Genomic DNA, 57,671 nt, shown 5'->3' with positions numbered 1-57,671 from the left:
AACAATTCGCTTTTTAGGTGCAAAGGCACCATAGGTTGCCAAATCTCTCGCCCAGCTGTCTTGGTACAAAATACCTAAATCTTTATACGGAATTCCTGGACGTCCTATTGTGATATCGATACGTGGATCTACGTTGTCACTGGATACAACGTTGATGTTGTTTTCCAATGGTAAACCGTTAGCATCCGTTTTAAAGGCATTTACAAGATTCTGCGTAGGACGGTGAAAACCATATTGAGAATAAAATGGCCCTCCGGGTGCTGATAAACGATCCCCGATACTTCCGTTATAGGAGCTAGGTTGTCCATCTTTTACAGAATGCTGTATTGCAAAAATAACTTCCTTGTTATTGTCATTTTCTGGTAAAAATATTTGCTGAAAATCAGCCAATAATCCATAATTACTATTCGTTATTTCAGTCGTAGCATCATAAGCCAGTTGCCATTTTTTTTGAAAAACATAACATTTAGCCAGATACGATTTAGCTGCGATCTTGGTTGGCCGTCCTAACTCTGTTTGTGTAACGGGTAGATCAGCATAGGCCATTTGAAAATCGGTTTCTATTTTAGTCCATAATTCATCTGAGCTAAAAGTTGTATTGGATTTGGCGTAATCAGCCACAGTAGCTGCCGTTTCATCAATATACGGGATACGATTGTATATTTTTTTTAACTCAAAATAAAAATGACCTCTCAAGAATCGCAATTCTGCCATACGTTTTACTTTCAAACTTACGTCAAAATCAGACGATGCATTTAATAAACGCATGGCTTCATTAGCCCGTTTCACCCCTTCGTAAAGTGCTACCCATTTGCGTTCTATATCCAGCGTGGTAGAGTTTTCGTTGTAAATCTCCATTTGGTGAATATTGTTCTGATCTCCAGTTCCTCCCCCACCTTTATAACTGTCATCCGAAGTGACATCGCCAAAACTCCAATTGGAACTTGGAGAATTAAGCGCATTCGTGGCTCCGTCAATTTGTCCGTTTAAAACGCTGTACGCAGATATAATGGCGCGTTCTACATTAGCTGGCTTCGTCATTTCGGAAGGGTCGACTTCGCCATAAGTAACTTCTTCTAGAAATGTATCAGAACAAGAACTCATTTGAAATCCTAAAGCCAGAATAACTACTATTTTTATTGTGTTTTTTATTCGCATCATTTTTAAATTTAAAAGTTTAAATTACAACCAAAAGTAAATGTTCTTGAAGTGGGATAAATTCCTCTATCGATACCGATATCTAGATTTCGGTTGCTGGAAGAATAACTTTGCAACCCAATTTGTGGTGTCAAACCACTATATTTAGTAATAGTAAATACATTACTCGCTTGTCCATACAAACGCAATTTCATTCCAGCGAGAACTTCCGGAGCAAAAGTATAGCCCAATTGTAAATTGTTTAATTTAAAATACGAACCATCTTCAATATAATAGGATGAAGGTCGAATATTATTATTTCTATCATCTAGTGACAATCTCGGAATAGAAGAATTCGGATTATCAACTGTCCAAGCTCCTAATAATGCACTGTCTTTATTGTAAGCAGCCTGATTAAAAAAATTGGTTTTGTATTTTGTTAGATTATAAATATCATTCCCAAAACTTCCGTTAAAAAACATTCCTAAATCAAACTGTTTGTATTTAAGATTAATATTAAAACCTAGCATGATATCCGGATGTGGAGAACCGATGAAAGCTCTGTCGTTACTGTTAATTACTCCATCACCATTAACATCTTTAAACTTGATATCTCCTGCTTGTGCATTAGGTTGCATACCATAATCCGAAACCTCTTGTTGACTACGAAACAAGCCTTCGGCAACAAATCCATAAAAAGATCCAATAGGTTGTCCAACGGCACTTCTAGATATTTCCTGACCAAAATTTACTGTATGTAAAGAAGAACTAGGAATTCCCAAATAAGCAACACTATTTAAAGTGGTCAACTCATTTTTGTATCCCGTCAAATTCAAAGCAAGATCATAGGAGAAATCATTAATTTTATCGGCATAGCTTAAATCCAATTCAAAACCGCGGTTTTTCATTTGCCCGTCATTTATCCATTGCCCGTCATTTGTACCTCCGTAAGTTAAAGGAATTACATTATAGACCAGAATATCATTGGTCTCTTTGTTGTAATATTCTGCAGTAACATTTAATTTATTATTAAAAAAACCAAGATCCAATCCAATTGTTTTTTGAGTCGTAGTTTCCCAAGATAAATTCGCATTCGAAACTCGCGTTTGTGTTAATCCCGTTGAAATTACATTTTGACCTCCAATGGCATAATCAGAATAATTATTGTTATTGGAATAACTATCAACCGTAGAATAAGAAGGTAATTGTTGATTCCCGGTTTGTCCCCAACTGGCACGAAGTAAAAACGAAGTAAACGTATTTCCAAAATCAAAAAATTCTTCCTTGTCCAATCTCCAACCACCAGAAACCGCCGGAAAAGTCCCCCAGTTATTATTGGCTAATCTTGAAGTTCCATCCCTTCTAACGGTAGCACTTAAAATATATTTTTGATTAAAATTGTAATTTATTCTACCAAAATAGGAGTTCAAAGCCCATTCATTAGCAGTTCCCGTGTTCAATTGATTTTCTGTGCCATAACTTAAATATCTGAAATTTGGATCTTCATAAAGAAAATTTTGACGGGAAGCACCAAAACCTTCATAATAATATTTTATCGCTTCTTGTCCCAGAAGAACATCCAGATTGTGTTGACCAAACTGTTTTTGGTAATTTAATGTATTGGAAATTGTAAGTTGATAATTAAAATTGTTGCTAGTCGTTAACGCATTTTTTACATTTTGCGAAAGAATCTCATTAAAAACAGGTGAAAAATCTCTAGAATTAAAACTTTGAAAGTCCAATCCTAGAGAAGTTTTAAAAGTAAAATCACTGATTTTTACACTGGCAAATACATTTCCTAAAGCCTGAATTCTCTTTTGTATATTGTCTTTGGCCCTTGTTAAACTACCTAATGGATTCGAAATATCATTGATTGGGTTTCCGGCAAAATTTCCGTTTATATCATATACCGGAACAATTGAAGGAAATTGTAAGGCATTGTAAACAATACTTCCCAAAGAGCTATTAGTCCCTGTTGCAACTTGCTCTGAATACGAAGCCGTAAAGTTTTCGCCAATAGTCAGAAAATCTTTTACTTTGTAACTAGAATTAAATCGTGCAGAAAATCGCTCAAATCCCGTGTGCTTTATAATTCCTTCCTGATTAAAATAACCAAGTGTAAAAGCGTGTTGACTTTTTTCATCTCCTTTTGACAGAGATAAATTATAGGAATGAACTGCAGCAGGCCTCATGATTTCATTAATCCATTTTACATCACCACTCGGAATTGTATTGGCTGCATTCAGAAACGCTGGAATAGTTGGGGAGTTAGGATTATTGCCATAAATGCCGCTTGCAGGTACTTTTCCATCATTTTTAGTCGCTTGCCATAGTAAGTCTCCATACTGTTGTGCATTTAACATAGTAGGCAGATTAAAGGCAGATTGAACACCTGAATACCCATCAAATTGCATTTCAGTTTTACCACTTTTCCCTCCTTTTTTTGTGGTTATAACAACAACTCCATTAGCCGCACGAGAACCATAGATAGAAGACGAGGCAGCATCTTTTAATACTTGAAGCGTTTCTATGTCGGATGGATTGATCCCATTTAAACCATTGGAAGCTGGAACACCATCTATAATTACTAAAGGATCATTATTGTTAATAGTACTAAATCCGCGTACCCGAATAGAAGAGCCTCCGCCTGGGCTGTTATCACTCATAATTTGAACACCAGGCAAACGGCCTTCTAGCATTTCAGTTACATTCGCTTTAGGTTGTGATACGATTTCTTTCATTTTTACAGACGATACGGAACCAGTAACATTTCGTCTTTGTTCTGTACCATACCCCATAACTACAACTTCATTTAGTTCAGAAGCTGATTCCGAAAGCATTACTTTAATTTCGGTCTGGTTTTCTATGTTAATTAGTTTAGTCACAAATCCAATATAACTAATAGACAAAATCGTTGTATTTCCAGGGACATTAATCGTGAATTTTCCTTCAAAGTCTGTCGTCGTACCGATAGTAGTGCCTGCTATAAAAACAGAAGCTCCAGGAATAGGCAAAGTAGCTTCATCCAAAACCACTCCTGTAATTTTTCGATTTTCCTGATTCTTTTTTAGAATGTTTTTTGGAGCCATTTCGATTATTTCTTTTACTAAAACACCATTTTTAGTAATCTTAAAATCAATACTCACTTTTGTTTTCAAAACCGCTAATACTTGATTTAATTCCTGGTTATTTATGGTAATAGAAATTTTCTTTTGAAGAAATTTTTGGTCTGACATATAAATAAACTTATTGTTTATTTGCTGTTCAATAAGAGTAAAAATTTGTTTTATAGAGGCGTCTTTTAGGTTTAAATTGATTTTGTCTTTTATAGTTATATTCTCTTTGATAATACTTGTTTTTAAAGTATTCGAATACATGACCCCAATACCCAACAGTAGCGATAAGGATAAGGTTAGTATAATTTTTTGTTTCATTTTTGTGTGATTATTTATTGTTTTAATAATTAACGGCTTTAAAAAAGGCTGATTTTTTATAATGATTTAGAGAGATGTAAAGCCCCTCTTTTTTTATAGGATTCTAAGGTTTTGCTTATGTACTTAAGTGCAATAGCGATGTGATTTTCAACTGTTTTTGGAGTAATGTTCAAAATTTCAGCAATTTCTTTGTATTTAAGACCATCAATTCTACTGAGTTCAAAGGCCTGACGCGATTTTTTAGGAATAACATCTAATATTTCACATATTAAGTTGGTATTTATTTCTTTTTGTTCATTTTCAATAATCTCTTGTTCCCTACTTGGCGAAAACATAAAATTTATAGTTTTTTCTTCATCGATTTGTTGGTGAAACGGTTCTGATTTTCGTACCGTTTTTAAACTGTTTTTTACTATTACATAGATATAGGATTTAGGATTTTTAATGGTATCAAGAATATTTCTATTGGTCCACAACTGAATAAAAATATCAGCCACTTTTTCTTCAACAAGACAAGAGTTCGATTCATAACTCATTCCAAAACGACACAGCGGGGTATAATACCGATTAAAAAAAAGGTTCATCGCTTCGTATTGACCATTACGAATTTGTTGAAATAAATAATTGTCTGAAAAACAATCACTGCTACCCATTTTTGTTTGATTAATTTTCATTGTACTTGGTTATTTCAATGTTGTTTTGAATGGTTTTTTTTATATTCACATCTGAAATAAATTCTAAAGAAGTTATAAATTCATCAATTGTCTGGTTTTTAAAAGCTCCTTTTATATGTTGATTTGCAATAGCCGAATCCTTAATAATAAAATTTACTCCATAGAATTGATTGATTTTTGGAAGTGCGGCTTTGAATTTCTCATCATTTAAAAGGAGTATATTATCTTTCCATGCACAAACTTTATTAAAATCAAAATTTCTTTTGATCATTAATTTGGTTTTAGAATTCCATACTAACTCTTCATTTGGGATTAAATTAATTTCATCATTATTTTCTTTAAGCCATACATTTACCTTTCCTTTTGCTAACGAAACAGTTTGATTAACGACATTGCTGTTAATATTAAACTCCGTTCCTAAAACTTTCACATTAAAATCATTGGTATGGACGATAAAAGGAAAATTAATATTCTTTGTGACTTTAAAGAAAGCTTCTCCGTGTAACCAAATATCTCTTCGCTTTCCAAAATCGCTGGAATATTTTACTTCACTGCCCGAATTCAAAATGACAGTACTGCTATCCGGTAAAATGAAAGTAAGCCGTTGACCTTTAGGTGCAATTTTATGATTGGTATATTCGGATTCTGTCATTCCTGTAAAATAAAAACTCAGACAAATAACTAAGAGGAAAGCCATAGAAAAAATCGCCTTCTTTTTTATGGAAACTTTTACAGATTTTACCTTTGCTGGTTTGTTATGTGTAGTAAGGATTTCGTCAAAAGAAATAGTTTGTTTTGGTAATGCACTATTGGGATAACTAATCCAAATACTTTTAAAATTTTCAAAAATAGCAAGGAGATCATCATCCAGAGATAATTCAATTTCAAATACGGATCGCTCTGCTTTTGACATTTCATAGGCAAGATACCGCACACATTTTTTTTCCTTCTGACTAACATTCAACATAAATAGTTCGCTTTGCTTATAGGAGTCAAAATAAGAGAAATACCCCTAGTTTTCAATACCATCAAATCGACACGATATTGTTAATGAATTGTTAGTAGCGCGGTACTAGTGGGAGATAAGTACTAGTTATAAAAATTATCTTTTATAATGTTAGTAAATATATAAAGTGAATTAGAGCATAAACCCAACCTGACCCCGAGGCAAATAAAACCTTTAAGTGATAAGAATTGATGGGTGTAAATCCATTAGGCTAGAATGCAACAATCCCGAGAATGGGCTTGTAAGCATATAAGGTGTTCTGCCAATATACCTGTTTGAAAATGAAACAGATCAGATTACAGAATCACACTAAATAAAGAACGAAAACAGGTTAATTTATAAAAAAACAGTAGTAAACGGTTGCTTACTACTGTCCAAAATTATAGTCTTTTTTATTAAATCTATATTTTTTCAGAATTATAAATATAAAAAGAGGTATTACAATATTATTTATTCCCTTTCTCGAAATCAGCAACAAACTGTGCCAATCCACTATCAGTCAATGGGTGTTTCAACAAACCATAAATAGCAGAAAGTGGTCCAGTCATGACATCAGCACCAATTTTTGCACAGTTTACAATATGCATTGTATGTCGCACTGAAGCAGCAAGGATTTGAGTCTCATACCCATAGTTATCATAAATCAATCTGATTTCTTCAATCAAAGCCAAACCGTCTGTAGAGATATCATCTAAACGACCAATGAACGGTGAAACATAAGTAGCACCTGCTTTAGCAGCCAATAAAGCCTGTCCCGCAGAGAATACTAGAGTTACATTGGTTTTAATTCCTTTATCCGAAAAGTATTTAGCTGCCATAACACCTTCTTTAGTCATAGGCAATTTTACTACTATTTGCTCATGCAAGTCCGCTAATTCTTCCCCTTCCTTGATCATTCCGTCATAATCCAAAGCATTTACTTCGGCACTTACATCACCATCTACAAGATTACAAATATCAACATAATGCTTCAGAATGCTGTTTTTACCCGTAATACCCTCTTTAGCCATCAATGATGGATTCGTTGTAACCCCATCCAAAACGCCTAATGCTTGGGCTTCCTTAATCTGAGCTAAATTAGCCGTGTCAATAAAAAATTTCATATTATATAATTTAATTGTGTGTTTCTAATTCTTTGGGCGCGACCTAAGGGTTGGGCTTTGTGTTACAATATTTTATTTTAAAAAAAATAAAAGGATTTTCTCTACAGATGAAATTCAGTGAACTCCAATAAAAATAACAGTTAAGTGAAGTAATCTCTCACGCAACCTAAAATACCTTACAACTGCTGGCTGATCGCTCCTAAATCTAAAATCTTACGCAAGCATAAAACCAAAAATTTGGTGCAAAATTACAATTTATAATGCTTCATAAGCATTTTTTCATACACTTTATCAGGAAGTATTCTTTTCAAAACAATTGAGAACTTTTGCATAAAAACACCCACCTTATAATGAATTTTTGGCTCCGGAGTTTGGATAATCCGGTACACCGCTTCTGCCATTTCATTTGGATTACTGCCGCTTTCCACATGATTATCCATAGTTTTCAAGGTATTCCCATACGGGATTTCATACGCAGAGTCTTTAATAACCGGAGCATGAAAACGTCCTGAAGCAATATTTGTGGCAAAATCGCCCGGGGCTACATTCGTAATATGAATACCAAAAGACTTTACTTCCATGCGTAAGCCTTCCGTGATGAGTTCTAAAGCTCCTTTAGAAGCCGAATAAACACTGCGATAAGGTAAACCCATATATCCAGCAATTGAAGTAATATTAATGATTAAACCCGATTGTTGGGAACGCATTTGTGGCAACACCGCTTTCATCACTTCAATTGGTCCAAAGAAATTAGTTTCAAAATTATTCTTAATCTCAAGCATTGGAATTTCTTCCAGAGGCCCTGTAATTCCGACACCGGCATTGTTAATTACAACATCTAATCTTCCAGATACAGCAATTACTTTGGCTACAGCCGCATGAATCGAATTAGTATCTCGAACATCTAAAGGAACTAAAGGAAAAACCGAATTTAAAACCCGTTCCGGATTTCTACTGGTACCATAAACAACGAAACCTTTATGATGCAAAAACTCTCCGATAGATTTGCCTATTCCTGAGGATCCACCTGTGATTAAGACTACTTTATTCATGGTTATTAATATTAGGATACGAAATGTCCAAAAATAAAAAAATCCTCCCGAAGGAAGACTACTTATTTGCGTAAATTTTAAAAAGAAGCTGAAATAATTGAGAATTAAAAAATGGCAAGCGACCTACATCGCACCGCTCAACCACGTACCCTTGCTATGTTCCCATCCTGGGGGAGTCTGCAGGAGCTGGTCGTGTAGGACTTGCCGGTGCAAATATACAAACTTTTTATATTTTTGCAAGTCCTTTGCACCTATAAAATAACGTTGTATATTGGGGCATTCAAAATTCATACTATGAAAAATTATAACATACTATCTATCATTTTATTAGCAGCCCTATTTATTAATTGTGGTGATACAAAAAAAGGTAAAAATTCTTTATTTACCTTTGATAATTCTAAATTTAAAGAACAATATCAACCACAAGAAGCCCTTTCTTTGGGAATTTTGAACTCCAATTCAAAAACTATTGACAGCATTATTTACTATGTAAATGATATAAAAATTGGTTCAAAAAAAGGAGCTGAGAAATTAACCTTTGAATTAAAAGATCAAAAATTGGGCTATCAAAACCTGAAAGCCTTAGTGTATTATGAAGGCCAAAACTCAGAAGCTACTACTAGAATAGAACTAGTTTCAAATATTAAACCTAAATTATTGAATTACACTATTATTAATACTTTTCCACACGACACACTATCTTTCACTGAAGGATTAGAATTTTATAATGATACTTTATACGAAAGTACAGGACAAAAAGGAGCTTCTTATTTTAGAAAATACGATTATAAAACAGGAAAAATATTCCAGCAAGTTAATCTTGATTCGAAATATTTTGGAGAAGGGATCACATTTGTGAATAATAAAATGTACCAATTGACTTGGCAAGAAAAAACAGGTTTTATCTACAATGCCACCACTTTGAAATTAGAAAAAACTTTTACTTATGATAAAGACATTGAGGGTTGGGGAATGACAAATGATGGGAAATATATTTATCAAACAGATAAAACAGAAAAAATTTGGAAAATGGATCCCGAAACCCAAAAAATGATTGATTACATCAATGTGTACTCAGGGAGTTCAAAAATACCTAGCATAAATGAATTAGAATGGATTAATGGTAAGATTTATACTAACGTTTGGCAAAAAGACGCTATTGCTGTTGTAAACCCATTAACTGGTGCAGTCGAAGGTATTCTAGACTTATCCGGTTTACGAAAATTTGTAACAAACAGTACTGCTGAGGTCTTAAACGGAATTGCCTACAACCCAAAAACTAAAACCATTTTTGTAACCGGTAAAAACTGGAACAAAATGTTTGAAATTAAAGTTTCAGAGTAATTATCGTATAAAATGACAACGCTACTTATTAATATAAAGGAATTACTCCAGGTTCGGGAAACAGCTGTTGCTAAAGTTTCCGGTGCTGAAATGGCGATTCTTCCAACCATCAAAAATGCCTATTTAGTAATTAAAGACAACTTAATTGCTGCTTTCGGTACTATGAACAATCTGCCCGAAACAAATGCTGATTTAACCATTGATGTCACTGGAAAAATAATTTTACCCTCTTGGTGTGACAGTCATACACATATAGTATATGCAGGAAATCGAGAACAAGAATTTGTAGATCGTATTAACGGTTTGACCTACGAAGAAATTGCCAATCGTGGAGGCGGAATTTTAAATTCGGCTAAAAAACTCAACGAATCAACTGAAGACGAAATCTTCAATCAATCAAAAGTTAGATTGGAAGAAGTCATGCGTTTAGGAACTGGTGCCATTGAAATCAAATCAGGATACGGATTGACTTTAGAGGGCGAATTAAAAATGCTGCGCGTGATCCAGCGATTGGCTCAAAATTATCCAATCACCATAAAAGCTACTTTTCTGGGCGCACATGCATTTCCATTAGATCATACAAACAACCACAAAGGCTATATTGATTTAATAATCAATAAAATGCTTCCTGAAATTGCTAAAAATAAACTAGCAGACTTCATTGATGTATTTTGTGAAACCGGTTATTTTACTGTCGAAGAAACAAAAGTAATTATAGAAGCTGGAATCCGTTTTGGCTTAAAGCCAAAAATTCATGTCAATCAATTTAATTCTATTGGAGGAGTTCAAATAGGAGTAAAATGCAATGCACTATCTGTAGACCATTTAGAAATCATGAAACCAGAAGATATTGAAGCTTTAAAAAATACTGAAACAATGCCGGTTGCTTTACCTTCGTGTTCTTATTTCTTGAGTATTCCTTACACACCTGCTCGAGAAATGATCGCTGCAGGGCTCCCTCTGGCTCTCGCAACTGATTACAATCCTGGCTCTACTCCATCTGGAAATATGAACTTTGTAGTGGCTACGGCATGTATCAAAATGAAAATGACTCCCGAAGAAGCCATAAATGCGGCCACCATAAACGGAGCCTATGCAATGGGAATCTCTAATACCCACGGAAGTATCACTGTGGGTAAAAAAGCAAATCTTATCATTACAAAACCAATACCTTCCTTCTATCAATTACCGTATGCTTTTGGTAGTAACTTAATTGACACAGTAATTATAGAAGGTAGAATTTTTGCATAAAAAAAGAGGAACAAAATGTTCCTCTTTTTTTATGCAAATTATTTTAATAGACTATTTCAAAACAAAACTTGTTTTAGAAACTAAAATATCTCTATCAAAAATATTGATAAAATACGTTCCCTTAGCAAAATCTTTTCCTCTTAAATCTTCTGAAATTTGAATGGTTTTATTTTCATATTTAACATTCGTTAAAAAACTATAAGTCAACGTATTTTCTCCAAAATTTTCTGTTTTCTTATCGCCCAGAACATTGTTTTTACTATCAATTACTTGTACATAGTACGTTTTATCACCTGATTTAGCAATAGCATTTTCAGCAATTGTAAAGTTAACCCTTAGAACATCAGCTTTACTTGCTTTATCGGTTTCAATTTGCTTTCCTGAACTTCTTAATTTAAAAGCCGATCCTCTTGTGTTTAAAACTGTTAATTTAGAACCTATTTCAACCGCTTTCGATAATTCTTCATTCTGACCCACTAAAACTTCATTGTATTTCTTCGATTCTCCCAAAACAACCACTGTACTGTCACGTTGTGTTGTTAAAGTCGTATTTTGTTTTTTCAAGCCTTCATTTTCTGCCATTAAAACTTTCATGTTTCCCTGTAAAGATATAAATTGAGTTCTATATTTCGACATAGAAGCAACATCCCCTTTAGACTTACTTAGATCAGACATTAAGTTTACTACTTTATCTCTTTCTTGAATTAACTCATCAGACATAGACGTATTTTCACCAATGGCAGCATCATAAGTCGATTTTAATTCCTGTAGATCTTTCATTACCAATTCTTTTTCGGTCAATGTAGTTTTCAATTCTGTTTTAACGGTATCTGCGTCAGAAGTCATTTTAAAAATGTATATCAAACTACCTACTAATAAAATAGCTAATACTGCTATTACCGCCTTAAGACTTGAACTGCTTTTTTGATTTTCCATCTCGATTTAATTTTTTTATTTATTTACAAATTTAACAATATATAACCACCTATTAACGTAAGTTAACACAATTATATTATTTTTGAATAAAAATATTTTTTTAATGGAAAAAATTATCCCGTTCACAATCAACGATCTTGCGAAAATAACGAACCACAGAAGTGGAGAAATAAAGTTTGGAGAAAAAATGATAACTATTCCCAAAGACACTGATCCTATTGAATTTATAAAAATTTGTGACGCTAAATACGTCCTATTTGGAATTCCTGAAGATATCGGTGTTAGAGCAAACTATGGTAGACCAGGTGCTGCATCTGCATGGGAAAGTGCAATAAAAAGTATAGCAAATATCCAACACAATCGTTTTTGCAAAGGCAGTCAATTAATAGTTTTAGGACAACTAGATGTGAGTGAGCTCATGAAAAACGTAGAACTTTTAGATTTTCATGATATTGATGACCGTTCAAAATTAAGCCAGCTAGTCAATAAAATAGATAAAGATGTTTCACACATTATTTTTAACATCATAAAATTAGGTAAAATTCCAATAATTATTGGAGGTGGACATAATAATTCCTATGGTAACATAAAAGGAACCGCTCTAGCTAAAGGCAAACCTATAAATGCAATAAATTTTGATGCCCATTCTGATTTTAGAATTCTGGAAGGACGCCACAGTGGCAATGGCTTTTCGTATGCTTTTGAAGAAGGTTTTTTGAAAAAATATTTCATCTTTGGTCTGCATGAAAATTATACCTCAAAAAGTGTTTTAGACATCATCAAAAAAATTGAAGATCGAGTACGATATACCACTTATGACAGCATTAGTATAAGGAAAGAAAAAGCATTTGAGTCAGAAATGGCGCTGGCTTTAGAATTTATAAATGATGACTTTTTTGGAATTGAAATTGATTTAGATGCCATTCCTAATATTGCCTGTAGCGCAATGACAATGAGTGGCTTTTCAGTAGAACAACTTCGTCAATTTATTTCGTTTTTTGGGAAATATAGAAATGCCTCCTATTTACATATTTGTGAGGGTGCTCCCGATTTAGGAGAAGAAAAAAACAATCATCTAATAGGTAAACTGATCGGTTATCTAATAACTGATTTTATTAAGTCTAATACTATTCAACCCGTTGAAGCAGTGAATTTCTTAAGTAAAAATACCCTAATTTAGAATCCTGTAATCGCATATAATTAATCATCAAAAATATTAATACTATCTTTGCGACACTATCTATGTACCTAATACAAGATATTTAATATCCAATATATGTTATTCGAAGATTTATCGCTTTCAAAAAGTATACAAAAAGCCGTATTTGAACAAGGCTATACCAACCCTACCCCCATACAAGAACAATCCATTCCTCTGGTATTAGCTGGACGTGATTTAATCGGTTGTGCTCAGACTGGAACTGGAAAAACAGCAGCATTTGCAATACCAATTATACATCAATTACACCGAATTGTAGGTTCTTCCAAAAAAGCCAAAGTCATTCGGTCTTTAATTGTAACACCCACTCGAGAATTAGCGGTACAAATAGGCCAAAGTTTTGATACTTATGCTAAATACACTAATTTGACTCAACTGACACTTTTCGGTGGAGTATCTCAAAATCCTCAAGTTGATGCCTTAAAAAACGGTGTAGACATTCTGATTGCAACACCAGGAAGGCTTCTTGATTTACACAAACAAGGTTTTATAGATCTTGATCATTTACACTCATTGGTTCTGGATGAAGCAGATCAAATGCTGGACATGGGATTTGTAAACGATGTGAAAAAAATTGTAAAGCTTACACCAAAGAACAGACAAACATTGTTTTTCTCTGCTACAATGCCAATGGCCATTAGAGAATTAGCAGAAATGTTTCTGACAGATCCTGCAACAGTAACCGTATCGCCTGTTTCTTCTACTGCTGAAAATGTAGAACAACGCGTTTATTTTGTTGAAAAAACTGAGAAAAGGAATTTATTGTATCATTTGATAAAGAATGAAAATTTATCCGATGTTTTGGTTTTTTCGAGAACGAAACACGGTGCTGACAATGTTGTCAAAGCATTACGAAAAAATAATATCGCCGCAGAAGCCATCCACGGTGATAAATCACAAAATGCGAGACAACGCGTTTTAGATGCATTCAAAAATAAAGAAGTTGGTGTTCTCGTAGCGACTGATATCGCAGCAAGAGGTATTGATATTGACCAATTACCATTTGTAATTAATTTTGATTTACCAAATATCCCAGAAACTTATGTCCACAGAATAGGTAGAACCGGTCGTGCAGGAAATGGAGGAATTGCTATTTCTTTTTGTAGTAAAGACGAACATACCTACTGGAAAGAAATTCAAAAATTGATCAAAGTAGAGGTTAAGATCGTGAATGATCACCCTTATCCATGGCATTCAGGCAGCCCTGAAACAGCTCCTGCATCCGCTGCACAAAAAAATTCTAATAGAAGTGGTGGTGCTCATAAATCAAGAAAATCAGATGCTTCTAAACAAAATAAAAAACGCTGGTACTAATGCTGATTTAACTATCTCTTTAAGCTGTAAGAAATATCTTTTTAGACTAATAAAAAAATAACTTTTTACCGTTAATATATTGTTTTTCAACGTTTTAAAAGTTAAATATTGTTTGTACAATAAATTATAATATTAAATTTGATTTAAGATATTATAAACAACTTTAAATACACAATTATGGAAACCTTAGTTAAAAGAAACGGCTTATTTCCCACAGTAAATACATTTTTTGATGATTTTATTTCAAGAGATCTTTTCGATTGGAATGACAAAAATTTTACTGCTATTGGTAGTAATTTACCCTCAGTAAACTTAAAAGAAACAGACGATAAATTACAGGTTGAATTAGCAGTTCCGGGAATGAAAAAAGAAGATTTTAAGGTTGAGATCGATAACAACATGCTCATGATTTCATCAGAAAAAAAGGAAGAAAAAGAGGAAACAAGAAAAAAAGATAATTACGTTAGAAAAGAATTTAATTATCAATCATTTTGCAGAACTTTTACGTTACCTGAATACATTGATGAAAGTAAAGTTGAAGCCAGTTATAAAGATGGAATTTTGCATATAGACATTGCTAAAAAAGAAAACGGCAAGAAAAAAGTATACAAAACGATAGCCATTAAATAGAAATTTTTTACTGCATTATTATAGTACACATTAAAATCGTTAAATCATTCAAGCAAGTTATAGGCTTTGAAGGTTTAACGATTTTAAATATCTACTAAAACTAAATAACTCGTTCTTTATTTCTAGTTTTTAGAAATCAAAATCGTTATTATTTTAAACAATTTAACAGAGTCAAATGGTTTTATAATGATATCATTGATTCCGGATGAAAGTGCCTCTTCAGTAATTTCAGCTTTATCAAATGCTGTTAATGCAACTATTGGTGTCTCTATTCCCAAAGAACGAATTTTTCTTGTAGTTTCAAAGCCATTTATCAACGGCATATTGATATCCATCAATATTATATCAAAAGTTTCCTTATTGAGTATTTCTAGCGCTGCATAGCCGTTATCAACCACACTGCACTTATAATTGTTCTTTTCTATGGTTTTTTTCGTAATTAATTGATTAATGTGATTATCCTCAACTACTAAGACGTTTATGGGTTGCGGAGAGACAATATCTACTTGAATATTATTAATAATCTCAATTGTTTTCTCTGGATTGTATTCGAATGCAATTGTGAATTTGAATTCAGTGCCTTCACCAATGGCACTTTGTAAAGTTATCGTACTATTGAATAGTCCCAACAATTGTTTTACTATGGAAAGCCCAAGACCAGTTCCTTGATAATCCGTTTCTTTCCTGCCTACTTGAACAAATTTATCAAAAATCTTTTCCTGATCATCCAGCGCAATTCCTATTCCGTTATCTTGAATTTTAAATTCTATAAAATACGATTTTCCTTCTACTTTTTCTAAATTCACAATAATCTTTACTTCGCCATTAGTTGTGAATTTCAATGCGTTGCTAGCTAAATTCATTATAATTTGAGAAAGTCTTAATTTGTCTCCAATTAAATATTCTGGAATATTAGAATCCATTTTTACTGAAATACAATTATTATTGCTTTTAGCTAAAAACGCAAGTGAACTTTTAACCATATTAATCTCATCCGAAATATTAAATGTTAAGTGCTCTAATATCATTCTATTATCCTCAATCTTATTGATTTGTAGAATATCATTTACCAGAGAGAGTAAATACCTGGCTGAAAATTTGAGTGAACTTAAATGCGGGCTATTAGCTAACTCTTTATGCTCATCTAACAACATATTAGTAATCCCTACTACGCCATATAAAGGAGTTCGTAATTCATGGCTTATCGTAGAAACAAATTGTGATTTTAATACAGAAGCTTCCTCTGCTTTTTCTTTTGCAAGTATCAGTTGCTTATTAGTTTTAGAAAGTTCAGCATTTAATTTTTTTCTAAAATTATTATTTTTTAATAAAGTATAGAGCAATAACAACAATACAAGGGAAATTACCGTAAATAAAAAAACAATAATTTTGGATTTTTCTAAAATCTGCAGTTGGGTTTCCTTTTCAATTTCAAATTTGTCAATTTCTCTTTTGTATTCATCTAATTCAACATTTAATCCTACTACACTTGCTTTTTCCAGTTTTTCTTTATTATATAGTTCTTCCTTAATTTCATGATATTTAGAAAGATTCTCATAAGCTTTTTTATAATTGCCCTTGTTTAATAGAAATTTAGAATATTCCAGATGCGCAAAGGATAAATCTGATTTTTCATTTGTTTCCTTTCCAAGTTTTATAGCACTGATAAAAGAAGCGTTGGCTTTTATATCTTTACCTTGATACGCATAATACATTCCGTTGAGCATATTTATGGCTCCCACAGTTGATTTACTTCCGAATTTTAGATTGTGCTTATTGATGAAGTTCAAGTTTGGATATCCGCTTTCAAAATGACCAACATCAAAATATGCCCAAGCCATATTAAGATTAGTCATAAAAATCTGACTGGTATCTGCTATTTTCTGGCTATACTTTAGAGAATTTTCGTAGAAATTTATGCCTTTTAAATATTGTTTTTTTTCAAAACAATAAATGTTTCCTAAATTATTGCTTATCCTGTTTTTTAAAGTGTCATTGTTCGTTCTATTAGCGTATGAAAGTCCTTTATGATAAAAAAAAATAGCTTTATCAAATTCAGCCATTTCAGCATAATTTGCAGCGATTATAATATAGGAAATCGTTATTGAAGAAATGTTATTAACTGCTATGGATCTTAGTAGCGCTACTTTAGAAATTTCAAGTGATTTTTCAAAATTAGCGGCTTTTAAGTAGTGAGAAGCTTGATCCGTTAATTTTATAATTTCTTTTTCAGATAAGAGCTTTGTCTGTGCGAATGAATTATTGTTAAAAAAATTTAACGTTAGCAATACCAACAAGACAATACGCATCTGATACATAAACAATTAGATTTTATCAAATATACATTTTATTACTAAAAAAAAGAAGAAAAGCATTTATTTTGTCTTAAAATTAAATAGATATAAACTATACTCTAAAATATGATACTTTATAACCTTTAAACAAAAAAACCTGTTCATTAAATTGAACAGGTTAAAGAGGTATCCTCCCATTGATCTTTATCTTAATTAATACTGACTGTATCAATTTCCGCATCGCCTTCTTCCCATTGTCCTACAACTGATGTCGCTAAAGCATTTCCTAAAACATTCGTGGCACTACGGAACATATCACAAAAATGGTCAATTGGTAAAATTAATGCAATTCCTTCAATAGGAATATCAAACATACCACATGTTGCCGCAACAACCACTAAACTGGCTCTTGGAACACCTGCAATACCTTTACTGGTAAGCATTAAAACCAATAACATTGTCATTTGCGTACCTAAATCTAAATCTATGCCATAAGCTTGAGCAATAAAAATACTGGCAAAAGTCATATACATCATGCTACCATCCAGATTAAAAGAATATCCAAGCGGCAACATAAAGGATACTATCCTGTCTTTTACTCCAAAACGCTCTAATTCTTCTGTCAATTTTGGAAAAACAGCTTCACTACTCGTTGTCCCAAAAGCAATAATTAATGGACTAACAATTCTTTTAAGCAAAACAGTCATTCTGCTTTTTAAAAAAATATAACCTACTACAATCAATACTACCCAAAGTGATGAAATTCCAATCAAGAATGATCCAAAAAACTTAAAATATGTAATTGCTAATTCTTGAAAATCTCTTACTGCAAATACTCCCGCAATAGCTCCAAATACGCCTATCGGTGCAAATTTCATTACGTAGTTTACCATTTTAAGCACGATGTGAGATATTTTATCCAAAGCATTTGTAACCGGCTTAACATAATCTCCCAATGCAGCTGCAGCTAAACCAAAGAATATAGAGAAAATTACTATTTGCAAAATCTCATTGGTTGCCATTGCTTCAAAAATACTTTTAGGCACTATATGCTCAATGAAATTTTCAAAAGAAATATTTTGAGTTTTAGCCGTTACTTCAGAAACAGCGCCTAAATCAACATTCGATAAATTAAGACCTACTCCCGGTTCAAGTATGTTTACAAAAAACATTCCTAATAATAACGAGATGAATGAGGCTGTAAAAAACCAGCCCATTGCTTTTCCACCTATTCTTCCTACTGCCTTGATATCACCAAGTTTTGCAATTCCTACCACCAAAGTGGTAAAAACCAATGGAGAAATAATCATTTGAACCAATCTAATAAAAATAGTCGCCAGTATTTTAATTTTATTACTAAATCCTTGAGCTGCTTCTGCAGAAATCGAATTGTGTATAATTATTCCTAGAATGGCACCCAAAACCATCGCAATTAATATTTGACCTGTTAATCCTGAGAAAAAAGATGGTTTTTTTGTTGTATCGGTATTCATTAAATAGATTATTTGGTTTTAGGAATATTTCAAAGTATAACAATAGCCATTTTTCTTATTTACAAATCAAAAAAGGAAACTGTATAAAAAGGAATAAGATCTAAAAATTAGTATTAATACGTTTTGTTAATCAAATAAAAATCTGCTAGCACTATAGCGGCCATTGCTTCAACAATAGGAACTGCACGGGGAACTACACAAGGATCATGACGTCCCTTACCCGTCATTTCAGTAATATTCCCTTTATTATCTAAAGACTCTTGTTTTTGCATAATGGTGGCGACAGGTTTAAAAGCTACTCGAAAATAAATATCCATTCCGTTACTAATACCACCTTGAATACCGCCAGAAAGATTAGTTTTAGTAGTTCCATCAGGATAATAGAGATCGTTATGTTCGCTTCCTTTCATTTTAGCACCACAAAACCCGCTTCCAAATTCAAATCCTTTTACGGCATTTATAGAAAGCATGGCTTTACCAAGTTCTGCATGTAATTTATCAAAAACAGGCTCTCCTAAACCAATAGGTACATTTTGAATCACGCATGTTACCGTTCCACCTACCGTATCGCCTTGTTTGCGAATATCCCGGATGTAGTCCTCCATAACTATTGCTAATTCTTCATCGGGACAGCGTACTGGGTTATTTTCCGTTTTTGTAAAGTCTAAATCTTGGTATGGTTTTTCTAAAAAAATAGGTCCAACGGAAGAAACATAAGCATTAATTTTTATTTCGGGCAAGATTTGTTTTGCAATTGCTCCAGCCACTACTCTACTTGCAGTTTCACGAGCAGAACTTCGCCCGCCACCACGATAATCGCGAACTCCATATTTTTTTTCATACACATAATCTGCATGACTGGGCCTGTAATTGTCTTTTATATGAGAATAGTCGTCTGATTTTTGATTGGTATTAGGAATGATGTAACCAATAGGTGTTCCTGTTGTTTTCCCTTCAAAAATTCCAGAAAGAAATTGAACAGCATCAGGCTCCTTTCTTTGAGTAACTATCGCCGATTGACCGGGCTTTCTGCGTGACATTTCAAATTGAATTGCTTCAAAATCTATTGTTATACCAGGAGGACAACCGTCTATTATTCCGCCTAAAGCGTCACCATGAGATTCTCCGAAAGTTGTTATTTTAAATAGTGTTCCGTAGCTATTTCCTGCCATACTGATTAGTTTTGAACAAATGTAATATTTTAGTTTAAAGTTCAAAAGTTTAACCCTTAAAGTTTTGAATGGCATTACGTATTTATTGACTTTTAATTAATATTAAATGTCATTTCTTAACCTTTCATACCCTTTTATTTCATCCTAATTCATTTAATTTGAATCAATTAAAATTCTAATACCTTGAAAAAAAGAAAAGTCGAGTTGGTAGTCATTTCAGATGTACATCTGGGAACTTTTGGAAGCCACGCTAAAGAACTTTATAATTATTTATCTTCCATAAAACCTAAAATTTTAGTATTAAACGGTGACATTATCGATGTGTGGCAATTTAGAAAATCCTATTTCCCAAAAGCCCATTTAAAAGTAATCCAAAAAATAATCAGTTTTGCTTCAAAGGGTACTAAGGTCTATTACATTACCGGAAATCATGACGAAATGCTTCGAAAATTTAGCGATATGAATATGGGTAATTTTGCATTAGTTGATAAATTAGTATTGAATCTGGATGATAAAAAAGCGTGGATATTTCATGGTGATGTTTTTGATGCTTCGGTTCAGCATTCAAAATGGATAGCAAAACTAGGCGGATTAGGATATGATTATCTGATTCTATCCAATCGGTTGGTCAATTGGTGTTTGTTAAAAGTAGGAAGAGAACCGTATTCTTTTTCTAAAAGAATTAAAGCAAGTGTAAAAAAAGCTATAAAACATATTTCTGATTTTGAAAAAACGGCTACTGAATTGGCAATAGAGAACAACTACGATTATGTAATATGTGGTCACATTCATGAACCAAAAATGATTCATAAAGAAACTAAAAACGGAGGTACACTTTATTTAAATTCAGGTGATTGGGTAGAAAATCTAACTGCGCTAGAATACAATAAAAAACGTTGGAAAATATTTAGATATTCTGAAATGAATTATATTGAAGAAGAAAATCTTTTTGAGATGGAAGATATTTTGAGCAACCAAATCGTAGCTTCAGTACTTTTTTCTAAACAAAATATTTTATTGTAATTCACTTTTTTAAAATTTTGAGATTCTGAAATATGTAAATTATATAACTTTTCAATCAAATTCTATAAACATGCTAATTTAACATAGTATTATATTTGTACCAATAAAAACACACTTATGAAAAAGATTATTTTATCAGCAATTATGCTAATTGGGTTAGCATTTACAGCACAAGCTCAAGATATTTCAAAAAATGCATTAGGTCTTCGTTTTGGAGATAGCGGTGGTTTTGGTACTGAAATCACATACCAAAGAGGCTTATCTAACAACAATCGTTTAGAATTAGATTTAGGATGGAGAAACAGAAATAATTATAAAAACGACAGTTATGACGATAATGCTATCAAATTAACAGGTTTGTACCAATGGGTTTGGAACATTGATGGTGGTCTTAACTGGTATGCAGGTGTTGGAGGTGGAGTAGGAAGTTATAATAGAGATTATTATGACAACAGAGACTATAACAATGATGTTTTTGCATTTGCTGCTGGAGATATTGGTATTGAATATAACTTTGATTTCCCTTTGTTAATATCTTTAGATTTTAGACCTGAATTTGGTGGAAATGGATATTATGAAAATAATTATGGATCTGACGTAGCTTTAGCGCTTAGATATCAATTTTAGTATTTCTTTATAATACAAAAAAAGGCCACTATTTAGTGGCCTTTTTCTATTTGATTATAATCTCTTTTTTTGAATTTATTTTAATAACGCAAAACGGATAAGTAAACGACTGTGTTACCATACTTCCAGGCTTAGGATTCGTTTCTTTAATTGTTATGATAATATTTTTATCAGTTTCAACAACATTATCAACTCCAATATTGTATCCTCCAGTTGTTTTCTCACCCATATTTAAAACAATAAAATTAGAATTTTGAATATCTGCAGAACTAATCTTATTTTTTAAATTTTCGTCATTTTGTAGCATCTTTGTTTCATTTGGTTCAGAAAGAATCTCAAAAAAACGAATACTTGCTCCACCATAAGTTTGCTGGGTCAATACTTCGTACAATTTGGATGTGTCTGAACTTTTTAAACTAGTAACACTACATGAAGCAAGAGTCATAATAAATAATGATATAATTATTTTCTTCATTTTTATCGTATTAAATTGATCCGCTTAAAGAACCTTTCTGTTTAGTGATTTATAAATATTTATTAATCGCTTTTTTGTACAATTCCTCATAAAGCGGAAGTATATTTTTTATATCAAATTGTTTAGCAACTGTTAATGCATTTTCTTTAAACTTATTAAGAACCACATCGTCTTTTAAAATTTTTAAGGCATTTTGAGCCATTTCATCCGTATTCCCAACATCACTTAAATAACCTGAAACACCTTCAAAATTTACTTCTGGCAAGCCACCAGAATTACTTGAAATAACAGGAACTTTACACGCCATCGCTTCTAAAGCGGCTAGACCAAAACTCTCCGTTTCTGAGGGAAGCAAAAACAAATCTGTCAAACATAAAATTTTATCGATCTCATTGCTGTTACCAAAAAAAATAACTTTGTCCTCAATACCCAATTCCTGACATAAATATTCTGCTTTTTCTTTTTCAGGACCGTCTCCTACCATCATCAACTTCGCCGGAATTTCTTGTTGAATTTTATAGAAAATTTTAATTACATCCGGAATACGTTTTACTTTTCTAAAATTACTTATGTGTGTAATAATCCGTTCATCATCCTTTGCCATTACTGAACGTTGACAAGGAGTATTAAGTTCATTAACGTTTTTATCTAATTCGATAAAGTTTGGAATAACTTCAATTTCATTTTTTATATTGAATAATTTTAAAGTATTCTCTTTTAAACTTTGGGAAACAGAAGTAACAAAATCAGATTTATTGATGCTAAAGGTAACAGCAGGTTTATAAAATGGATGGTTCCCTACTAAAGTTATATCGGTTCCATGCAACGTAGTTACCATTGGAATGTTAATCCCTTCATCTTTCAACATTTGCTTTGCCATATAACCGGCGTAAGCATGAGGAATGGCATAATGTACATGAAGCAATTCTATTTTATGCAACTTTACCATATCTACCAATTTACTTGACAAAGCCAATTCATACGGTTGATAATGGAACAATGCATATTCTGGAACATTCACTTCATGGTAATGCACGTTTGGACTTAAAAGCGCCAAACGAACAGGCTGGCTATAAGTTATAAAATGTATTTCATGCCCACGACGAGCTAATTCAAGACCTAATTCTGTGGCGACAACACCACTACCACCAAAGGTAGGATAACAAACTATTGCGATTTTCATGTATCTATTTTTGTAAAACGAAATTAATAAAAATAGGAATGTCTTTTGTGGAAATTTAAATTAAATACAAGGTGTCGTAAAACTTAATGTACGAAATTCTTATTCTAATCAAAATCATCAATGAAGGCATACCATTATTCAAGCAATTAGTAAATTATTTAGAATAGTGCTTCTCTTTTTTTAATTTCTCCTTATTAATCCATTTATTCATTTTATAGCTTAAATATGCTGAACCGCTACCAATAATTGCTCCTGCAAATACATCACTTGGATAATGAACCCCTAAATGCATTCTAGAATATCCCACAGCCCCAGCCCAAACAAATGATGGGGCAATAATATACCATTTGGGATAAGCCATACTTAGTGATGTTGCTGTTGCAAAAGCTAAAGAAGTATGTCCTGATGGAAATGAATTGCCTACAGAAGATGCTACTTGATCAATATTCGGATAGGTTTCAAATGGTCTGTTTCTTTTTATAGTATGTTTCAATGCAGTGGTAATAAATGCATTTACTAAGAATGCTTCTCCTATAAAAATTGCCTGTTGCTTGATGGTACTGTCTTTCTTTATTAAAGCAACAGAATATAGAATAATGGGAATTGCAACACTGACTGGAACAGCACTATTTGTTACTAATTTAAAAGTAGGATCTAAATTCTTATTTCTATGAACATTGATATCCCGCAGAATATTTATATCACTATTTTGAGCATTTACAAAGGTCATGCAAAAAAACAATCCAATTAAATAGACTTTTGCAGAAACGGTATTCTTATTTCTCATTAACCTCTTTTTATCTAAATATACTATAATACAAGTCGAAATTTGTACTGAAATAGTGTTACTAAAAATATTAAAAAACCATTTTTATAAAACTTGGTTAATTTATAATTGCTTCATAAATCACCTTTTGAATATCTTCTCTAATGTTTTCTTTTGATAATCGATTTTCAGCTGCTATTGGAAAAGTTCTATTAGATAAAAACACATAGACAATTTGTGTTTCGGGATCAGCCCAAGCCATTGTTCCGGTATAACCAGTATGACCAAAACTAGTCATCGAAGCACAACCGCATGTAGGTCCTTGAGTACCTAGTTGTGGCTTATCAAAACCTACACCTCTCCTATTTCCTGCCGCACAAAAATAACACGTATTAAAATCTTCAAATGTCTTTTCAGAAAAATACTGTTGATTGCCATAATTTCCTTTTTGCAGATAAAGCTCCATTATTTTAGCCACATCCATAGCGTTCGAAAAAACACCGGCATGACCGGAAACCCCGCCTTCTAAACCTGCTGATAAATCGTTAACATATCCTTGTAAAAGTTGATGGCGAAAATAGGTATCTGTTTCTGTTGGTGGAATTCTATTGTTATCAAATTTTTCTAAAGGATTAAAACTGGAATTATTCATTCCAATGGAACGATAGAAATTCTCTTGAATCAAAACATCTAAGCTTTTACCCGTTGTTTTCTCTAAATAATCTTTTAGTATCATAAAAGTAAGATCACTGTATTTATATTCCTTTTTTAGTGACACCTTACTTTTTACAATCATTTTCATAATCGTATCACTAAAATCATTTCTTATAAAAAGACTGTCTGCCAATCGTTTAGAAAACTGCTCTTCAGATGTTTTTCTAAAATAGACTTCGGAAGGAAATTTAGATTTATCCATTGTTGCTTTATAAAATGGAATTCCTGCAGCAAGCCCTGCGTAATGTGACAATAAATCCTTAAAATTAATATTTGCTTTATTGGAATCTTTAAAAATGGGTGACATTGTTCCTAATGTAGTTTCCAAATTTATCTTTTGCTGATCGTATTGCAACATTACATTGGGCAACGTAGCCAGAATTTTTGTCAAGGAAGCAACATCATAAATATCTGAATCTTGAACTTTAATCGTTTTATCATAGGTATGGTGCCCAAATGATTTTTGATAAATAACTTTACCTTTTCTGGCTACCAAAACTTGAATTCCAGGTGTCATTTTAGTATTAATCGCTTTATTGGCTATTGTATCAATTTTTGACAAAATAGTTGAATTCATACCAACATTTTCTGGAGTTGTAAACCCTAATCTATTCAGTCTCTCCGTGCCTAATCCATCGTTTACTTTAAAGCTTGTATTTATAGAAACCGGTAATTTCCCTTTGGCTTCTATAGCCCCAAAAATTAGTTCTGCAGAAACTATTTGAGCAATAGCGTTGTTTTGATAGGAAACTATCAATCCTTCGATATCTGTAAAATCCGTAATGGGCAACAAGGAATAGGGTTTCGCAAAAACATCTAAAATCACATTATTATTTTGGGCTAAAAATTTAATTTTAGCCAACTCTTCCGTTCGTAAATCATCGTTTCTAAAAGCAACATCTGATTTGTGGTACCCAATGATAACAGTCGTAAATGGCGTTAACTTTATTTGTAAACTATCTATAATAGTGTCTTCAATTACTGTGACTTCAGCATATTTTTTAAGTGTTGCAACAAACGAATTATTCGTGTCGTCTCCAATTTTAACATACGCAATTTTTTGCTTTTCTAAATTTTTAATAGGCAGAATAGCAGCCGTATTTTTTAGAACCGTAATGGCATTTTCAAACAATTCATAGTGTAAAGCATCATTTTCAACTGCATTTAAATCAGTGTATAAATTATCCGTTAAAATAGGTTTGAAGTTGTTTAAACCTGCTTTGTACTTAAATTTTAGAATTTTCTTTACCGAAAAAGCCAATCGTTCATCAGTAAATAAATTTAAGGAATAGGCAAGCTTAAATTTCTCAATAGCAGCAGGAACATCTTCAGGAAATAACAATACATCATTTCCAGCCATAAAAGCTTCAAAGTTGATTTCGCTTGGTAATTTAAAGGCACTCACACTTTTCATGTTCAAAGCGTCGGTAAAAATAAGCCCTTTGAAACCTAGCTCATTTTGAAGAATAGTAGTGACCACATTATAGGAAATCGAAGATGGATAATTAGGTCTTGGCTCTAAACTGGGCACGTTTAAATGAGCTACCATGACCGAAGAAAGTCCTTCATGAAACATTTTTTTATAGGGATAAAACTCAACAGCTTCAAGTCTTTCTTTTGAAAAACCAATCGTTGGTAATCCTTTATGAGAATCCGTTTCGGTATCACCATGACCCGGAAAATGTTTACCCGTAGAAAAAATTCCTTGACCCTGAACACCTTTCATCAAAGCAATGGCACGTTCCGTAACTTTGAATTTATCTTCGCCAAAAGAGCGAAAACCTATTATGGGATTTCTTGGATTTGTATTGATATCGAGAACTGGAGCAAAGTTAAATTGCAATCCTAATCGTTTGCTTTGTTGCCCAATTTGAACACCAACTTTCTCTAATAATTTCATATCTCGGATAGCTCCAAGTGTCATATTCCAGGGATAACTGTAGGTCGAATCCAGTCTCATGCCCAAACCCCATTCAGCATCGACACCTATAAACAAAGGGATTTTTGATTTCGATTGAAAACGATTGGTTAACTTTACTTGACGAACAGGGCTACCTTGAAAAAAAATCAGTCCTCCAATTTTGCTTTCTTGGATGAGTTTATCAATGGCTTTGATATGTACGGAATCTTTATTAGAATAAGCGGCTACCATAAATAATTGTCCAAATTTCTCCTCTAAAGTCATAACATTGTAAACACTGTCAACCCATTTATTTCCATCAGGAAGTAAATCAAAAAGAGTTGGTATATTACTCCGATTTATACTGTCCAAATTTTCTGTTTTGGACGGACTGTTGGTTAGAATTACTTTATTCTTATTTACTTTTGTACCAACACAACCAGCAGCAACAAAAAGAAATAAGACATAAAAAAAACCGTTTTTGATGCTTATCTTTTTCATTTAACTATTTTATTAAAAAAAGCGACTATGCCAGCTGTCGATGGCTGGTACTTCCCAAGATTCATTATATTCTTCTATAGAGTTAACTAAATTATTAAAAACTATAGTGTTCTCAGTAACTGCCTTGTCTTTTACCATTTTTTTAAAGTCTATCAAGGGCTTGTGCGCAATATGCTCTCCAAGTTTGAACGTAACATTCATTTTATCCAATAAATCAACTGTATATTTTTGTTCCAAACTTTGAATAAATTCTACTGAAGAGTCAATAGAACAACCCGTAGCTGCTTGTACATCTTGGTTTACGGCGATAATAATGAATCGGTTGTATTTCAATTGATAAGAGGATTCTAAACTAGTACCATGCGCAGCCCAACTGTTAAGAAATGATTGCAAAGCAGTTTCTATTTCAGAAAATTCAGTATCCGAAAATTTTCTATTCGATTGATAAATCCAGATTTTGGAATCTTCAGGTAAGTCTTCAAAAGGAATAAACATCTTAATTATGAGTTATGAGTTATGAATTTTGAATTAGAAATCAAAATTCGTAATATTAAATTTATTTATAAATCCTGTGCGTTGGCTATTAATTCAGCAATATCCATGACTTTTATTTCCCCTTCTTTCTCTTTATTCTTAATACCATCTGTCATCATCGTATTACAAAAAGGACAGCCCGCAGCGATTATTTCTGGTTTAGTTTCTAATGCATCTTCGGTTCTTTCAACGTTGACTTCCTTATTTCCAGGCTCAGCATCTTTAAACATTTGAGCACCACCTGCGCCACAACATAAACCGTTAGCTTTAGAACGCTTCATTTCAACTAATTCAGCATCCAATTTAAGAATCAAATCTCTTGGTGCTTCATACACATTATTAGCTCTTCCTAAATAGCAAGGGTCATGAAAAGTAATCCGTTTTCCTTTAAATTGTCCTCCTTCAATAGTTAGTCTTCCATCATCCAAGAGTGATTTTAAAAATTCCGTATGGTGAACAACTTCGTATTTTCCACCTAATTCAGGATATTCGTTTTTGATCGTATTGAAACAATGGGGACAAGCTGTGACAATTTTTTTAGCCTCATATGCGTTTAAAACCTCTATATTCATCATGGCCTGCATTTGAAACAAAAACTCATTACCCGCTCTTTTTGCAGGATCCCCAGTACAACTTTCTTCAGTACCCAAAACGGCAAAAGAGACATTTGAACGATTTAATATTTGTACAAATGCCTTGGTTATTTTTTTAGCCCTGTCATCAAAACTTCCTGCACAACCTACCCAAAATAAAACTTCTGGTTGTTTCCCTTGGGCTAACATTTCGGCCATAGTTGGCACTATTAATTTCTCTGACATACTATTTTGTTGATTCGGTTAATCACAAATTCTTAATTTATAAATCGGTTATTTAGTATCACTAATAATCCATTAAACAGTCAATCGGTTAACTATTCGTTTTTCCAATTCAATCGATCTTGCTGATTGTATTGCCAAGGTGCCCCATTATTTTCTATATTAGTCATCATTGCATTAATAGGCATTGGAGCAGCACTTTGTTCCATAACTAAATAACGACGCATATCCATAATAATTGAAAGCGGACTAATATTTACCGGACATTCCTCAACACAAGCATTACATGATGTACACGCCCAAAGTTCTTCAGGAGTAATATAATCGTTCAATAATGTTTTGTTATCCGGTATAAAAATCCCTTTGTTGGCATCAATATTTCTGCCTACTTCTTCCATCCTGTCTCTAGTATCCATCATGATTTTACGTGGAGACAATTTTTTACCTGTTATATTCGCAGGACAAGATGAAGTACAGCGACCGCATTCTGTACAGGTATAGGCATTCAGCAATTGAACCCAATTTAAATCCTGAATATCACTGGCTCCAAACTTACTTGGCATTACACTTTCATCAACCGGTGAAGCTGCAAATGGATCGGCATTAGGATCCATCATTAGTTTTACTTCCTTAGTAACGGATTCTAAATTATCAAATTGTCCCTGAGGATTTAGATTTGCAAAATACGTATTTGGAAACGCTAACAGAATGTGTAAATGCTTAGAAAAATAAAGATAATTCATGAAAATTAAAATCCCAGTAATATGTAACCACCAGAATATTTCAGAAAGAAGCATTACTAATTCATTTGACATTCCATTGAAAATAGGCTCAATAAATTGACTGATAGGAAACGAACCTGCTTTTATAAAATGAGAAAAACCACCGGGTACATTCTGCAAGTGCAAATCCGAAGCATTCATTAATAAAAATAAAGTCATTAAAACCACTTCAAAATACAAGATATAATTCGCATCATTTTTCGGCCAGCCTTTTAAATCCGAACTCATAAATCTTTTTAATTTTATAGCATTACGCCTAATCCAAAAAGCCATGACAGCAATTAAAACTAAAAATGCTAAAATTTCAAAAGAAGCTATTAGAATATCGTAGGTTGTTCCTAAAAAAGCAAAAACACGGTGTGTTCCAAAAATACCATCAATAATTATTTCTAATAATTCAATATTAATAATTATAAATCCTACATAGACGACTACATGAAGTGCCCCAGCAATCGGTCTTTTTATCATTTTAGATTGTCCAAGAGCAATCATGGCCATATTGGTCCAGCGAGCTTTAGAATTATCAAAACGATTCACATTAGTTCCAAGATTAATATTTCGTCTAATTTTTTTAACATTAATGACAAAATAACCGAAACCAATTACTAAAAGTATGGCAAATAAAACATTGTCTAAGTAGCTCATAGTGACTAATTTTTTACAGTAGCGGTTGAATCATTTACAGGACCTACATAAGGCTTATTTTTCTTTCCAAACACAGAAATATTCACATACCTAGTTGGATAAAGTCGTATATCTTGTAATAATAATTCTAATTCTTTTGTTGAAGTTCTAATGTTTTGGTAGAAAGCATCATCGTTTAACAATTTACCCATTGAACCTTTTCCAGTTTCCAAACCACTCATTATAACATCTACTCTTCCTAATGTTGCATTCAAATTTTTAACAGTTTTACCTAAATCAGCCTTATTTAATGAATCTGAAATTTTAGAAAAATTTCCGGATATTTTATTGAAATTGGTAACAACACCATTTATTTGATTTCTATTAGTATCTAATAAGGTATTGACATTCAAAGAAACTTTGTGAAATTGCTCAATAGTCTTACTCAACTCAGCCAAAGTCAGCTTTAAATCCTGTTGCCCTTTTTGGTCCAAAACGTTATTCAACCCCGATATTAATTTATCAGTACTGCCCAACAGCTTTTCTAATTTTTCCTGAAGAGGAGCTAATTGATCCCCCACTTTATCTGTAAGACCTAATTTTATGCCACCTAATAATTTTTGACCATCAACGGCTAAGTTCTTATCATTAAAATTAGGAACAATTGCAATTTGTTTACCCCCAATAAATCCTGGCTCATATATAGAAGCGATGCTGGATCTAGAAATTGGAAAATCCGTTTTTAATTGTAATTCAACCAATAATACGCCTGTGTTCTCATTTATGGTAATGCGGCTAACTTTACCTATGACTAAACCGTTCAGCGTCACAGGAGCAGAAGTGGCTAAACCCTCTACACTTTTATATTCTACAAAAAAAGTTTTGTAATTGGTAAAAAGGTCTCTTCCTTTCAAAAAACTGTAGCCCCAAATAAATAATAAAATAGATGCAATGACTAAAATTGCAGTTTTAATTTCTCGTGTTATTTTCAAAATTTAAGTATTTTTTACAAATTTAATATAAAATATTTGACTTGTTGTTATTATTTAAGCGCTTCTTCGACACTAATGTTTTTTCCATCCCTAAATGCAATTATATACGCGGAAGAATACCCTTTGGATTTGACTTTTTTTAAATCTTCTTTAGCTAAATTATAATCCGTTGTGGAGCCATAGGCATATTTATAAAAAAAACCATTGTTTGTTCTTACTGAAACCTTTTTTAATCCTTTAAAATTGGATGAATCTAATTTAATATTTGTGTAACCAGCGGCAAATTGAACTTTAAAAACCACTTCAGAATTTTGTGTTTTTTGTTCTTGTTTGTTAAAAACTTGTTTTTCTGTAATTTGCTTAAATTTAGTACTCTTCGAAGTATCTTTTATTCTTTTTTCACTTATTTTTTCAGACAAAAGTTCATGATTCTTTTCATTGGGTTGCGTTCCAAAATATTCTTTTTTGTAAGCAATAATAGCCGAGGCAATTGCTTCTGCCATATTATTTTGTCCTTCTTCAGAGTTTAAATAAAGCCCCTCTTCGTTATTGGATAAAAAACCTAATTCAATCAATACACTTGGCATATAAGCCGCGTCTAAAACCCATAAGGGAGTCTGTTTTATTCCTCTTGATTTTCGATTTAGTTTGTTTTTAAAATTATTTTCGATTTTAGAAGCTAAACGTATACTTCGGTCTAAATAATCTTCTTGCAAAATCTTTAATCCAATTAATGTTTCTGGGTTCTTAGGATCAAAACCTTTATACGTTTGTTTGTAATCTTTTTCAAGTAAAATAACGGAATTTTCTTGTTTTGCAATTTCTAAATTTCCTTTACTTCTAGCCAAACCCATTACAAATGTTTCTGTGCCATACGGAATTGGGTTTTTAACAGAGTTACAATGGATCGAGACAAATAAATTAGCGTCGATACTGTTCGCTTTTTTAGGTCTATCTTTTAATTCAATAAAAACATCCGATTTTCTGGTATGAACAACCTGAATATCAGTCTCTTTGTTTAGATATTTTTCAAGTTTTAAGGTAGTTTTAAGCGCAATTTCCTTTTCAACAAAACCATGATAGGAATTACCCGGATCTTTACCTCCGTGACCAGCATCTAAAATAACTGTAAACTTAGAATTAGATTGAGGGAAAATATTCAAACTAAAAAATAGAATGATTATTAAAATTAAGGGTCTGAGTTCTCTTGTCATATTGAGAAATAAAGGGATGTTTGGCAGAAAAAACACTCTAAAATAGAAGTGCTTTTATCTAATAGCATCTTGAATATTGATTTTTTCTCCATTTTTAAACGCTATCAAAAATGCCGAAATATATCCTTTTTCTTTGGCCTCATTTAGTTGTTTTTTAGCCTCTTCATAGTTAGATGTTTCTCCATACATGTACTTATACATTCTGTCTTCACGTGTTACAGAAATATTCTTTAAACCATTAAAATTTTTCGGATTTAATTCTAATTTTTTACTGCTGGCAGAAAGCTGTACTTTAAATAACGTTTTAGAAGTATCAACAGAATTTTTTGCCTGTAAGGATCCAGCTGTTTGAGAAATCATTTTTGGTTTAGCAGGTGCAACTGAGTCTTTAATTGGTTTTGCATTTATTTTTTGTGACGGTTTTTCTTCAAAAATTTCAACCTCTCCATTACCAAAATATTCTTTTTTATAGCTGATAATTGCATCTGCTATTGCTCGTGCTACTTCTTCCTGTCCATCTTCTGAATTCAACTTATTCCCTTCAATTGTATTCGAAATAAAACCCATTTCTATTAAAACTCTTGGCATATATGCTTTATGAAGCACCATAAAAGGGGCTTGTTTGACTCCTCCTCCACGTATTTTCTTTCCTAAATCTCCAAAAGAATCTTCAATCTTACTTGCCAGAGAAATGCTATTGTCTAAATATTCCTCCTGCATCAAGGTCATACCTATCATGGTTTCAGGAGAGTTAGGATCAAATCCTTCATATTTTTGCTTGTAATCTTTTTCTAATGTAATTACAGAGTTCTCTTTTTTTGCAGCTTCAAGATTTGATGCCACTTTACTCAAACCCATTACGTAAGTCTCTGTACCATCTGCAGCAGTATTTCTATTGGCATTACAATGTATAGATACAAAAATAGTGGCATTGAATCTATTTGCAATATTTGCTCTTTCAATCAAATCAATAAAAACATCAGTTTTTCGGGTATAATTGACATCTATTTCTTTTGTAGACTCTAGTATTTTGCCCACCTTCAAAACTACTGCCAAAGCAATGTTCTTTTCAACACGACCTTCATAAACAGCTCCAAAATCATGAGCCCCATGACCCGCATCTAAAGTTACTTTGAAGATATTGGATTGACTAAAGCTTGTTAGAGAAAGTATCGTCAAAAAAAAAGTTAATATTGTTTTTATTTTATATGTAATATGCATAAATCCAAAAGTTAATTTAATTAAAACACTACTGTCATAAAATTTTTTATTTGACTATTTTTGACAAAAAATTATATGTAAGTTTGACATGTCAAAAAACAGGCCATACTTTTACAAAAATAGCATTTAAACCTTTGTATACAAACTTATTTAATATCGTTTTATTATCATTTTTCCTATCATTAGGTTCTGGTAAATTATATTCTCAAGACATACCCAAAAAAAAGACAGCTATACCCTCTAACAGACAAATAGATAGCACTAAAAAAAGTGACACTAAAGATCCAAGACCTGTTTTAACTCTTGAAAAAGAAAGCGATACGATAAAAACGGACACCCTTAAACCTAAAAAGGCTTTCCTTGACGGTAAAGTAAAATACAAAGCGGATCAGTATGCTAAAATAGATCAGAAGAAAAAAATCATTACGCTTTACGATAAAGCCGAATTGTATTATCAAGACGTTGAATTGAAGTCTGGAATAATCATTATGGATTATGAAAAAAACGAGGTATATGCAGGACGTATCAAAGATTCTACTGGTGCCTATACTCAATTTCCAAATTTCAAACAAGGTGCTAATGTAATCGAACCCGATTCGATACGCTTTAATTTTAAAACTAAGAAAGCGCTAATTTGGAATTCAAGATCCGATCAAGGAGAATTTAAAATTAAGGCAGCCATAACAAAAAAAGAAAATGATTCCGTTTATTTTTTAAAAGGGGCCCGATTTACAACTTCAAAAGATATAGACAATCCAGAATATTATTTTCAAACTGATAAAGTAAAGTTTATCCCTGGCAAAAAAGTGGTGACTGGATTGACCAATATGGTTATTGCCAATGTTCCTACCCCTATTGCTTTGCCTTTTGCTTTTTTTCCAATGAGCAAAGAGACTAGTATTTCGGGATTAATATTACCCAGTTATAACGACTCTAATAACCGAGGATTTTCACTTCAAAATTTAGGGTACTATTTTGCACTTAGCGATAATTATGATTTAACCGTATTAGGGGACTATTATACCAATGGCAGTTACGGAATGCGTTTTGAATCTAGTTATGCAAAAAGATACAATTATAGAGGTAATTTAAACATTCGATTTGAAAATTTAATAAACAGTGAAAGGGGCTATCCGGATTATTCAAAACAAAATATTTATAACATCCAATGGTCCCATTCTAAAGATTCAAAATCCAATCCTAACTCCAGTTTTTCAGCTTCTGTCAATCTTGGAAGCAGTAGGTATTTTCAGCAATCCATCAATCAAGTCAATATTGGATCAAACCTCAATAATACATTGAGTTCTTCAATATCGTATTCTAAAAATTTCACCACAGTTCCTCAAGTTAGGATGTCACTAACAGCAACACATTCGCAAAACACCCAGACTCAAGAGATAAACATGACATTGCCAACATTACAATTGAGTGTAGATCGAATCTATCCTTTTGTAGGTAAAGATGGTATGAAGAAAGGTTTTTTCAAGAATATAAATTTACAGTATAATTTAAACGGCCGCAACAGCATCGTTACTACAGATTCGTTATTTTTTAAACCCCAAATGTTCCGCGATGCGAAAATTGGGTTTCAGCACAGCATTCCATTAAGTACTAATTTTAAATTGTTCAAATATTTTAGTGCTACTACATCTATGAATTACGAAGAAATCTGGTATACCAAAACAATTGAAAGAAGATATGATCAAGACCAAAGCAGAGTTGTTGATAAAACTATCAATGGTTTTGATGCTTTTAGAACCTACTCATTCTCCTCTAGCGTAGGAACTACAATTTATGGAACTTTTAATTTTGGAAATGACAAAAAAATTAAATCAATAAGACACGTCATGAGACCCTCAGTATCCTACGGATATACGCCTAGTTTTGAAAAATATTATGACACCTATGCCTCAGATGCCACCGGAACAATGATCAAACAATATTCTAGATTTGAAAGTGGGATTTTTGGTGCACCAGGTTTAAACAATTCTAATACGTTAGGCTTTGATTTGAGTAACACTTTTGAAGCAAAAGTTACTGATAAAGACAGCACAAAAGTAGAACCAAAAAAGATAATGCTACTTAACAACTTAAACCTTTCTACTAGTTATAATCTTGATGCCGATGGTGTTACGTCACTTGCCTTTTCGCCTATTAGACTTAGTGGAGGTACTCAATTATTGAATAATAAAATGAATGTCAATTTTGGAGCTACATTAGATCCGTATGCCATTGACAATTCTGGAAACCGAATTAATGTTTTTAATATTGATAACGGTGGTAGCCTTTTTAGAATGACCAGTTCCAATATGACTCTAAATTATTCTATTTCAAGTAAAGGTAAAGAAGATACCAAAAAAGATAAAAACGTTCAAAGTCAACGAAACGGCGGACGCGGAGATGATTTATTTGGTACTAATACAGACCTAGGCGACAACAGGAGAAGTCAGTTTGAGGATGAGGACGAAGATGATGGTGAAGATAAAATTTCAGAATTTTTTAACTCTAAATTACCATGGGACATGACTTTCGCCTATTCTTTAACATACGGTAATAACAACCGAGAAAATAAAATTATAGGGAATTCCATAATGATTTCAGCAAATGCCGATATAACCCCAAAATGGAAAGCAGGTGTTTCTACTGGTTATGATTTTGTTCAAAAAGGAGTTACTTTTACACAGCTTCGTTTTGAAAGAGATTTGTTAAGCTGGAGAATGGATTTTAACTGGTCTCCATTTGGTACTAATGCAAACTGGGGTTTCTTCATCGGAATAAAATCCGGTGTGCTTAGTGATATCAAATGGGATAAACGAAGTACGATCAATCGATAATTCGATTTTAGGTTAAATAATACTTAGCATTACCTTCTTGAATTAAAAAATACCGCCACTATATGAAAAAAATAATTTTTACAGAGAAAGCTCCAGCTCCAATTGGACCTTACAGCCAAGCAATCCTTAAAGGAAATACACTCTACACTTCGGGACAAATTGCGATAAACCCTGCAAACGGGGAATTAATTACGGGCACTATTGAAACCGAAACCGAACAAGTCATGCAAAACATGAAAGCAGTATTAGAAGCTGCAGGAATGTCATTTGATGATGTTGTAAAAACAACCATTTTTATTATGGATATGAATGATTTTACAAAAATCAATAGTATTTATGGATCTTATTTCAATGAAAAAACCGCTCCAGCCCGTGAAACGGTTCAAGTGGCTTGTTTGCCAAAAAATGTAAATGTTGAAATTTCGATGATAGCTATACTTTAAAATCGGTCTCTGTATTCACGCATACCAGTAAGCAATCCGTCTGATGCTATTTGAACATCTGCTTTATTATATATATTTAAAAAATCACTAGTCATTTTCCTTTTTAAAAGTAAATGACTAGTGATTTTTGATTAGGCGAAGGTCTTCGTAAAACTATTTATTAGCAATATGATAGGCTATTAGTCCATCAATAGGTCTTCTTAAAACATTTCCTAGTTGTAGTTCGTATTTATCAAAAGTTTCTTTTAATTCTTCCTTTAGATAAAAAGCAATTGATCCTACAAAATGTACAGGTACCTCTTTGCAATTGTCATACTGTTTAATGTAATTTTTTACAAAAGACTTCATTCCTTTAAAGATAATTTTTCTACAAAATTCTGTTTCTTTATGCTGAATTAAAAACTTGGCAAAAGTGGCTAAATAAGCATTTGGATTGGGTTCTTTATACAACTTGCTTTTTATAGCGTCCGGATCCAAATCGTATTCTTTTTCAAATTCAACAGCCAATTCTTTTGGCATTTTATTAAAATAATACTTTCGAATTAATTCTTTTCCAAAAACGTTTCCACTACAATCATCCATGGCGATGTAACCTAAAGATTGTACTTTTTGATGCAATTCTTTTCCATCAAAATAACTACAGTTTGACCCCGTACCTAAAATAGAAACTATTGCTTTTTCTCCTTTGGGAGTGGTTGCATAAACAGCAGCATACGTATCCTCTTTAACATCTATAATAGCATTAGCAAAATACGTTTGAAAAACTTGCGAAAGTGTAATTTTCATTTTATCGGTACCACAACCTGCTCCGTAAAAAAATAAATGGGTTGCATTTTTCTTGTTCTGTAAAATATCGAAACGATCGTTTAAACGTTCAATAATTTCATCGGCTTCTAACACTTCAGGGTTTAATCCTAATGTTTGAGTTGTAAATAATACTTTTCCATTGTCATCTATCGCAATCCAATCGGCTTTGGTAGAACCACTATCAACTATTAATCTCATTTTTATGGTTTTTTGGGTTTTGGGGTTGCCTCTTTAAAAAATTATTTAATTAAGAAAAGCAACAAAAAATAAAATCCCGTAAAACAAAGTTAACGGGATTTGTAAATATAGAGAATTATTTTAACCCTGCAATATGCACAGATAAATCAATTAATTTGCTAGAGTATCCATATTCATTATCATACCAAGAGATGATTTTGAAGAAAGTAGAGTTCAATCCAATTCCAGCATTAGCATCAATGATAGATGTTCTTGAATCAGAAACAAAATCCTGAGAAACAACTAAATCTTCCGTATATCCTAAGATACCTTTCATTGTAGTTTCAGAAGCATTTTTTAACACAGCCATAATTTCTTCGTAGGTAGTTTCTTTTTCAACTTTTACAGTTAAATCAACTACAGAAACATCCGTTGTAGGAACACGCATTGACATCCCTGTTAATTTTCCGTTCAATGAAGGAATCACTTTCCCTACTGCTTTAGCAGCACCTGTAGAAGATGGAATGATGTTACATGAAGCTGCACGACCACCTCTCCAGTCTTTTCTAGAAGGACCATCAGTAGTCATTTGTGTTGAAGTTGTTGCGTGAACAGTAGTCATTAACGCTTCAACAATTCCAAAGTTATCATTTATTACTTTAGCTAATGGAGCTAAACAGTTTGTAGTACAAGATGCATTTGAAACAACAGTATCAGTTGCTAAAGCTTTATCGTGATTTACTCCCATTACAAACATTGGAGCATCAGTAGAAGGCGCTGAAATAATTACTTTTTTAGCACCACCTTTGATGTGCTCGCTTGCAGTTTCAATAGTGGTAAAGAAACCGGTACATTCAGCAACAACATCTACTCCTACTTCATCCCATTTTAAATTTGCAGGATCTCTTTCTGCAGTAATTCTGATATGTTTATCGTTTACAAAAAGTTTCCCGTCTTTAACTTCTACTTTTCCTGCAAAACGTCCGTGAACTGAATCGTATTTTAACAAATAAGCTAAATGATCAACGTCTAATAAATCATTAATTGCTACTACTTCTACATTATCTCTGTTGTAAGATTCTCTGAAAACAATTCTTCCAATTCTTCCAAAACCGTTTATTCCTAATTTTACTTTTGACATTTTACTTTAATTTTTTTGTTCATTTTTATTAACTCAATATAAAGTCTAATTTCCTCACAATAAACTTTAACCACTTATGTAGACATAATGTCTGAAACTCTTAATAATTCTCTATCAATTTCAGTTTTCCCTTTAATTGCTTGCTCCAGAGGTGTCAAGGTAACTTTATCATTCTGCAATCCAACCATGTAATTTGATTTCCCTTCTAACAATGATTCTACTGCTTTCACACCTAATCTACTTGCTAAAACTCTATCAAAACAAGACGGTGATCCACCACGCTGCATGTGACCTAATACAGAAACTCTAACATCATATTCCGGTAAATTAGCTTCCACATAATCTTTTAATTCGAATACGTTTTTACCTATTTTATCGCCTTCTGCAATGACAACTATGCTCGAAGATTTTCCTGATGCCTTACTCTTTTGCAGCGATTCTAATAATCGATCCAAACCTAAATCTTCTTCAGGAATAAGAATTTCCTCTGCTCCTGCACCAATACCTGCATTCAAAGCAATATGTCCTGCATCTCTTCCCATTACCTCTACAAAGAATAAACGGTTGTGTGAACTTGCTGTATCTCTAATTTTATCAATTACATCTACTACAGTATTCAATGCCGTATCATATCCTAAAGTATGACTCGTTCCAAAAATATCATTATCTATAGTTCCTGGAATTCCCATCACTGGAAAATTAAATTCAGTGTTGAATAATAAACCTCCTGTAAAAGTGCCGTCACCACCTATTACTACTAAGGCGTCGATTCCTGCTTTGGTAAGGTTTTCGTGAGCTTTTTTTCTTCCTTCGGGAGTTATAAATTCTAAAGATCGAGCCGATTTTAAAATCGTCCCTCCTTTATTGACAATGTTGTTTACACTTCGAGGTCCCATTTCTTTGAAGTCACCTTCAATCATTCCTTGATACCCTCTATAAATTCCTATACATTCTATGTTATGATAAGCACAAGTTCGAACAACCGATCGAATAGCAGCATTCATTCCTGGTGAGTCACCTCCCGAGGTTAGAACACCAACTTTTTTTATTGTTTTTGGCATTATTTAAGTATTAAAGTGTAAAACTAGCAAACATTAACCACTTTCAAGGCTGTGTTTTTAATAAATTAGCAAAGCATGATGAATTCAAACGTTTTCGTTAATAAGTTTTTGAAAAATCAAAATAAATTGAATTTTATTTAACAAAATTAAAAAATAGTCTACTTTTATTTAACAATTAACAATTGATCTGTTTTTTAATTGTAAAAACAGGGCAAACACTGCATTATTTATGGATACCAAATCTTAGGAAATTTTGCTTTTACATTTTAACAAAAAACTTAAAATAGGACCAGCGCTGGAAGTGGTATTTAATTTAATCTTAGTTTGTGATTATCGTAAATTAAAATTAATACTTAAAATTAAAAAATTAATTTTCCTCCGGAATTAAACCTTCTTGATTTTTTTTAATTCTTACAGTATTCGTTTTCTTGGATTTAGAAAAATTAATGTAATCTGGAGATAAATTAGAATCTTGATCTTCAGAAGCTGGAGTAGTGACCTTATCAAATTTAAGGTTTTTAAAAATCTTATTGACAAATTCTTTAAAAGTATCAAAGTCTACTTCATAAGAAACTCCTAAACCTTGTGTATAACCTATCCCTTGACCAATATAATTAATATCATTCTCTTTATTAAAAAGCCTTAAATTAAGGCTCCCATCCTCGTTTACTCTATAAAGTACTTCAACGTCCCCAACAATTGCCGATTCGTTTATTCCTCCAAAAGGCACTCCCAATTTACCATTAATAGTAACCCTTTCATTAATTTTAGATGAAATTGTAGCAACAAATCGTCCATCAGTTTCTTTACCTATTCTTCTGTCAGCACCAATAAAGTTTAGCCCAACTTTAAATTTTTCATCGTCCGATTGAATGATACCGCCTAAAATACTAGATGCTGTTTCAAATAAGCTTCCAGAAAAATCAGATTGACTTACTCCTTCGGGGCTTAAAAACCCTCCAGAAGACAACAAATACAAGGCTTGTGTTTGTCGTACATCTTTATCATTTAATTTATATTGAATTTCTGACTTTAATACATTACTAACCGTTGGGAATTCAATATTGAAATCAGGTTCTGGACTTGTTAAATCTCCACGAAGTCCTATTACCACTTCTACGGGAACTTTAGTATTAAACGAAGAATTATCCAATAAAACTGCAGGATTTGCAGAGGTTTTATATACCGCTTCAAGATTTAATTGGGCTTTCATCGGGTTGCCTTCCCAGGAAATAGAGCCACCTTTTTTAACTGCAAATTTCTTATCGATAAGTCCCCCATATTTGAAATTATAGGTTCCTTCATAAGCCTGAAAATCCCCCCACATATTGAATCTTCCTAAAGTATTAATCTTAAACAATAACGATCCAAACCCTTTACCTTTCATACCATGACCAGTATTCCGGTCTAGAATAACTTCTACTTCTGCGTCTGGAGTAATATCAAAATCAAATTCTAATTCAAGTCCATTATAATTCCTGGTATTATCAACAATTCCTTTTTCTAAATTATATTTCTCTTGGGCACTTACAAAATGAATAAAGATATTGTCACTGACACTCTCTGCATTGTTAATCGGTATTTTGACAGCAGTCCCTTTTTCAGATTTTGCATTTACTTTTATAAACAAGGAATTGGTAGGCCCTTTTATAGTTGCTGTACCATCAATAAATGCTGTCCCATAATAAGCGGCATCTTCACTATCTTTAGTATCTAGCGCTACTAGTCTTTTTGAACTAATTGCTAAATCTAATTTCCAGTCTGTAAAATTACTATGCTGAATACTTCCATTTAAATTGCCTTTAGTTCCGTATTTAGTATCCGTTAGAGTATTATTTCTAAACAAGAATCGTTCATCTGTTAAGTCAATAATTGTGTTGTTACTTAAGGCATAATCTACATTCAAATACGGCACTGTTATTCCAGCATCATCCAAAAATAAACGTCCATTGATATTCGGCTTTTTGAGATTGCCCTCAATTGTAGCGTTTCCTGCTATTGAGCCTCTAATGTTAGATAACACTTCTCCGCCGAGTGAGTTTAAAGTGGCGATATTAAATTTTTCGAAATTTAATTTTAAATCAAGAATAGTCTCTTTATTAACAATTTCAAAACTTCCGTCAGCATTAAATGATTCTAGATTATCATTTTCTAAATTCGAATTTATAGTAAATTTCCTAAGGCTTTCATCACCTTCAATATCAAAATTTAAAGTACCTAAATCCGTTTTATTTACATTTAAATTATCAATTACTATAGAGGAAGTAGGTTGGTAAACATCCTTATTCTGCTTAAAATTTACTGCTCCATTTATGTTTCCATGCACAATAAACTTTTCATTGGTAGGCGTAATTTGGTTTAAATCAACATCTTTAAAACTCAACTTCAAATCCTTAATAGTGGTATCCTTAAATACTCCACCTAATGAAATGGACTGATCTTCATGAGATAAAATTATATTATCAATATTGAAATTTTTAAATGACTTATCAAAAACGATTTGATTATCCGGTGTTTCTTTTTCATTCAAAAACCAAAGATAGTCCTTGAATTTAACTTCTGATTTACTAATTCCCACAACATTATTATTGTCCTTATTTATCGTGTGGTATAAGTTTAGATTATAATAATCCTCTGCATTTGGTCCTCCTTTAAATTCCGAACGAAAATACAATGTATCTTTCATCGTAACATTTATAAGACTAAAATCGCGTATTTTATAGTATTTTGTTTTGATGCTATCTAATTCAACATAGGCATTATAAAGCGGGTTTTTATTATCAACTGAAACCCTAATATTATCAAATGTAGTATTAGAAGCTATAATTTGTGGTGAATTAAAATTGAGTTTAAATTCCTGATTGTCAGAATTGATATTTCCTTTAACAATCGTATTAGCCCCGATTGAAATTTCGGGATAAAATATTTCGATGATTTTGTTGTAAATTGAAAAATTGAATTTAAGAAACTGGCCTTTTTTTACCTTACTGGGTTTGAAATTGGTGTACAAACTTCCCAAAGAATTCTTTACTAAATTTTCTAATTGATTGAATTCATATTTACCTATAATCTCACCCTCAACGATATCAGGAGAATTCACCGTTATAGTTCGTACCCTATTTGGGTCAAAAGAAGAAATTATTGTAAAATCATCAAAATTATAAGTATCCTTCGCGTTTTTAAAAGACGTTTTATTGATATATACATTTCCTTGAAAATTTTCTATGTTATTTCCTGTTGCCTGAACCACAACATCACCTTTAAATACAGAAACAGAATCTTTAACTAATTTTAATTTATTCAAATCAGCATTTTCAACATTAATATGAAAATCATATCGATTGTCTTTTTGACTAAGATCTAATAAACCGTCAAAAGTCATCACCAAATTTGGGTCATTAATTGAAATCTGACCTTTATAATTCGGACTTTTTAGAGTACCATTGACAACAATATTGGTGTACTTATAATTTTTATAGTCAATTTGACTAATAGCGCCTTTGATCGCAGTGTTTAAATATTTTTGTTTAAAACCTTTACCATCCACATCAATATTCAAACTAACTCTTCCTAACTCTTTTTGATCCAATAAAGTCCCAATATCAAAGTTTTCTAAAATTACATTTCCTAAATAAGACGCCTTATCAATTACATTTATATTTTGTATCTCTAAATTAGAAGTTACTCTTCCTAATGCGGTTATCATTGAAAAATCAGCTTTAACGGCAGTCGTAGAAACATTAGAAGTTCCTGAAGCTGAAAATCTTCCGAATTTCCTTAACGATGTAGGCAACTTGTTTCCCAAAATATTAGGTAGAATGACGACCAAATCTTCATAACTAGAAGTCAACTTGTCAAACTTTGCATACATCGAAAATTTCTGTCCTTTTTTGGCAAATAAATTTTTAAAATTGATATCGCCAATAATTTGTGTTTTTCGATCATCAACTAATTCCAAATTTTTAAACTTTAAATCATTAAGAGTCCCTTTGATACTTGCTTTTGTGTAAAAATGTTGGTTTTTACCAATTTCTTTATAAAAATAGCGAATATCATTCGAGGCTATGGAAGCCGAATTCAGTTGGATATCAAACAGCACTTTATCCGTAAAGTTGGAGAAATCTTCTATTTTATAATTCAATAAAACTGTTCCATTCAAAGTGGATTCCTTGGTTAATAAATCCAGATTTTCAAGCTTTATATTTTTCTTTGAATAGGTGAATTTAGATTCTAAATTTTTAACATACAATCCACGAAAGTCAAGAAAAGACATTTTGTTGATCTGGGTGGTTACATCTGGCCCAAATATTAAAAAATCATCTACAGAGGCATTCAGTTTAGTAAAATCAAGATCCTTTGGATTCTCTCTATTGAAATCCATTACAATAAAATGTCCATTGTAGATTTGTAATTTATTTGCTTTAAGCAAAAATTTTCTACTTGAGGGTTTTCCTGTTTCAAAAGCTTTTATGAATTTGTCAAGATTAGATTCCTTTTCATTTTTATATGTTTTCAAGTTTAAAACTAATCCATGCACATCTAAGTCGTCAAAGATCAAATCCCCGTCGAGTAATTTTTTACCTTCTAAAATTGTGGTTGCAATCCGTTCCGAATAAATCAAAGTATCTTTATGATGATCCAGAATTAATACTTTTTTGAATTTTATTCCACCAAAAACTGAAATGGCAACACCATCTATGGCAATATTAGTTCCAAAATCTTTATTGATACTATTAGTAAAATACTGTGCAATTCTAGTTTGCACTACCGGAATAGTTAGTGCGATACCAAGCACTAATAATAGTAGGATCAGCCCCAACAGTAAACGAAATGCTATTTTAATAATTTTTTTGATACCTATTTACTCTTTAAATTTTCTAATATTTTATTTTGCCCTTAGAAACAAGGTGCCTTTGATAAAAATTATCTAATTTTGCCTGTTTACAAAAAGTTATTTCCATAATTTATCTGTCAAATATAATTCAAAATTTGTGCCTTTTTATGCAAAATCCTGAGGTTTTTATTCTTGCCATCGAAAGTTCCTGTGACGATACTGCTGCTGCCATTTTACAAAACGATAAAGTGTTGTCAAATGTTGTGGCAAATCAGCTAATTCACAATCAATATGGTGGTGTAGTTCCTGAATTAGCTTCTCGTGCGCACCAACAAAATATTGTTCCTGTGGTAGCTGCAGCACTGAGAAATGCAAATATACAAAAAGAACAATTATCCGCAATTGCTTTTACACAAGGGCCAGGGCTTATGGGTTCCCTTTTAGTAGGAAGTTCTTTTGCTAAATCACTGGCACTGGCGTTACAGATTCCTTTGATTGCGGTAAACCACATGCAAGCACATGTATTAGCTCATTTTATTAAAGAAGACGGTTTTGAGAAACCTAGTTTTCCGTTTTTGGCCTTGACTATAAGTGGGGGGCACACTCAAATAATTAAAGTAGCTGACTTTTTTGATATGAAAGTAATTGGCGAAACCACTGATGACGCTGTTGGCGAGGCTTTTGATAAAAGTGCTAAAATCTTAGGTCTTCCCTATCCCGGAGGTCCTTTGATTGATAAATATGCACAATTGGGAAATCCAAAAGCTTTCGCATTTACCAAACCAAAAGTTCCTGGATTGGATTTTAGTTTTTCGGGATTAAAAACGGCGATTCTATATTTTATTCAAAAGAGAAAATTAGAAAATCCAAATTTTGTTGATGAAAACCTAAATGATATTTGCGCCTCGATACAACATACAATTATTGAAATTTTAATGGACAAATTAAAATTAGCGGTAAAAGAAACTGGAATAAAACAAATTGCCATTGGAGGTGGGGTTTCCGCAAATTCTGGAATTCGAAATACACTAAAAGAAACAGAGCATACATACGGTTGGAAGACCTTTATTCCTAAATTTGAATACACCACTGATAATGCTGCAATGATTGGAATTGTGGGTTATCAAAAATTTTTAACACAAACATTTGAAACTTCAGCAGTAGTTTCTAAAGCAAGAATACAATTCTAAATTATGCAATTATTTTACAATCCAAATATTACAGATTCTACGCAAATTTTTTCTTTTGACAAAGAAGAAAGCAAACACATTATCAAAGTCTTACGAAAAAAAGATACTGATATATTATATGTCACTAATGGTTTAGGAGATTTATTCAAAACAGAAATTACCTTGGCTTCTGACAGTAAATGTACTGTAAAAATACTTTCATTTGAAAAAAAGGCTCCTTCAAAATACCGATTGCATCTGGCTGTAGCTCCTACTAAAATGAATGATCGTTTTGAGTGGTTCCTGGAGAAAGCAACAGAAATAGGAGTACATGAAATTACGCCCATTATTTGTGACCACTCCGAACGAAAAGTTGTTAATACGGAACGATTTGATAAAATTCTATTGACTGCAATGAAGCAATCTAATGAATTGTATCTTCCAAAATTAAACAATGCCATCACATTCAAAGAATTCATTAAACTTAAAAATGGAGGTTTAAAACTAATAGCCCATTGTGAAGAAACAGATAAAAGAACTTTAAAATCAGTTTTGAAACCTAACGAGGATATTACCATGCTTATAGGTCCTGAAGGCGATTTTTCCGAAAAAGAAATTGCTCAGGCACTAGAAAATCATTTTACACCTGTTTCGTTAGGAAACACTAGACTACGAACAGAAACAGCTGCAATTGTTGCCTGTCACAGTGTTGTTTTCTTCAATGAAGAATAAGAATGTCTTATTTATCACCTATGAAAAAAATATTTTATCTACTGTTCCTACTTTCTATCCCATCATTTTCGCAAGAAATTGCTTTGGTAAAGTACAGCGGTGGTGGTGATTGGTATGCAAACCCTACTTCACTTCCTAATTTAATTAAATATTGCAACACTACCATTAACACCCGAATCAAATCCAAAGTAGCAACTGTAGAACCCAGTAGCCCTGATTTATTTTCATATCCTTATGTTCACATGACCGGCCATGGAAATGTCGTTTTTAGTAATGCTGATGTAAGTAACCTTAAAAATTATCTCCTTGCTGGCGGATTTCTTCATATTGATGATAATTACGGGATGGATCAATATATTAAAAAAGAAATTAAAAAAATATTCCCAAACACTGATTTAGTTGAAATCCCGGCAAGTCATGCCCTATTTCAAAGACCAAACTCTTTCCCAAATGGATTACCCAAAATACATGAGCATGATGGAAAACGACCTCAGGCCTTTGGAATATTTGTAAAAACTAAATTAGTTTTACTTTATACCTATGAATGCGATTTAGGTGATGGATGGGAAGATGCTGAAGTTAACAATGATCCAAAAGAAGTTCGTGAAAAAGCATTAAAAATGGGTGCTAATATCATTAATTATCTCTTTAATAATTAATATTAGCTTTGCTAAAACCCTTCCTTAATTAAAATCAGTATTCCCGTTTTCCATAGGAAACCATTTTAATTTTCGAAGAAAATAAAAATAAAGAACCGCTATTTTACTAAATTTATCAAGGCCAAATAATTCTCTGGCAAACTACTTCTAGGTTAATAATTCAATGCAGTAAGGTTTAATTATTAAAACGACGCCAAACTTATAAACGTATATGTCTATATTCTATTTAAAAACTGTGTTTAGTCGTTTTTTTAAGACTAGATTATCAGAACATACTCCTAAAAAAAATTATAAATTACTTCAATAGAACCAATTACCGAAAATTTGTTTTATTTTAAAAAAGAGATTAAAATCAATTATTTTAATAATTATTATAAAATTGTGATAATTAATATTTTTTTGATATTAAAAATATTAAATAACTTACTAATATATAAGTTTTAGTTTTAAACTCTTTAACTTAAAAAATTTGTATGAATCTACTTGTTTATCAAAAAAAACAATAATCCCGTAACATCAACAAAATCTAATAAATAGCAATTTTTATTAAAAAAAAATTAAAAAAAATTTTTTTTTTAAATAAATTGTTATAAAATTGTGAAATAATTAACCAAATCTATTAATTTATAACAAATTTATTATGAAAAAAATTCTTTTATCTGCTGCAGCATTTTTAATGCTTTTCTCATGTCAAAATGATGTAACAGAAACCTCTCCACAAGCAAGTGCAGTATCTCAAAGGGGTTGTGCCTCACAAGAAGTTCTTGCGGCACAAATGAAAGCTGATCCTACATTAGCAATTCGAATGAATCAAATTGAAGCTTTTACACAAAAAGCAATGTTAACAAATCGTTTAGTAAATGGTAAAGTAGAAATCCCAGTTGTAGTAAACGTGCTTTACAGAACCGCCGCTGAAAATATTTCTTTGACACAAATTCAATCGCAAATTGATGTATTGAATAAAGATTTTAATGCTTTAAACTCTGATTATTCTTCTGTTCCTGCATTATTTTCAGGTGATAAAGCGAATGTTGGAATTACTTTTGTATTACAAAGTGTTGTTAGAAAGTCTACTACTACAACTTCATGGTCTACCAATGATGCTATGAAAAAAGCACCAAAAGGGATCACTCCTACAACTCCTACAACTGTTTTAAACATGTGGTCATGTAATATGGGTGGTGGTATCCTTGGGTATGCTCAATTTCCTGGAGGAGCATCTGCAACTGATGGGGTAGTAATTGACAATAATGCTTTTGGAACTAATGGTACTGCTGCAGCTCCATTTAATTTAGGAAGAACTGCTACTCATGAAGTAGGTCACTGGATGAATTTACGTCACATTTGGGGTGATGCAACTTGTGGAAGTGACTTGGTATCTGATACACCTACACACAACACTGCTAATTACGGTATACCTGCTTATCCACATTACAGTACTTGTTCAGGAACTCCGGTAGAAATGACAATGAACTATATGGATTATACTGATGATGCTGGAATGTACATGTTCTCTAACGGTCAAAAATCAAGAATGGATGCTTTATTTGTTTCCGGTGGAGCAAGAGCTAGTTTCGGAATATAATTTTCTTTCCTACATTACAAAAAGAGGTGTCATCAATAGTCACCTCTTTTTATTGATCAATAAGCTCCTTTCGTTTTTACATAATTATAAAGTATCTCAAATTATGTAAATCTTATTTCAGTAGCAGTTCAGCAGTTATTTATTCCTGAGCTGTTGTATTTACAATTAGCATCACAAAGTTACAATTGTAACAAATTTTCTAAATTTATTTTTAAATAATTAACCAAATCTATTAATTTATATCAACCTTATTATGAAAAAAATTCTCTTATCTGCTGTAGCATTATTAATGCTTTTTTCTTGTCAAAATGACACAACAGAAATTACTCCATCAGCAGATGCTATTGCTAAACGTGGTTGCGCATCTCAAGAAGTCCTAGCAGCCCAAATGAAGGCAGATCCTTCTTTAGCGTTAAAAATGAATGAAATTGAAGCATTCACACAAAAATCAATTTTGACAGGTCGTTTAGTAAATGGAAAAATTGAAATTCCGGTTGTAGTGAATGTTCTTTACAGAACCACTGCTGAAAATATTTCCTTAGCACAAATTCAATCCCAGATTGATGTTTTAAATAAAGATTTTAACGCAGCAAATTCGGATTTTAATCAAGTTCCTTCTTTATTTGCCGGTGTTAAAGCGAACGTAGAAATCTCTTTTGTACTAGAAGCTGTTTATAGAAAAGCTACTACAAAAACTTCTTGGGGTACTAACGACGCTATGAAAATTGCTTCTCAAGGTGGAATTGCTCCAACTACTCCAACTACTAGGATGAACCTTTGGGCTTGTACTATTGGCGGTGGAATCTTAGGTTATGCTCAATTTCCTGGTGGGTCTTCTTCTACTGATGGTGTTGTAATTGATTCAAAATATTTAGGAAATACTGGCACAGCCGTTTACCCTTTTAACTTAGGAAGAACAGCAACTCATGAAGTAGGACACTGGATGAACTTACGCCATATTTGGGGTGATGCAACTTGTGGTAGTGATTTAGTATCTGATACACCTACTCACAATGCAGCAAATTCTGGAGTTCCAGCATATCCACATTACAGTACTTGTTCTGGTAACCCAGTTGAAATGACAATGAACTATATGGATTATACTGATGATAGAGGAATGTATATGTTCTCTAACGGTCAAAAATCAAGAATGGCTGCCGTTTTTGTTTCTGGTGGATCAAGAGCAAGTTTCAGATTGTAGTTTTTTAGTTTTTTAAGAATTCAAAACTCGCTACTTGTTAGCGAGTTTTTTTTTATATTTACCGACTAAAAATAAAAGATGATTACATCACAGACGATTTCCAACGGTATTTTGAGAGCGCTATTGACTTTAGCTTTCTGCGGTTTAATTTTATTATTTTTTTACCAAATTCAATCGGTCTTAATATATCTGGTAATATCATTTATAATGACGTTGATTGGAAATCCCATTTTAGACTTTTTTAAAAGACGACTAAAATTCAATCATATCTTTGCTACAATACTAGTTTTATTCATTTTTATATTAATTATCTTCGGTTTTATAATGATGTTTGTTCCGTTGGTTTTATCACAGGGACAAAATTTATCTCTTCTAAATACTGCAGAAATTGAAAAAGATATTGTTCAACTAATCAAACAAATTACCGTTTTTTTAGACAATCATCAAATTGATTCTGCACAAATGTTGAAGGAAGCTAACATTACATCCAAAATCAATTTTAATATTTTTCCAAATTTTTTAAATTCAATTCTTGGGACAATTAGTAGTTTAGGAGTAGGACTAGGTTCTGTTCTATTTATTACTTTTTTCTTTCTAAAAGACCGTTTAAAGCTAGTTTTAGGGGCCAAAAAACTAATTCCAAACAGTCATGAAGATCAAATTTTAAATTCTTTAGAAAAAATAAATCATTTATTATCTCGTTATTTTATCGGGTTACTACTTCAGCTATTTATTGTATTCATTTTATATTTAATTGTATTATTTATTTTTGGGGTTCCTAATGCTCTTGTCATCGCCTTTTTATGTGCTGTTTTAAACATTATTCCATATATAGGTCCATTGATAGCCTCAATTTTAGCAGCAGTTCTTACGATGCTGAGTAATCTGGGAAGTGATTTTCAATCTGAAATTTTACCAACCACAATTTACGTCTTGATTGGCTTTTGGATTGTTCAAATTATTGATAATAATTTATCGCAGCCTTTTATTTTTTCAAAAAGTGTAAGCTCCCATCCTCTAGAAATTTTTCTTGTGATTTTAATTGCAGGATTCCTTTTTGGAATTCTTGGAATGGTGGTAGCAGTTCCTCTTTATACAATAATAAAGGTCATTGGTAAAGAATTCTTCCCTGAAAACAAAATAATCATGTTGTTGACTAAAGATATTTAATTGTGGACACAGCACTATTAAATACAGCAATACAAGCTTTTATAGATGATAATATTGGTGTAGACATATCAAAGTTAGCACTTCAAAAAAATCCATTTCCAGAGTCCAATTGGATTACTGTTTTGAGCCAAATAGAAGCAAAGACAAAAGCAAAAAACAAACTACCGACTTGGTTTGCAACCAAAAATATAATTTATCCAAGTAAAATTTCGATAGAACAAACATCATCTGAAACAACCGCTTCCTATAAAGCCTCAATTGTATCGGGAAAATCTCTAATTGATTTAACTGGAGGTTTTGGAGTAGATGATTCTTATTTTGCGAAAAAGATAGAAAAAGTATCCCATTGCGAAATAAATCCAGCATTATCTACTATCGTTCAACACAATTTTAAACAATTAAATATTCAAAATATTTCATGTTATACAGGAGATAGTTTCGACATATTGAACACTTTAAATTCAAAATGGGACTGGATTTACATAGATCCTTCTAGACGAAATGATGCCAAAGGAAAAGTTTTCATGCTTAACGATTGTTTACCTAATGTCCCTGAAAATCTTACTTTCTATTTTAATCATTCTAAACAGATTTTAATTAAAACAGCACCTTTACTTGATCTATCAGCTGGATTATCTGAATTGCAACATGTAAAAACAATACATATCGTTGCTATTGAGAGTGAAGTAAAAGAATTAGTATGGGAATTACATGCAACTTATTCCGGACCTGTAACAATAAAAACAATTAATATAATAAAGGATAAAATTGAAACATTTGATTTTATTCTGAATGAGGGGATTACAACTACTTCAATTGGTTTACCACAAAAATACCTTTACGAGCCTAATAGCGCCATAATGAAATCAGGTGGTTTTGATCAAGTTGGAGCTTTTTTCAATTTAGACAAATTACACAAGCATTCCCATTTATACACTTCTGTTGATTTAATATCTTTTCCAGGACGTTGTTTTGAAATACAAAATTGTTTTGGGTACAACAAAACAGAAATGAAATCTTTTTTAGAAAATACCCAAGCCAATATTACAACTCGAAATTTCCCAGATAGTGTAGAAAATATTCGAAAAAAATGGAAAATAAAAGACGGTGGTAATATCTATTGTTTTTTTACAACTAATGAAAATAATCATAAAATAGTTTTAATTTGCACCAAAATATCATAACTATGAAACACTGCTTTGCACTCTCTTTATTTCTTTTTACTAGTATTTTATTTGCTCAGAAACCTTGCGAGTACAGCTCCAATGTAACTGACTCTATTGGAACCTATAAAGCAACCAAAGAATACATGATTAGTGAGAAACATTTTGGTGGCAATTCTAGTTATATCTTTTATTCCCTGGCATTAACGGATGGCTTACCAACACTAAGTGTGCAATTTATTCAAAAAAGTAAAGATTTTTTGAAAGCAAATTGCTTTGATAAAAATTCCAAATTATACTTACAGCTTAATAATGGAAAAATAATCACATTAATACATATCGATCAAGAAAATTGTGGTACGATGTTACGTGATGAAAAAGGGTTTGACAACAGAGTCAATTCTGGTATTTTCATGTTCATTAAAGACAGTTTTGAAGACTTAAAAAATTCTCCAGTATCTATGATGCGTATTAAATATTTAACCGATACGGAAGACTACATCTTCAAAAAAGAGTTTAAATCCGAATTAAACAATGAGATTTATAATCCTGAAACCTACTTTATCAATACCTTACAATGTATTGAGTGAGTCTATTTACAATCCCATTTAGCATTAGATATTGCATCCTTCTGACTTGACTTCAAATTGTAGTGCCACCACTCAGAATCAAAAGAATTAAAACCGCTACCTGTCATAATTGTTTTCAACAAGGCTCTGTTCTTTTTTACTTCTTTCGAAACATTTAGGTAACTATGGCTTGCTTCTTTACCAAAAAAATCGAAAGAAGTTCCCATATCCAATTCTTTCCCAATACCATCAACCAGAGTAATATCTACTGCTCCTCCTCTGTTGTGGATGGAACCTTTTGCAGGATTAGCAACATATTCCGGATTGGATACAATTTTCCACATTTTTTTCTGAATATCTAAAGGGCGATAACAATCAAAAATTTTAATCTTATACCCTTTTTTAATAAACTTTTTATTTGCTACAACAAATGCTTTTACCGTTTTTAAACGCAAAAAACATTCGGCACAATCGTAAACTTTTTCCTTTAAAAAATTATCGTCTGTGGCATACTTCATGTCAAAGACAAAATCTTGGCAGTAATCTTTTAAATTCACAAAAGTAGTGTCGTTAATGAATGTGTCACTTTTTTCTTTAATTTCAGAAAGTACATTTTGCGATTTGCAAGAAATACTGCAAAAAAAAGAATGAAGAATTAGTAATGATTTTATGTAGACATTCATGAATTATGATTTTTTATAAAAATAAGATAATTTAAGAATCTACAATAGTAATAAAAATAAAAAAAACCGATACAAACTAAAGTATCGGTTTTTTAGGACTAGACATAATACAAAATTCGAGCTTTTTTTTAAAGATTTAAGGCTTTTTAGTGGCATATTTTAAGCCTTACAAAATTTAAAAAATATTAATTTTAACTCTTAACTTTCTATGACTGCTAAATTAGCATGTTGACTTATCGTTATTTACTAAAGCTGTTCTGATCTGCGTATCTAATTAGTTTTTTTAAAACTTTTAGGAAAGCTGTACTTTTATTTACTAGGTAGTTTGGTGCCCAAAATCAAGTTAAAAAACAATTAAAATAGAGCTTCTAAATCCTAATTAATTGCTGAAAAAATTCTGATAATTCAATTCAACGAATCAATTAAAATCGATAAAATTAAAAAATAGACCATCTAAACACATAAAAAAACCTAATCGCACCAAAATTCTAAAAGCGATGGAATAGCTTTACGAGAATTTAATTAAGTTGAAAACAAAAAAAAGTGTTTTAGCTATCTTAGAATGATAATATCATTGTAAATATCCTTCTTATTCTCAACATAATAGAAATCATTTAAGGTTTTTATTACTAAATCTTGATATTTTTTACGCTTTTTTGGGGCAGTAACAGTTGTAGCATATTCCGATTAATTCTGAAACGATAGTGTTATTCATAAGGTCTTGTATGCCAATAGAATTAAATTCGATATTGATTCTGATTCCGACAAAAGAATTGTATTAAAACAACCGTCCTCCTTTTTTATATCAAGTTAAATTTAGATATTCGTATTAAATACAAAAAGTAATGAATGACTATTTAATAGGTATAGGAAAGAGAATTAAGGATATTCGAAAAACAAATAAAAAGACGATTAATAATGTAGCGAGTGCCGCTGAGGTAAGTAACGGCTTAATTTCCCGGATTGAAAACGGAAGGACTATCCCTTCATTACCTGTTTTACTGAATATCATCAATGCATTGGAAATTAAAGTTTCTGATTTCTTTGAAGGAATGCCTAAACCTTCCGAACTTAGTTATATTGTTTCTCGATGCGAAGAAAACGCAACTATTGAAAAGGAGGATGATGCAAAAGGCTTTACTTATAAATATATTTTTGGCAAACAACTTTCCTCAATAGGCTTTGAAGCTGTTTTACTTGAAGTACAACCAAACTCTCAAAGAGATAAAGTAAAAACGGATGCCTATGAATTCAAATATATGATTTGTGGAGAATGTTTTTATATTATTGGAGAGGAAGAAATCCTTTTAAAAGAAGGAGACTCTATTTTCTTTGACGGTAGAATACCTCATGTTCCTGTCAATAAGGGGGAAACTTCTGCGAAAATGCTAGTGCTTTACTTCTTTTTAAACACCCAAAAAGAGTGACTTTATAAAATAAAAAACTCCCCTTTTTAGTATATCAAAGAGAGGAGTTTAAAAAACTAATTAAACCAAAAATCATAAGAGAATCGCTCTCAATTCATTTAAATTATTTATTATATATGTAGGATTTGCTTCTTGAATTTGAATTCTATTTTGAGCGCCTGTTAATACTCCAACTGTTAGCCCACAATTAGCATTTTCCCCTTCTTCAATATCGATAGCAGAATCGCCAACTTTCATTACTTTTTCAGCATCAATTACACCTGTATTTTTCATTGCCAAAAGAATCATATCCCCTTCAGGTCTTCCATTTTTCACATCATCAGCCGTTATTAATCCGTCAATGGTTTCGCCTACAACCCAACCTAATTTCTCTAATAACAAATTAGCAGTTTTGCTGTCATAACCTGTATTTAAAACTACTTTAATATGGCTGTTTCTCAAATCTTTAAAAAGCTGTTCAGTACCTTCAAAAGATTTTATTTCTAATGTACTATAAGCATTTTTCAAGGCCTCTTTAAATTTTGAGAATACTTTATTAGCTACTGGACTAACACTAATTAAAGACGTACACTCTTTTAAAACATCTGATATAGCCTGATGTTTTTCTTTACCAGCTCCATATTCTAGAACCTCCTCTAAACTTACATTAAACCCTTCATCATTAATTACTTTTTGTACTGTTTTATACACAACATTCCCCTCGTCTACTGTTGTTCCGGCCATATCAAAGACCACCAATTCTATTCTTTGTTTCATTCTTTTGTGTTAAAAATTTTAATTATATTTTCTTTAGAAAACCCCGCACTACCCGTCATTCCTTTTCCCCCTATTCCTGTTATTATATGAATATTATCTCCTATTGTATGCTCAAAAATGTCTTTGGTTTTGCATTGTGAATACATACCATACCATCTATTTTGAATTTCATAATTGGGTAAATCAATAATTTTTTTGGCCTCTTGTATCATGAAATTATCAATATCCATATCTAAATCAAAATCCAAATCATCTATATTTTTAGCATCAGCATAATGATGAGAATCGCCTAAAATAACAGAACCATCAGCTGCTTGTTTGAATAATATATGTACGCCCCATTTTTTTTCTAAAGCATCAGGATGCTCTTTTGCTTTAATTGATTTAAAGGAAGGACATTCATAAAAAGCCTCGTATCTCCTGATGGATAAACCCGTAAGTACGGAGCCATCAAGTGTATAATTTTGTTGTGGTTTGGTTTGCATCATTTGCAACTTCGAAACCTCTAAATCACTTTCGTAATAAATTTCGGGAAACAAATTTTTAAAATCATTCCCATTACAAATAATCACTTTACTGGCAGAGAATTCTTCATTTGCAGCACTTGAAAGAGAAACACCATTTGCGGTAGCTTCGCAATTAATAATGTTTGTATTGGTGATTAGCTTTAGCCCCATTTTATGAATCATAAACTCTTGCAACCTGTAAATCATCGTTCTGGGTTCCACAGTAACTTCTTCGGGGAAAAACAATCCTGCTTTTACATAATCGGAACGTAAACCTGGATACTTTTCTAAACATTCTTGTTTAGTTAATAAACGGGATTGATAATTATTCGATTGATTAATTTGAGATAATTCCTCAATTAGCTGTATTTCTTCGTCATTCGAGGCTAAATAAACTGAACCATTTTGACGGACTGAGATATCAAATTGGCTTTGAATTTCTTTATAAATAGCTAAACTTTCTCTTCCATAAGCTTGCCATTTAGAGTCCATTCCAGAGGGAACTACTTGACCAAAATTTTGAATTGTTGCTCCTTTTGGCTTTTTATCTTTTTCTATAATAGCTACTCGAAGTCCTTTTTTTAAGGCATGATAGGCATGAAAAGTACCTAAAACTCCACTACCAACAACTATAAGATCATATCTTGGTTTCATCTAATACTAATTTAAAATTTACATTATGATTTTTATATTCTCTATTTAAATAAAGGATTGAACTGATGGTTACAACCACACCAATCCCAGCAACTGAATACGCGCTATACATAAAAAAATCAATCCAAGATAAACTAGCTTGACCAAAATTTTTATACAATAAAACAGCAACGCTTCCTAAATATCCAAAAGCATCCGCAAGGTAAATCAGGAAACCTGCATTGCCTTTTATTTTAAATGCCCCAATAAAACGATCAAAAAAGAGACAGTTGAAAGGGACATAACAAATATATAATCCAAAGCCAGAAACAACCATCCAAGTAAACGGATTTAAATTCCCTGACTGAAATAAATAGGTTGAAAAGCCTAACGAAATGGATCCTACCAAAAGTAAAATTTGGTAAAAAAATAAGGCTTTCCTGTTATCTCGAAAATAAAATGCAAAACCTAAAACCAATAATACAATGAAAGCAACTAATGTTTCTGAACTGGAATAAACAGATACATCTCCCTTATATCCAATAATATCCCATAATTCACGGGAAAAATTATCTCTAAAATCTCTAAAAGCAGTTAGGAATGTGTAAAACAAAACCCATATCGTTATTGGAAACAAAAACTTCAACAACAAATTTTTCCTTTCTTTTCCCGTCATCGGAATACGTTCCGA

At 32.1% G+C, this 57,671-nt stretch carries 46 protein-coding genes and 1 other RNA gene (2 of these 47 running past the window's edge); 18 read left to right on the top strand and 29 right to left on the bottom strand.

Translation table 11 applies throughout. The annotated features are described in order from the left end of the window. From ACNQF9_RS06945 to ffs, 7 genes are all read right to left on the bottom strand, one after another. Positions 1–1,158, bottom strand: partial view of a RagB/SusD family nutrient uptake outer membrane protein gene (locus tag ACNQF9_RS06945; protein WP_417960425.1) — the 5' portion only. 507 nt of this gene lie to the left of the window's left edge; only the first 1,158 of its 1,665 coding nucleotides appear in the window; its start codon is at positions 1,156–1,158; the stop codon falls past the left edge of the window. 11 nt (positions 1,159–1,169) lie between these two features. Next, the gene (locus ACNQF9_RS06940; RefSeq protein WP_417989911.1) at positions 1,170–4,571 is read right to left on the bottom strand and encodes a SusC/RagA family TonB-linked outer membrane protein; all 3,402 of its coding nucleotides are present in this window, start codon (positions 4,569–4,571) and stop codon (positions 1,170–1,172) included. A 56-nt stretch (positions 4,572–4,627) separates the two neighbouring features. Further along, entirely contained in the window at positions 4,628–5,245 is a 618-nt protein-coding gene (locus ACNQF9_RS06935; protein ID WP_417960236.1) for a sigma-70 family RNA polymerase sigma factor, read from the bottom strand. Then, positions 5,235–6,212, bottom strand: coding sequence for a FecR family protein (locus ACNQF9_RS06930; protein ID WP_417960237.1), 978 nt, complete (start codon positions 6,210–6,212; stop codon positions 5,235–5,237). Before ACNQF9_RS06930 ends, ACNQF9_RS06935 begins: the two co-directional genes overlap by 11 nt. A 485-nt stretch (positions 6,213–6,697) precedes the next feature. After that, on the bottom strand, positions 6,698–7,354 hold the full coding sequence (gene fsa, locus ACNQF9_RS06925; RefSeq protein WP_417960238.1) for a fructose-6-phosphate aldolase: 657 nt from the start codon (positions 7,352–7,354) through the stop codon (positions 6,698–6,700). Positions 7,355–7,602: 248 nt separating this feature from the next. Beyond that, entirely contained in the window at positions 7,603–8,406 is an 804-nt protein-coding gene (locus tag ACNQF9_RS06920) for an SDR family oxidoreductase (RefSeq protein WP_417960239.1), read from the bottom strand. A gap of 109 nt (positions 8,407–8,515) precedes the next feature. Further along, positions 8,516–8,613: signal recognition particle sRNA small type (ffs, locus tag ACNQF9_RS06915), an RNA gene on the bottom strand. 87 nt (positions 8,614–8,700) lie between these two features. Between ffs and ACNQF9_RS06910 the strand changes: the two genes are divergently transcribed. Together ACNQF9_RS06910 and hutI are read left to right on the top strand one after the other, a co-directional pair. Next, positions 8,701–9,750: a glutaminyl-peptide cyclotransferase gene (locus ACNQF9_RS06910; protein WP_417960240.1), complete on the top strand. Its 1,050-nt coding sequence runs from the start codon at positions 8,701–8,703 to the stop codon at positions 9,748–9,750. A gap of 12 nt (positions 9,751–9,762) precedes the next feature. Next, positions 9,763–11,001, top strand: coding sequence for an imidazolonepropionase (gene hutI, locus ACNQF9_RS06905; RefSeq protein WP_417960241.1), 1,239 nt, complete (start codon positions 9,763–9,765; stop codon positions 10,999–11,001). 51 nt (positions 11,002–11,052) lie between these two features. Here the strand turns inward: hutI and ACNQF9_RS06900 are convergent, their stop codons facing one another. Then, complete coding sequence (locus tag ACNQF9_RS06900) at positions 11,053–11,937, bottom strand: hypothetical protein (RefSeq protein WP_417960242.1); 885 nt, start codon at positions 11,935–11,937, stop codon at positions 11,053–11,055. A 103-nt stretch (positions 11,938–12,040) separates the two neighbouring features. Here ACNQF9_RS06900 and ACNQF9_RS06895 point away from each other — a divergent pair, with 103 nt between their 5' ends. The 3 genes from ACNQF9_RS06895 (at position 12,041) to ACNQF9_RS06885 (ending at position 15,100) form a co-directional block, all read left to right on the top strand. Further along, positions 12,041–13,117: a formimidoylglutamase gene (locus ACNQF9_RS06895; RefSeq protein ID WP_417989910.1), complete on the top strand. Its 1,077-nt coding sequence runs from the start codon at positions 12,041–12,043 to the stop codon at positions 13,115–13,117. A 96-nt stretch (positions 13,118–13,213) separates the two neighbouring features. Next, positions 13,214–14,470, top strand: a complete 1,257-nt coding sequence (locus ACNQF9_RS06890) for a DEAD/DEAH box helicase (RefSeq protein ID WP_417989909.1) — start codon at positions 13,214–13,216, stop codon at positions 14,468–14,470. A 177-nt stretch (positions 14,471–14,647) separates the two neighbouring features. Further along, positions 14,648–15,100 (top strand): Hsp20/alpha crystallin family protein, encoded by a 453-nt coding sequence (locus ACNQF9_RS06885; protein WP_417989908.1) that lies wholly within the window; start codon positions 14,648–14,650, stop codon positions 15,098–15,100. A 122-nt stretch (positions 15,101–15,222) separates the two neighbouring features. Here the strand turns inward: ACNQF9_RS06885 and ACNQF9_RS06880 are convergent, their stop codons facing one another. From ACNQF9_RS06880 to aroC, 3 genes are all read right to left on the bottom strand, one after another. Next, positions 15,223–17,418: a response regulator gene (locus ACNQF9_RS06880; RefSeq protein WP_417989907.1), complete on the bottom strand. Its 2,196-nt coding sequence runs from the start codon at positions 17,416–17,418 to the stop codon at positions 15,223–15,225. A gap of 185 nt (positions 17,419–17,603) precedes the next feature. Further along, the gene (locus tag ACNQF9_RS06875) at positions 17,604–18,887 is read right to left on the bottom strand and encodes a dicarboxylate/amino acid:cation symporter (protein ID WP_417960246.1); all 1,284 of its coding nucleotides are present in this window, start codon (positions 18,885–18,887) and stop codon (positions 17,604–17,606) included. Positions 18,888–19,000: 113 nt separating this feature from the next. After that, positions 19,001–20,059, bottom strand: a complete 1,059-nt coding sequence (aroC, locus tag ACNQF9_RS06870; protein WP_417989906.1) for a chorismate synthase — start codon at positions 20,057–20,059, stop codon at positions 19,001–19,003. A gap of 183 nt (positions 20,060–20,242) precedes the next feature. Between aroC and ACNQF9_RS06865 the strand changes: the two genes are divergently transcribed. Together ACNQF9_RS06865 and ACNQF9_RS06860 are read left to right on the top strand one after the other, a co-directional pair. Next, on the top strand, positions 20,243–21,082 hold the full coding sequence (locus ACNQF9_RS06865) for a UDP-2,3-diacylglucosamine diphosphatase (RefSeq protein ID WP_417960248.1): 840 nt from the start codon (positions 20,243–20,245) through the stop codon (positions 21,080–21,082). A 117-nt stretch (positions 21,083–21,199) separates the two neighbouring features. Continuing rightward, positions 21,200–21,709, top strand: coding sequence for a hypothetical protein (locus ACNQF9_RS06860; RefSeq protein ID WP_417960249.1), 510 nt, complete (start codon positions 21,200–21,202; stop codon positions 21,707–21,709). A 46-nt stretch (positions 21,710–21,755) separates the two neighbouring features. Here ACNQF9_RS06860 and ACNQF9_RS06855 read toward each other — a convergent pair whose 3' ends face one another. The 10 genes from ACNQF9_RS06855 to ACNQF9_RS06810 form a co-directional block, all read right to left on the bottom strand. After that, entirely contained in the window at positions 21,756–22,184 is a 429-nt protein-coding gene (locus ACNQF9_RS06855; protein ID WP_417960250.1) for a protease complex subunit PrcB family protein, read from the bottom strand. A gap of 49 nt (positions 22,185–22,233) precedes the next feature. Then, the gene (gene bshA / locus ACNQF9_RS06850; protein ID WP_417960251.1) at positions 22,234–23,367 is read right to left on the bottom strand and encodes an N-acetyl-alpha-D-glucosaminyl L-malate synthase BshA; all 1,134 of its coding nucleotides are present in this window, start codon (positions 23,365–23,367) and stop codon (positions 22,234–22,236) included. A 154-nt stretch (positions 23,368–23,521) separates the two neighbouring features. Continuing rightward, the gene (locus tag ACNQF9_RS06845; protein ID WP_417989905.1) at positions 23,522–24,154 is read right to left on the bottom strand and encodes a phosphatase PAP2 family protein; all 633 of its coding nucleotides are present in this window, start codon (positions 24,152–24,154) and stop codon (positions 23,522–23,524) included. Positions 24,155–24,251: 97 nt separating this feature from the next. Beyond that, complete coding sequence (locus ACNQF9_RS06840; protein WP_417960253.1) at positions 24,252–27,248, bottom strand: glycoside hydrolase family 3 N-terminal domain-containing protein; 2,997 nt, start codon at positions 27,246–27,248, stop codon at positions 24,252–24,254. Between the two features lie 12 nt (positions 27,249–27,260). Next, positions 27,261–27,743 carry an ABC transporter ATPase gene (locus ACNQF9_RS06835; protein ID WP_417960254.1) on the bottom strand — a complete coding sequence of 161 codons (483 nt, stop codon included), beginning with the start codon at positions 27,741–27,743 and terminating at the stop codon, positions 27,261–27,263. Between the two features lie 65 nt (positions 27,744–27,808). After that, positions 27,809–28,600, bottom strand: coding sequence for a (Fe-S)-binding protein (locus tag ACNQF9_RS06830; protein WP_417960255.1), 792 nt, complete (start codon positions 28,598–28,600; stop codon positions 27,809–27,811). A 92-nt stretch (positions 28,601–28,692) separates the two neighbouring features. Beyond that, complete coding sequence (locus ACNQF9_RS06825) at positions 28,693–30,024, bottom strand: 4Fe-4S dicluster domain-containing protein (protein WP_417960256.1); 1,332 nt, start codon at positions 30,022–30,024, stop codon at positions 28,693–28,695. A 5-nt stretch (positions 30,025–30,029) separates the two neighbouring features. Beyond that, positions 30,030–30,995, bottom strand: a complete 966-nt coding sequence (locus ACNQF9_RS06820) for an MlaD family protein (protein WP_417960257.1) — start codon at positions 30,993–30,995, stop codon at positions 30,030–30,032. Between the two features lie 50 nt (positions 30,996–31,045). Beyond that, positions 31,046–32,209, bottom strand: coding sequence for an N-acetylmuramoyl-L-alanine amidase family protein (locus tag ACNQF9_RS06815; RefSeq protein WP_417960258.1), 1,164 nt, complete (start codon positions 32,207–32,209; stop codon positions 31,046–31,048). A 54-nt stretch (positions 32,210–32,263) separates the two neighbouring features. Then, positions 32,264–33,430 carry an N-acetylmuramoyl-L-alanine amidase gene (locus tag ACNQF9_RS06810; RefSeq protein WP_417989904.1) on the bottom strand — a complete coding sequence of 389 codons (1,167 nt, stop codon included), beginning with the start codon at positions 33,428–33,430 and terminating at the stop codon, positions 32,264–32,266. Positions 33,431–33,513: 83 nt separating this feature from the next. Here ACNQF9_RS06810 and ACNQF9_RS06805 point away from each other — a divergent pair, with 83 nt between their 5' ends. Together ACNQF9_RS06805 and ACNQF9_RS06800 are read left to right on the top strand one after the other, a co-directional pair. After that, a complete protein-coding gene (locus ACNQF9_RS06805; protein WP_417960429.1) occupies positions 33,514–36,264 on the top strand; it encodes a putative LPS assembly protein LptD in 2,751 nt (916 codons plus the stop codon). 62 nt (positions 36,265–36,326) lie between these two features. Continuing rightward, the gene (locus ACNQF9_RS06800) at positions 36,327–36,707 is read left to right on the top strand and encodes a RidA family protein (protein ID WP_417960260.1); all 381 of its coding nucleotides are present in this window, start codon (positions 36,327–36,329) and stop codon (positions 36,705–36,707) included. A gap of 153 nt (positions 36,708–36,860) precedes the next feature. On the opposite strand, the gene ACNQF9_RS06795 is transcribed toward ACNQF9_RS06800, so the two are convergent. The 4 genes from ACNQF9_RS06795 to ACNQF9_RS06780 all read right to left on the bottom strand — a co-directional run bounded on the left by ACNQF9_RS06795 (position 36,861) and on the right by ACNQF9_RS06780 (position 44,658). Next, complete coding sequence (locus ACNQF9_RS06795) at positions 36,861–37,712, bottom strand: N-acetylglucosamine kinase (protein WP_417960261.1); 852 nt, start codon at positions 37,710–37,712, stop codon at positions 36,861–36,863. A gap of 115 nt (positions 37,713–37,827) precedes the next feature. Further along, positions 37,828–38,832, bottom strand: a complete 1,005-nt coding sequence (gene gap, locus ACNQF9_RS06790) for a type I glyceraldehyde-3-phosphate dehydrogenase (RefSeq protein ID WP_417960262.1) — start codon at positions 38,830–38,832, stop codon at positions 37,828–37,830. Positions 38,833–38,906: 74 nt separating this feature from the next. Then, entirely contained in the window at positions 38,907–39,893 is a 987-nt protein-coding gene (gene pfkA / locus ACNQF9_RS06785) for a 6-phosphofructokinase (RefSeq protein ID WP_417960263.1), read from the bottom strand. A 367-nt stretch (positions 39,894–40,260) separates the two neighbouring features. Continuing rightward, the gene (locus tag ACNQF9_RS06780; protein ID WP_417989903.1) at positions 40,261–44,658 is read right to left on the bottom strand and encodes a translocation/assembly module TamB domain-containing protein; all 4,398 of its coding nucleotides are present in this window, start codon (positions 44,656–44,658) and stop codon (positions 40,261–40,263) included. Between the two features lie 236 nt (positions 44,659–44,894). Here ACNQF9_RS06780 and tsaD point away from each other — a divergent pair, with 236 nt between their 5' ends. The 8 genes from tsaD (at position 44,895) to ACNQF9_RS06740 (ending at position 52,996) form a co-directional block, all read left to right on the top strand. Next, positions 44,895–45,917 (top strand): tRNA (adenosine(37)-N6)-threonylcarbamoyltransferase complex transferase subunit TsaD, encoded by a 1,023-nt coding sequence (gene tsaD, locus ACNQF9_RS06775; RefSeq protein WP_417989902.1) that lies wholly within the window; start codon positions 44,895–44,897, stop codon positions 45,915–45,917. Positions 45,918–45,920: 3 nt separating this feature from the next. Next, the gene (locus tag ACNQF9_RS06770) at positions 45,921–46,628 is read left to right on the top strand and encodes a 16S rRNA (uracil(1498)-N(3))-methyltransferase (protein WP_417989901.1); all 708 of its coding nucleotides are present in this window, start codon (positions 45,921–45,923) and stop codon (positions 46,626–46,628) included. A gap of 20 nt (positions 46,629–46,648) precedes the next feature. Beyond that, the gene (locus ACNQF9_RS06765; protein WP_417989900.1) at positions 46,649–47,287 is read left to right on the top strand and encodes a DUF4159 domain-containing protein; all 639 of its coding nucleotides are present in this window, start codon (positions 46,649–46,651) and stop codon (positions 47,285–47,287) included. A gap of 640 nt (positions 47,288–47,927) precedes the next feature. After that, the gene (locus ACNQF9_RS06760; RefSeq protein WP_417989899.1) at positions 47,928–48,872 is read left to right on the top strand and encodes a zinc metalloprotease; all 945 of its coding nucleotides are present in this window, start codon (positions 47,928–47,930) and stop codon (positions 48,870–48,872) included. A 253-nt stretch (positions 48,873–49,125) separates the two neighbouring features. Continuing rightward, complete coding sequence (locus ACNQF9_RS06755) at positions 49,126–50,073, top strand: zinc metalloprotease (protein ID WP_417960269.1); 948 nt, start codon at positions 49,126–49,128, stop codon at positions 50,071–50,073. 78 nt (positions 50,074–50,151) lie between these two features. After that, positions 50,152–51,243, top strand: a complete 1,092-nt coding sequence (locus tag ACNQF9_RS06750) for an AI-2E family transporter (protein WP_417960270.1) — start codon at positions 50,152–50,154, stop codon at positions 51,241–51,243. A 2-nt stretch (positions 51,244–51,245) separates the two neighbouring features. Next, positions 51,246–52,427 (top strand): THUMP-like domain-containing protein, encoded by a 1,182-nt coding sequence (locus tag ACNQF9_RS06745; RefSeq protein ID WP_417960271.1) that lies wholly within the window; start codon positions 51,246–51,248, stop codon positions 52,425–52,427. A gap of 2 nt (positions 52,428–52,429) precedes the next feature. Beyond that, positions 52,430–52,996 carry a hypothetical protein gene (locus tag ACNQF9_RS06740; RefSeq protein WP_417960272.1) on the top strand — a complete coding sequence of 189 codons (567 nt, stop codon included), beginning with the start codon at positions 52,430–52,432 and terminating at the stop codon, positions 52,994–52,996. Between the two features lie 2 nt (positions 52,997–52,998). Here the strand turns inward: ACNQF9_RS06740 and ACNQF9_RS06735 are convergent, their stop codons facing one another. After that, positions 52,999–53,658: a M15 family metallopeptidase gene (locus ACNQF9_RS06735; protein ID WP_417960273.1), complete on the bottom strand. Its 660-nt coding sequence runs from the start codon at positions 53,656–53,658 to the stop codon at positions 52,999–53,001. 845 nt (positions 53,659–54,503) lie between these two features. Here ACNQF9_RS06735 and ACNQF9_RS06730 point away from each other — a divergent pair. Next, positions 54,504–55,085, top strand: a complete 582-nt coding sequence (locus ACNQF9_RS06730; RefSeq protein ID WP_417960274.1) for a helix-turn-helix domain-containing protein — start codon at positions 54,504–54,506, stop codon at positions 55,083–55,085. Between the two features lie 72 nt (positions 55,086–55,157). Here the strand turns inward: ACNQF9_RS06730 and ACNQF9_RS06725 are convergent, their stop codons facing one another. The 3 genes in view from ACNQF9_RS06725 to ACNQF9_RS06715 are tightly spaced (each overlapping or abutting the next) and all read right to left on the bottom strand, a layout consistent with a single transcriptional unit that may run on beyond the window. Continuing rightward, positions 55,158–55,841: a phosphonatase-like hydrolase gene (locus ACNQF9_RS06725; RefSeq protein WP_417960275.1), complete on the bottom strand. Its 684-nt coding sequence runs from the start codon at positions 55,839–55,841 to the stop codon at positions 55,158–55,160. After that, complete coding sequence (locus tag ACNQF9_RS06720) at positions 55,838–57,001, bottom strand: TIGR03364 family FAD-dependent oxidoreductase (protein ID WP_417960276.1); 1,164 nt, start codon at positions 56,999–57,001, stop codon at positions 55,838–55,840. The genes ACNQF9_RS06725 and ACNQF9_RS06720 overlap by 4 nt, the downstream gene beginning before the upstream one ends. After that, a protein-coding gene (locus ACNQF9_RS06715) for a DUF5690 family protein (protein ID WP_417960277.1) crosses the window boundary here: on the bottom strand, positions 56,985–57,671 show its 3' portion. Its footprint extends 609 nt past the window's final position; 687 of the gene's 1,296 nt are visible here — the last part of the coding sequence; its start codon lies off the right edge, out of view; it ends in the stop codon at positions 56,985–56,987. Before ACNQF9_RS06715 ends, ACNQF9_RS06720 begins: the two co-directional genes overlap by 17 nt.

Source organism: Flavobacterium amylolyticum, assembly GCF_048284335.1.
Classification (GTDB): domain Bacteria; phylum Bacteroidota; class Bacteroidia; order Flavobacteriales; family Flavobacteriaceae; genus Flavobacterium.
The sequence above is the reverse complement of the archived record's forward strand: the minus strand, read 5'-3'. Positions and strand labels throughout refer to the sequence as shown.

Coding starts and splice junctions, on each gene's coding strand:
- ACNQF9_RS06940 (WP_417989911.1), bottom strand. CDS start 4,571: ATGAAACAAAAAATTATACTAACCTTATCCTTATCGCTACTGTTGGGT.
- ACNQF9_RS06935 (WP_417960236.1), bottom strand. CDS start 5,245: ATGAAAATTAATCAAACAAAAATGGGTAGCAGTGATTGTTTTTCAGAC.
- ACNQF9_RS06930 (WP_417960237.1), bottom strand. CDS start 6,212: ATGTTGAATGTTAGTCAGAAGGAAAAAAAATGTGTGCGGTATCTTGCC.
- fsa (WP_417960238.1), bottom strand. CDS start 7,354: ATGAAATTTTTTATTGACACGGCTAATTTAGCTCAGATTAAGGAAGCC.
- ACNQF9_RS06920 (WP_417960239.1), bottom strand. CDS start 8,406: ATGAATAAAGTAGTCTTAATCACAGGTGGATCCTCAGGAATAGGCAAA.
- ACNQF9_RS06910 (WP_417960240.1), top strand. CDS start 8,701: ATGAAAAATTATAACATACTATCTATCATTTTATTAGCAGCCCTATTT.
- hutI (WP_417960241.1), top strand. CDS start 9,763: ATGACAACGCTACTTATTAATATAAAGGAATTACTCCAGGTTCGGGAA.
- ACNQF9_RS06900 (WP_417960242.1), bottom strand. CDS start 11,937: ATGGAAAATCAAAAAAGCAGTTCAAGTCTTAAGGCGGTAATAGCAGTA.
- ACNQF9_RS06895 (WP_417989910.1), top strand. CDS start 12,041: ATGGAAAAAATTATCCCGTTCACAATCAACGATCTTGCGAAAATAACG.
- ACNQF9_RS06890 (WP_417989909.1), top strand. CDS start 13,214: ATGTTATTCGAAGATTTATCGCTTTCAAAAAGTATACAAAAAGCCGTA.
- ACNQF9_RS06885 (WP_417989908.1), top strand. CDS start 14,648: ATGGAAACCTTAGTTAAAAGAAACGGCTTATTTCCCACAGTAAATACA.
- ACNQF9_RS06880 (WP_417989907.1), bottom strand. CDS start 17,418: ATGTATCAGATGCGTATTGTCTTGTTGGTATTGCTAACGTTAAATTTT.
- ACNQF9_RS06875 (WP_417960246.1), bottom strand. CDS start 18,887: ATGAATACCGATACAACAAAAAAACCATCTTTTTTCTCAGGATTAACA.
- aroC (WP_417989906.1), bottom strand. CDS start 20,059: ATGGCAGGAAATAGCTACGGAACACTATTTAAAATAACAACTTTCGGA.
- ACNQF9_RS06860 (WP_417960249.1), top strand. CDS start 21,200: ATGAAAAAGATTATTTTATCAGCAATTATGCTAATTGGGTTAGCATTT.
- ACNQF9_RS06855 (WP_417960250.1), bottom strand. CDS start 22,184: ATGAAGAAAATAATTATATCATTATTTATTATGACTCTTGCTTCATGT.
- bshA (WP_417960251.1), bottom strand. CDS start 23,367: ATGAAAATCGCAATAGTTTGTTATCCTACCTTTGGTGGTAGTGGTGTT.
- ACNQF9_RS06845 (WP_417989905.1), bottom strand. CDS start 24,154: ATGAGAAATAAGAATACCGTTTCTGCAAAAGTCTATTTAATTGGATTG.
- ACNQF9_RS06840 (WP_417960253.1), bottom strand. CDS start 27,248: ATGAAAAAGATAAGCATCAAAAACGGTTTTTTTTATGTCTTATTTCTT.
- ACNQF9_RS06835 (WP_417960254.1), bottom strand. CDS start 27,743: ATGTTTATTCCTTTTGAAGACTTACCTGAAGATTCCAAAATCTGGATT.
- ACNQF9_RS06830 (WP_417960255.1), bottom strand. CDS start 28,600: ATGTCAGAGAAATTAATAGTGCCAACTATGGCCGAAATGTTAGCCCAA.
- ACNQF9_RS06825 (WP_417960256.1), bottom strand. CDS start 30,024: ATGAGCTACTTAGACAATGTTTTATTTGCCATACTTTTAGTAATTGGT.
- ACNQF9_RS06815 (WP_417960258.1), bottom strand. CDS start 32,209: ATGACAAGAGAACTCAGACCCTTAATTTTAATAATCATTCTATTTTTT.
- ACNQF9_RS06810 (WP_417989904.1), bottom strand. CDS start 33,430: ATGCATATTACATATAAAATAAAAACAATATTAACTTTTTTTTTGACG.
- ACNQF9_RS06800 (WP_417960260.1), top strand. CDS start 36,327: ATGAAAAAAATAATTTTTACAGAGAAAGCTCCAGCTCCAATTGGACCT.
- ACNQF9_RS06795 (WP_417960261.1), bottom strand. CDS start 37,712: ATGAGATTAATAGTTGATAGTGGTTCTACCAAAGCCGATTGGATTGCG.
- gap (WP_417960262.1), bottom strand. CDS start 38,832: ATGTCAAAAGTAAAATTAGGAATAAACGGTTTTGGAAGAATTGGAAGA.
- pfkA (WP_417960263.1), bottom strand. CDS start 39,893: ATGCCAAAAACAATAAAAAAAGTTGGTGTTCTAACCTCGGGAGGTGAC.
- tsaD (WP_417989902.1), top strand. CDS start 44,895: ATGCAAAATCCTGAGGTTTTTATTCTTGCCATCGAAAGTTCCTGTGAC.
- ACNQF9_RS06770 (WP_417989901.1), top strand. CDS start 45,921: ATGCAATTATTTTACAATCCAAATATTACAGATTCTACGCAAATTTTT.
- ACNQF9_RS06765 (WP_417989900.1), top strand. CDS start 46,649: ATGAAAAAAATATTTTATCTACTGTTCCTACTTTCTATCCCATCATTT.
- ACNQF9_RS06760 (WP_417989899.1), top strand. CDS start 47,928: ATGAAAAAAATTCTTTTATCTGCTGCAGCATTTTTAATGCTTTTCTCA.
- ACNQF9_RS06755 (WP_417960269.1), top strand. CDS start 49,126: ATGAAAAAAATTCTCTTATCTGCTGTAGCATTATTAATGCTTTTTTCT.
- ACNQF9_RS06750 (WP_417960270.1), top strand. CDS start 50,152: ATGATTACATCACAGACGATTTCCAACGGTATTTTGAGAGCGCTATTG.
- ACNQF9_RS06740 (WP_417960272.1), top strand. CDS start 52,430: ATGAAACACTGCTTTGCACTCTCTTTATTTCTTTTTACTAGTATTTTA.
- ACNQF9_RS06735 (WP_417960273.1), bottom strand. CDS start 53,658: ATGAATGTCTACATAAAATCATTACTAATTCTTCATTCTTTTTTTTGC.
- ACNQF9_RS06730 (WP_417960274.1), top strand. CDS start 54,504: ATGAATGACTATTTAATAGGTATAGGAAAGAGAATTAAGGATATTCGA.
- ACNQF9_RS06725 (WP_417960275.1), bottom strand. CDS start 55,841: ATGAAACAAAGAATAGAATTGGTGGTCTTTGATATGGCCGGAACAACA.
- ACNQF9_RS06720 (WP_417960276.1), bottom strand. CDS start 57,001: ATGAAACCAAGATATGATCTTATAGTTGTTGGTAGTGGAGTTTTAGGT.